The 57,671-nt window shown below is 51.3% G+C and carries 50 protein-coding genes (1 of these 50 only partly in view); 30 read left to right on the top strand and 20 right to left on the bottom strand.

Translation table 11 applies throughout. The features are described from left to right. A protein-coding gene (locus tag AC3WQT_RS09385; protein WP_492703594.1) for a 2OG-Fe(II) oxygenase crosses the window boundary here: on the top strand, positions 1-356 show its 3' portion. 217 nt of this gene lie to the left of the window's left edge; only the last 356 of its 573 coding nucleotides appear in the window; the start codon falls outside the window, past its left edge; it ends in the stop codon at positions 354-356. A gap of 8 nt (positions 357-364) precedes the next feature. On the opposite strand, the gene AC3WQT_RS09380 is transcribed toward AC3WQT_RS09385, so the two are convergent. After that, positions 365-1,192, bottom strand: coding sequence for a sugar phosphate isomerase/epimerase family protein (locus AC3WQT_RS09380; RefSeq protein ID WP_492703593.1), 828 nt, complete (start codon positions 1,190-1,192; stop codon positions 365-367). A gap of 7 nt (positions 1,193-1,199) precedes the next feature. Further along, positions 1,200-2,039, bottom strand: a complete 840-nt coding sequence (locus AC3WQT_RS09375; RefSeq protein WP_492703592.1) for a phytanoyl-CoA dioxygenase family protein — start codon at positions 2,037-2,039, stop codon at positions 1,200-1,202. 152 nt (positions 2,040-2,191) lie between these two features. On the opposite strand from AC3WQT_RS09375, the gene AC3WQT_RS09370 reads away from it, so the two are divergent. Further along, positions 2,192-3,121: a LysR family transcriptional regulator gene (locus AC3WQT_RS09370; RefSeq protein WP_492703591.1), complete on the top strand. Its 930-nt coding sequence runs from the start codon at positions 2,192-2,194 to the stop codon at positions 3,119-3,121. 129 nt (positions 3,122-3,250) lie between these two features. Then, positions 3,251-3,778, top strand: a complete 528-nt coding sequence (locus tag AC3WQT_RS09365) for a hypothetical protein (protein ID WP_492703590.1) — start codon at positions 3,251-3,253, stop codon at positions 3,776-3,778. A gap of 12 nt (positions 3,779-3,790) precedes the next feature. Here the strand turns inward: AC3WQT_RS09365 and AC3WQT_RS09360 are convergent, their stop codons facing one another. Next, entirely contained in the window at positions 3,791-5,227 is a 1,437-nt protein-coding gene (locus AC3WQT_RS09360) for an aminotransferase-like domain-containing protein (protein ID WP_492703589.1), read from the bottom strand. 88 nt (positions 5,228-5,315) lie between these two features. Between AC3WQT_RS09360 and AC3WQT_RS09355 the strand changes: the two genes are divergently transcribed. Then, entirely contained in the window at positions 5,316-6,569 is a 1,254-nt protein-coding gene (locus AC3WQT_RS09355; RefSeq protein WP_492703588.1) for a benzoate/H(+) symporter BenE family transporter, read from the top strand. A 22-nt stretch (positions 6,570-6,591) separates the two neighbouring features. Here AC3WQT_RS09355 and AC3WQT_RS09350 read toward each other — a convergent pair whose 3' ends face one another. From AC3WQT_RS09350 to AC3WQT_RS09340, 3 genes are all read right to left on the bottom strand, one after another. After that, on the bottom strand, positions 6,592-8,859 hold the full coding sequence (locus AC3WQT_RS09350; RefSeq protein WP_492703587.1) for a CHASE2 domain-containing protein: 2,268 nt from the start codon (positions 8,857-8,859) through the stop codon (positions 6,592-6,594). Between the two features lie 102 nt (positions 8,860-8,961). Then, entirely contained in the window at positions 8,962-10,602 is a 1,641-nt protein-coding gene (locus tag AC3WQT_RS09345) for a GAF and HD-GYP domain-containing protein (protein ID WP_492703586.1), read from the bottom strand. Positions 10,603-10,734: 132 nt separating this feature from the next. Then, positions 10,735-11,499 (bottom strand): 3',5'-cyclic-nucleotide phosphodiesterase, encoded by a 765-nt coding sequence (locus tag AC3WQT_RS09340; RefSeq protein WP_492703585.1) that lies wholly within the window; start codon positions 11,497-11,499, stop codon positions 10,735-10,737. Positions 11,500-11,854: 355 nt separating this feature from the next. On the opposite strand from AC3WQT_RS09340, the gene AC3WQT_RS09335 reads away from it, so the two are divergent. After that, complete coding sequence (locus tag AC3WQT_RS09335; RefSeq protein ID WP_492703584.1) at positions 11,855-14,227, top strand: ATPase, T2SS/T4P/T4SS family; 2,373 nt, start codon at positions 11,855-11,857, stop codon at positions 14,225-14,227. Between the two features lie 95 nt (positions 14,228-14,322). After that, a complete protein-coding gene (locus tag AC3WQT_RS09330) occupies positions 14,323-14,742 on the top strand; it encodes a VOC family protein (protein ID WP_492703583.1) in 420 nt (139 codons plus the stop codon). A 270-nt stretch (positions 14,743-15,012) separates the two neighbouring features. On the opposite strand, the gene pgi is transcribed toward AC3WQT_RS09330, so the two are convergent. Further along, entirely contained in the window at positions 15,013-16,659 is a 1,647-nt protein-coding gene (pgi, locus tag AC3WQT_RS09325; RefSeq protein WP_492703582.1) for a glucose-6-phosphate isomerase, read from the bottom strand. Positions 16,660-16,857: 198 nt separating this feature from the next. Here pgi and AC3WQT_RS09320 point away from each other — a divergent pair, with 198 nt between their 5' ends. Further along, positions 16,858-17,304, top strand: coding sequence for a response regulator (locus tag AC3WQT_RS09320; protein ID WP_492703581.1), 447 nt, complete (start codon positions 16,858-16,860; stop codon positions 17,302-17,304). A 31-nt stretch (positions 17,305-17,335) separates the two neighbouring features. Here the strand turns inward: AC3WQT_RS09320 and rsmA are convergent, their stop codons facing one another. The 4 genes from rsmA to AC3WQT_RS09300 all read right to left on the bottom strand — a co-directional run bounded on the left by rsmA (position 17,336) and on the right by AC3WQT_RS09300 (position 23,047). Continuing rightward, positions 17,336-18,118: a 16S rRNA (adenine(1518)-N(6)/adenine(1519)-N(6))-dimethyltransferase RsmA gene (gene rsmA / locus AC3WQT_RS09315; protein ID WP_492703580.1), complete on the bottom strand. Its 783-nt coding sequence runs from the start codon at positions 18,116-18,118 to the stop codon at positions 17,336-17,338. 32 nt (positions 18,119-18,150) lie between these two features. Then, entirely contained in the window at positions 18,151-19,200 is a 1,050-nt protein-coding gene (pdxA, locus tag AC3WQT_RS09310) for a 4-hydroxythreonine-4-phosphate dehydrogenase PdxA (RefSeq protein ID WP_492703579.1), read from the bottom strand. Next, positions 19,200-20,558 (bottom strand): peptidylprolyl isomerase, encoded by a 1,359-nt coding sequence (locus AC3WQT_RS09305; RefSeq protein ID WP_492703578.1) that lies wholly within the window; start codon positions 20,556-20,558, stop codon positions 19,200-19,202. The genes pdxA and AC3WQT_RS09305 overlap by 1 nt, the downstream gene beginning before the upstream one ends. A 164-nt stretch (positions 20,559-20,722) precedes the next feature. Then, the gene (locus AC3WQT_RS09300) at positions 20,723-23,047 is read right to left on the bottom strand and encodes an LPS-assembly protein LptD (RefSeq protein ID WP_492703577.1); all 2,325 of its coding nucleotides are present in this window, start codon (positions 23,045-23,047) and stop codon (positions 20,723-20,725) included. A gap of 261 nt (positions 23,048-23,308) precedes the next feature. On the opposite strand from AC3WQT_RS09300, the gene AC3WQT_RS09295 reads away from it, so the two are divergent. From AC3WQT_RS09295 to AC3WQT_RS09280, 4 genes are read left to right on the top strand one after another with little or no spacing between them, the layout of a single operon-like run. Continuing rightward, positions 23,309-24,259 (top strand): aminoglycoside phosphotransferase family protein, encoded by a 951-nt coding sequence (locus AC3WQT_RS09295; protein WP_492703653.1) that lies wholly within the window; start codon positions 23,309-23,311, stop codon positions 24,257-24,259. 18 nt (positions 24,260-24,277) lie between these two features. Next, positions 24,278-24,991: an N-acetylmuramate alpha-1-phosphate uridylyltransferase MurU gene (gene murU, locus AC3WQT_RS09290; protein ID WP_492703576.1), complete on the top strand. Its 714-nt coding sequence runs from the start codon at positions 24,278-24,280 to the stop codon at positions 24,989-24,991. 2 nt (positions 24,992-24,993) lie between these two features. Continuing rightward, positions 24,994-26,349 carry a Xaa-Pro aminopeptidase gene (gene pepP / locus AC3WQT_RS09285; RefSeq protein WP_492703575.1) on the top strand — a complete coding sequence of 452 codons (1,356 nt, stop codon included), beginning with the start codon at positions 24,994-24,996 and terminating at the stop codon, positions 26,347-26,349. Positions 26,350-26,363: 14 nt separating this feature from the next. Then, a complete protein-coding gene (locus AC3WQT_RS09280; protein WP_492703574.1) occupies positions 26,364-27,545 on the top strand; it encodes an FAD-dependent monooxygenase in 1,182 nt (393 codons plus the stop codon). Between the two features lie 31 nt (positions 27,546-27,576). On the opposite strand, the gene AC3WQT_RS09275 is transcribed toward AC3WQT_RS09280, so the two are convergent. Beyond that, entirely contained in the window at positions 27,577-28,926 is a 1,350-nt protein-coding gene (locus AC3WQT_RS09275) for an MFS transporter (protein WP_492703573.1), read from the bottom strand. A gap of 159 nt (positions 28,927-29,085) precedes the next feature. On the opposite strand from AC3WQT_RS09275, the gene cyoA reads away from it, so the two are divergent. The 11 genes from cyoA (at position 29,086) to AC3WQT_RS09220 (ending at position 39,732) form a co-directional block, all read left to right on the top strand. Beyond that, the gene (gene cyoA, locus AC3WQT_RS09270) at positions 29,086-30,162 is read left to right on the top strand and encodes a ubiquinol oxidase subunit II (RefSeq protein ID WP_492703572.1); all 1,077 of its coding nucleotides are present in this window, start codon (positions 29,086-29,088) and stop codon (positions 30,160-30,162) included. Continuing rightward, positions 30,162-32,168, top strand: coding sequence for a cytochrome o ubiquinol oxidase subunit I (cyoB, locus tag AC3WQT_RS09265; protein ID WP_492703652.1), 2,007 nt, complete (start codon positions 30,162-30,164; stop codon positions 32,166-32,168). The genes cyoA and cyoB overlap by 1 nt, the downstream gene beginning before the upstream one ends. Then, positions 32,161-32,826 (top strand): cytochrome o ubiquinol oxidase subunit III, encoded by a 666-nt coding sequence (gene cyoC, locus AC3WQT_RS09260; RefSeq protein WP_492703571.1) that lies wholly within the window; start codon positions 32,161-32,163, stop codon positions 32,824-32,826. Before cyoB ends, cyoC begins: the two co-directional genes overlap by 8 nt. Then, a complete protein-coding gene (gene cyoD, locus AC3WQT_RS09255) occupies positions 32,823-33,305 on the top strand; it encodes a cytochrome o ubiquinol oxidase subunit IV (protein ID WP_492703570.1) in 483 nt (160 codons plus the stop codon). Before cyoC ends, cyoD begins: the two co-directional genes overlap by 4 nt. Then, positions 33,302-34,156: an SURF1 family protein gene (locus tag AC3WQT_RS09250; protein WP_492703569.1), complete on the top strand. Its 855-nt coding sequence runs from the start codon at positions 33,302-33,304 to the stop codon at positions 34,154-34,156. The genes cyoD and AC3WQT_RS09250 overlap by 4 nt, the downstream gene beginning before the upstream one ends. A 98-nt stretch (positions 34,157-34,254) precedes the next feature. Next, positions 34,255-35,607, top strand: a complete 1,353-nt coding sequence (locus AC3WQT_RS09245; RefSeq protein ID WP_492703568.1) for an ATP-binding protein — start codon at positions 34,255-34,257, stop codon at positions 35,605-35,607. A gap of 136 nt (positions 35,608-35,743) precedes the next feature. After that, positions 35,744-36,280: a response regulator transcription factor gene (locus tag AC3WQT_RS09240; protein ID WP_492703567.1), complete on the top strand. Its 537-nt coding sequence runs from the start codon at positions 35,744-35,746 to the stop codon at positions 36,278-36,280. 129 nt (positions 36,281-36,409) lie between these two features. After that, a complete protein-coding gene (locus AC3WQT_RS09235) occupies positions 36,410-36,622 on the top strand; it encodes a hypothetical protein (RefSeq protein WP_422949406.1) in 213 nt (70 codons plus the stop codon). Positions 36,623-36,827: 205 nt separating this feature from the next. Next, positions 36,828-37,445: a LysE family translocator gene (locus tag AC3WQT_RS09230; protein WP_492703566.1), complete on the top strand. Its 618-nt coding sequence runs from the start codon at positions 36,828-36,830 to the stop codon at positions 37,443-37,445. A gap of 252 nt (positions 37,446-37,697) precedes the next feature. After that, a complete protein-coding gene (locus AC3WQT_RS09225; protein ID WP_492703565.1) occupies positions 37,698-38,837 on the top strand; it encodes an HD-GYP domain-containing protein in 1,140 nt (379 codons plus the stop codon). A 70-nt stretch (positions 38,838-38,907) separates the two neighbouring features. After that, the gene (locus AC3WQT_RS09220; RefSeq protein WP_492703564.1) at positions 38,908-39,732 is read left to right on the top strand and encodes a response regulator; all 825 of its coding nucleotides are present in this window, start codon (positions 38,908-38,910) and stop codon (positions 39,730-39,732) included. A 15-nt stretch (positions 39,733-39,747) separates the two neighbouring features. Here the strand turns inward: AC3WQT_RS09220 and AC3WQT_RS09215 are convergent, their stop codons facing one another. Further along, a complete protein-coding gene (locus AC3WQT_RS09215; protein ID WP_162057814.1) occupies positions 39,748-40,203 on the bottom strand; it encodes an Lrp/AsnC family transcriptional regulator in 456 nt (151 codons plus the stop codon). A 412-nt stretch (positions 40,204-40,615) separates the two neighbouring features. Here AC3WQT_RS09215 and ocd point away from each other — a divergent pair, with 412 nt between their 5' ends. Both ocd and rocF read left to right on the top strand, forming a co-directional pair. Then, positions 40,616-41,695, top strand: coding sequence for an ornithine cyclodeaminase (ocd, locus tag AC3WQT_RS09210; protein ID WP_492703563.1), 1,080 nt, complete (start codon positions 40,616-40,618; stop codon positions 41,693-41,695). A gap of 34 nt (positions 41,696-41,729) precedes the next feature. Next, positions 41,730-42,641, top strand: coding sequence for an arginase (rocF, locus tag AC3WQT_RS09205; protein ID WP_422949411.1), 912 nt, complete (start codon positions 41,730-41,732; stop codon positions 42,639-42,641). 87 nt (positions 42,642-42,728) lie between these two features. Here rocF and AC3WQT_RS09200 read toward each other — a convergent pair whose 3' ends face one another. Both AC3WQT_RS09200 and AC3WQT_RS09195 read right to left on the bottom strand, forming a co-directional pair. Next, the gene (locus AC3WQT_RS09200; protein WP_492703562.1) at positions 42,729-43,652 is read right to left on the bottom strand and encodes a sterol desaturase family protein; all 924 of its coding nucleotides are present in this window, start codon (positions 43,650-43,652) and stop codon (positions 42,729-42,731) included. Between the two features lie 7 nt (positions 43,653-43,659). Continuing rightward, the gene (locus AC3WQT_RS09195; protein WP_492703561.1) at positions 43,660-44,163 is read right to left on the bottom strand and encodes a DUF2141 domain-containing protein; all 504 of its coding nucleotides are present in this window, start codon (positions 44,161-44,163) and stop codon (positions 43,660-43,662) included. A gap of 122 nt (positions 44,164-44,285) precedes the next feature. Here AC3WQT_RS09195 and AC3WQT_RS09190 point away from each other — a divergent pair, with 122 nt between their 5' ends. Further along, positions 44,286-44,852, top strand: coding sequence for a TetR/AcrR family transcriptional regulator (locus tag AC3WQT_RS09190; protein ID WP_492703560.1), 567 nt, complete (start codon positions 44,286-44,288; stop codon positions 44,850-44,852). Positions 44,853-44,940: 88 nt separating this feature from the next. On the opposite strand, the gene AC3WQT_RS09185 is transcribed toward AC3WQT_RS09190, so the two are convergent. Both AC3WQT_RS09185 and cadR read right to left on the bottom strand, forming a co-directional pair. Beyond that, a complete protein-coding gene (locus AC3WQT_RS09185; RefSeq protein WP_492703651.1) occupies positions 44,941-45,993 on the bottom strand; it encodes a DMT family transporter in 1,053 nt (350 codons plus the stop codon). Between the two features lie 42 nt (positions 45,994-46,035). Next, positions 46,036-46,482, bottom strand: coding sequence for a Cd(II)/Pb(II)-responsive transcriptional regulator (gene cadR, locus AC3WQT_RS09180; RefSeq protein WP_423006790.1), 447 nt, complete (start codon positions 46,480-46,482; stop codon positions 46,036-46,038). A gap of 104 nt (positions 46,483-46,586) precedes the next feature. Here cadR and AC3WQT_RS09175 point away from each other — a divergent pair, with 104 nt between their 5' ends. From AC3WQT_RS09175 to AC3WQT_RS09155, 5 genes are all read left to right on the top strand, one after another. Then, on the top strand, positions 46,587-48,848 hold the full coding sequence (locus AC3WQT_RS09175; RefSeq protein ID WP_492703559.1) for a heavy metal translocating P-type ATPase: 2,262 nt from the start codon (positions 46,587-46,589) through the stop codon (positions 48,846-48,848). Positions 48,849-48,881: 33 nt separating this feature from the next. Next, positions 48,882-49,250: a hypothetical protein gene (locus AC3WQT_RS09170; RefSeq protein ID WP_492703558.1), complete on the top strand. Its 369-nt coding sequence runs from the start codon at positions 48,882-48,884 to the stop codon at positions 49,248-49,250. 144 nt (positions 49,251-49,394) lie between these two features. Beyond that, positions 49,395-50,675, top strand: coding sequence for a TolC family protein (locus tag AC3WQT_RS09165; RefSeq protein ID WP_492703557.1), 1,281 nt, complete (start codon positions 49,395-49,397; stop codon positions 50,673-50,675). 8 nt (positions 50,676-50,683) lie between these two features. After that, positions 50,684-52,204, top strand: a complete 1,521-nt coding sequence (locus tag AC3WQT_RS09160; protein WP_492703556.1) for an efflux RND transporter periplasmic adaptor subunit — start codon at positions 50,684-50,686, stop codon at positions 52,202-52,204. 20 nt (positions 52,205-52,224) lie between these two features. Then, positions 52,225-55,362 (top strand): efflux RND transporter permease subunit, encoded by a 3,138-nt coding sequence (locus tag AC3WQT_RS09155; protein ID WP_492703555.1) that lies wholly within the window; start codon positions 52,225-52,227, stop codon positions 55,360-55,362. Positions 55,363-55,437: 75 nt separating this feature from the next. Here AC3WQT_RS09155 and AC3WQT_RS09150 read toward each other — a convergent pair whose 3' ends face one another. The 3 genes from AC3WQT_RS09150 to panD form a co-directional block, all read right to left on the bottom strand. Beyond that, positions 55,438-56,871, bottom strand: coding sequence for an NAD(P)(+) transhydrogenase (Re/Si-specific) subunit beta (locus AC3WQT_RS09150; protein WP_162040009.1), 1,434 nt, complete (start codon positions 56,869-56,871; stop codon positions 55,438-55,440). Further along, positions 56,871-57,194 carry an NAD(P) transhydrogenase subunit alpha part 2 gene (locus AC3WQT_RS09145; protein WP_162040008.1) on the bottom strand — a complete coding sequence of 108 codons (324 nt, stop codon included), beginning with the start codon at positions 57,192-57,194 and terminating at the stop codon, positions 56,871-56,873. The genes AC3WQT_RS09150 and AC3WQT_RS09145 overlap by 1 nt, the downstream gene beginning before the upstream one ends. Positions 57,195-57,277: 83 nt before the next feature. Beyond that, positions 57,278-57,643: an aspartate 1-decarboxylase gene (gene panD, locus AC3WQT_RS09140; RefSeq protein ID WP_110255112.1), complete on the bottom strand. Its 366-nt coding sequence runs from the start codon at positions 57,641-57,643 to the stop codon at positions 57,278-57,280. Positions 57,644-57,671: the final 28 nt, after the last annotated feature.

The following is a 57,671-nucleotide window of genomic DNA, read 5'->3' as shown; positions in this document are numbered from 1 at the left end:
GCATGGTGTTGCCAGCTCAATTAAAGGAATGGACTTTATCAGGTCTGAATGAGCGTTTCCGTTTTTATCGCTACGAAGCTGGTCAGTATTTCAAATGGCATCATGATCTCAATTTCAAAAGATCAGAAACTGAGAGCAGCTTCTTTACCTTGCTGATTTACCTGAATGCCGATTATGTTGGCGGCCATACTGCATTCCGCTTTGCCGACATCAAACCTGAGCCTGGTATGGCACTGCTATTTCCTCACTTGATACCGCATCAGGGCACAGCTATCGATGCCGGTATTAAATATGTCTTGCGTACGGATGTCATGTATAAACTGATTCCTTTACAAGAAGACCTGATCATTCAATGACTTCTTACTCACAACTGATAGCGCTGTCGCAGCAATTGCAGCATCGCCACATTCAACTGCCAGGCATCTGATACAACCTGATTAGTATACGGCAGACTTGGCGTATAAGGTGAAGGGCCAAACTCCGGCGTCAATGTGATCTGCTGGTTGCCCGAAGCGCGTTGCTGACTGATGATGGTATCCCACCAAAGCAGATGCTGTTGCAAGGCCGCTGCATGTTCAGGTGCGCGGAAATCATTGACTTGTGGTCCCTGGCTATGGCCTACGCGGGCGTGGATATGGCGCACATGAGGAAATACTTTTTCCAGTATTTGCGCCTGATCTTCCAGTAGCGATTCACAGGCACAGCACCAGTGTGAGAGGTCTGCATTGAGTTGCAATTGTGGGCGCCGTTCCAAATAGGGTAAGAGCAACATGGGATGACCACTGAAGCGGCTGCGGTGGATTTCATGGACGATGGCGACACCAGTTTCATTCGCTATCTCATCAGCCAGATCCAGCAATTCATTGTTTTGTGCCTGGCTATAAAAATCTTTGCCGGTATGGGTATTCACGAACAGGGGCATTGCGGTGCAGGCATTGCGTAACAAGTCACCCAGCGCTTGCTTGTGCACGGCAAAATCACTGTGGAAAACCGTCTCCCATTGCTGGGCGATGAGCTTAAGACCTGCTACAGCAATTGCATTGGTCCACGCATCGCGTTCAGCCACGTCCATGGGCAGGGACATTTCTATGCCATCAAAACCGGCTTCCAGCACCTTGCCAATGAAAGCTTCACGGCTCAGGTGAGCACTGCCCCAGTGCGGGGCGAAAATCAATACTTCAGAATTCATCATTAGCTACTTAAATAAAACCACGGACAGGGAAACTGGCATCGCGCTGTATCCAGTTTTGTGGCGAATAATTGGTCGTTCCATCGGTCACATGCAGGGTGTAGGCATGGCGTGAAACTGCCGAGCGATTCGGTGCGCTGTAATGTGGCAGCAGCCCATGGAAGCATACCAGGCTACCCGCCTTGACTTCCAGTGGAATAGCCGTGCTGTCATCTGGCCAGGGCGTGCTGTCGAGTTTTTCTACGCGCACCTGATCGCCTTCACGTACGAAGCGTTCACGCATGGGCGTGCGATGGCCGCCCGGTTCTGCCCACATGCAGCCATTTTCCAGTGTCGCGTCTTCCAGCGCAAACCAGAAGGTGGTGACGCTGACAGGATCGGTTTCAAAATAAGTTGCGTCCTGGTGCCAGCGCACTTCACCGCCTATGCCAGGCTGCTTGAAGATATACATGGACTGGTAAATCTGTGGCTGTTGCAAACCCAGTTGCTCAGCGACCTTTGCCAAAGCGATGCCACGCGAAAACGCGCTGAAGACCGGATCAAGATCATGTATCGCATGGCCTATCTTGTTGATGGACAGAGACTTGGCCTGACGCAAATTGCCTTGCTCATCAAAGGCTTCTTCTTCAAAAAAACAACTGATGTTGTTGGCCGAATTCAGGAAGTAATGATCGACCTTCTTTTCTTGTTCCTTGGTGGTGAAGATGGATTTGGAGGAAGCCGGATCAAATTCATCGACGATCTTTGCTGCACGCTCGCGCAAGGCAGCGATTTCATCGGCATTTTTGAAATTGGGGACAACGACGTAACCGTCTTGTTGAAATTGAACGATTTGTTCTTTGCTGAGCATGCTGACTCCTGGCTGTATATGCGGGGGAAGCAAAAGCCCATCACTTTTTTTAGGCTTCAGCTTGATATGCGTCAAGTGTAGCTAAATTAGCTTGTCTTCCACAATACCAACAATAGTTGACAGATTGTCGCCAATTTGAAGACAATAGGAAGATGGATCAACTCAAAGCAATGGAAATCTTTGTCGAAGTAGCAAGGCAGCGCAGTTTTAGTGCGGCCGGACGTCATCTGGGCATCAGCCGGGCCATGGTCAGCAAGCACATCATGCAACTCGAAACTGAACTGGGCGCACGCCTGCTGCACAGATCAACCCGCGAAGTCAGTCTGACCGAACTTGGGCAGGCTTATCTGGAACCATGCAGCACCAGTGTGGAACATGCACGGCAGGCGCGGCTGGTGGTCACTCAGGCAGGCAATGAGCTGGCTGGAGGCATACGCATACAGGCACCGAATAGCTTTGGCAGTGAGTGGCTGGCCGATGCCCTGGCCCGCTTTACCTTGCTACACCCCATGCTGCAACCCACCCTGCATGTGGATGACAATCTGCTGGACCCGTTCAAGCATGGCTTTGACCTCAGCATACGAGTAGGTGGTATACCTGACAGCCCCGGCTTGCACGCACGCAGGCTGGCCCCATGCCGCGGCCTGCTGTGCGCCAGCCCGGCATATCTGGCAGAGCACGGTATGCCAGCCCACCCGACAGAATTGAACCGGCACCGCTGTCTGCACTTCAGCCACCTTACCCAGGGCAATACCTGGCATTTTGAGCGTGCTGGCGTAAGCCTGGCGGTGGATATCACTCCCGGCTTTGCCTCAAACAATGGCAAGGTCTTGCACCAGGCGGCCCTGCGTGGCTTGGGTATAGTCTACGACACGACTTTTCTGGCATGGCGTGATTTAATTGAAGGTCGGCTGGTAACAGTTTTACCAGATTGGACCTTGCCACTGAATGACTTCACCGCGCTTTACCCGGCCACCCGCAAGGTCAGCCCCAAGGTGCGGGCGCTTATTGATTTTCTGGTGGAAGAGTATCAGCCTGTGCCGGAATGGGATAAGGCCTTGCTGGCTGCGGGGCTCTTGTAGAATAGCGTATTGATCAAAGCAAAAGGCTATATGGAATCAGGTTATTGGAAGCTCGCGCACTGGAAAAAGATTCCAATCTATGCACATTGGACTATCCTGCTTTGGTTTCCCTGGGCTTTGATACAGGGAATGAAATTAGTCTGGTTATTTCCTACATTTCTGGCATTCGTCACCATACTGCTATTCCATGAATTTGGTCATGCGATTGCTGCAAGATACACAGACACCAGGGTTCATGCCATCAAACTATTCTTGATGCATGGTGAATGCAGCCATGAGGCACCGTATTATGAATCAGAGGATATTTTAATTGCCTGGGGAGGCGTACTTGGGCAGTTGCTACTCCTGTTGTCGACGGTAATCGTGCAATATCTGTTGTTCCATTTCTCACCCATGTGGATGTTTCAATTGTCCCCGGTGTTCGATGTGTTGACCAAAACCAATCTGATCATCATCGCCTTCAATTTAATCCCGGTGAAACCTTTGGATGGCGTGGTCGCGTGGCGCATCATCCCTTTCGTTTTACTGAAAATCCGCACGAGGAAAGCGGGCATCTTGTCCAGATTTGCCAAACGCCAGCAACCATCTGAAAACAAAACTGAAGAGCAAGATGCAGACAAGATAGCTCAGGATTTATTTGACCGGCTTAAAAAGTAAGCTGTATTTCATCTACATTTCTGAAACCAGCCTGCCCAGGGTTTTGATACCCTGCTCCATCTCACGCCCCCATGGCCGCCCTATATTCATGCGCAGATAATTTGCGTATTTTCCCGAACCAGAAAACAGGCTGCCCGGCGTAAACGCTATGCCCTTTTCTACTGCCTGGCGCAGCAGAGCCAGACTATCTACATGCTCAGGCATTTCCAGCCATAACCACCAACCACCTGCAGGGCTGATGACTTGCGTGCCGAATGGGAAATAGCGCGCTATGGCTGCAGTCGCCAATGGGATATTGGCAGCGAGACGTTCGCGTAACTTGCGCAGGTGAGATGGCAAGGCGCCCGACTGTATAAACTCAGCCAATACCGCCTGCTCAAACAAGGGCGTGATCAAGGAAGCGCTGAGCTTCAATGAATTGATCCTGGCCTGATAACGCCCACCCGCTATCCAGCCTATGCGAAATGCCGGTGCCAGGCTTTTACTACAAGAGCCGCAATAGATGACCCTGCCCTGCTTGTCCCAGGCCTTGATGGCTTGCGGCCTTTCCTGCTGATGCGAAAGATCGCCAAAGACATCGTCTTCGATCAATGCCAGATCATATTGTTCAACCAGGCGCAACAGGCGTTTCTTGTTTTTATCCGGCATGGCACAACCAAGGGGATTCTGGAAATTCGGCATGGCGACGATGGCACGTACCGTACCCTGGTGTTCGAGCGCATATTCCAGCGCTTCCAGGCTGATGCCCTGGCCTGGCACACAGGGGATTTCTATGGCCTTGATACCCAGGTTTTCCAACATTTGCAGCAAACCAAAATACACGGGCGACTCAACAATGACAGCATCGCCTGGCTGGGCAACCGCACGCAAGGCCACGCTCAAGGCTTCTGTACTGCCATTAGTGATGAGCAAATCGTTGGCCTGCAAATCCATGCCTGCGTTTTTTAGCCACTGTATCAGGCTGGTTTTCAGGGCTGGCAAACCAGTACCACCAGGATAGACACCGATCAGCATGGGATCTTGCCGCAGCAGGCGCTGGGCGATTTTGGCCAGGGCATCACAGGGATACCATTCTGGCGCAGCGCTGGCGAGATGTAGCCCCAGATGCAGGGGTTGCGCTGTCAAAGAATACAGTTCAGTCATCCTGTGCTGCAGGGACATGAGCTTGTCGTATTCAACTGCTCGCGCAGCCTGACTGGTTTTTTTCTGCGTAATTGCACTTGTCGTTTGCCGGGATTTCCAGTCAGCGACATAGATACCAGACTTATTGCGCGCTTCTACCAGGCCCTGGCTTTCAAGATAACGGTAACAGCGTATTGCAGTAGAAACACTGACATGCTGCGTCTCTGCAATCAGGCGTACCGATGGCAAACGCTCCCCTACCTGATAGCGGCTGGCCCGGATGTCTGCGCCGATGGCGTCTGCCAGTTGTCTGTAACTGTGCTGCATAACAGATACCTTAAATGTGAATCTGTATAGCATAAGACAGACAGGCACTGTAAGTAAATGCCGGCCTGCACTGAACTAGACTAGATACATGAATACACCACACTCTCCCCCTCTCCTTGCCCCGGCAAATGCCATCAAGCCGGGTTTTGCCGCTACGGCGGCAGATTTTTTTCCTGCGGTGCTGGCTGGTTTGATTGCTGTACTGATCTCGTATGCCGGGCCCATGCTGCTGGTCTTGCAGGCAGCACAAAGCGCAAAACTGACCACAGCGCAGACCAGCTCGTGGATATGGGCGATCTCGATAGGTTCGGGCCTGGTGGGCGTATGGATGAGCTGGCGGCACAAGATACCGGTGATCTGTGCCTGGAACACGCCCGGTGCTGCCTTGCTGGTGACGGGTCTGGCGACGGTGCCTTATCACCAGGCCATAGGTGCCTACCTGGTTGCGGCAGCAGCGATATGGCTGATAGGCATTACCGGTATCTTTGAAAAACTGATGGCAAAAATACCCAAGAGTTTGTGTGCGGCCATGCTGGCAGGTATTTTGTTTCGCTTTGGGGTTGATGTATTTGCCAATACCCGTAGCGACGTTGCTGGCGCGCCCTGGCTGGTGACTGCCATGTTCGCGGCTTACCTGATATTCAAGCGCCGCAGCGCTCGCTATGCCATCGTCCTGACCTTGCTCAGTGGCGTCACGCTCTGGAGCATTCTGGGCTGGGGTGACAGCAACCAGGGGCAGGCTATTGCCGTGCATCTGGGTTTGACAATGCCAGTGTGGACCGCGCCTGAATTTTCTTTGAGCGCCATCATCAGTCTGGGCTTGCCATTGGCGCTGCTATGCCTGACCGGCCAGCAGGTACCTGGTGTGGCAGTCATGCGCGCTGCCGGTTACGAACAGGCCCCCACCAGCAAGCTGGTCAGTGCCACCGGTTTTGTCAGCATATTGCTGGCACCATTTGGCTCACATGGTGTGAACCTGGCGGCGATTACTGCGGCGATTTGCACAGGGCCAGAAGCACACCAGCAACCAGAAAAACGCTGGGTTGCCGGGGTAGCCTGCGGTGGCTTTTATTTGCTGATAGGCAGCTTTGCCGGTTCCCTGACTGCCCTGTTCCTGCACCTGCCACACGCACTGGTGACCACGGTGGCTGGTCTGGCACTGCTGGGTGCAATACAGAATGGCCTGGTGAATGCGATGCAGGAGACAACAGAACGTGAAGCTGCACTGATCACTTTTATCGTTACTGCATCGAATATCAGCTTGCTGGGACTGGGTTCTGCCTGCTGGGGCATAGTTCTTGGCGTGATCAGCTACTACCTGCTGCGGGTAAAAACCAAATAAGCTACCGAACTTACTCGTTACACTATTCGCTGAATTTGCTGACAAAGGTAGCGACACCATCCCAATCAGCAGGCAGCGGATTTTCTCTGCAGTAGACGATACGCTCAAGAAAGACCTGGGCAGCCAGGTCTTCTCCGCGTACTTCCAGATATGAGCGGAAGGATTTTTCCGCCGCATCCCATTGCTGGGCACGAAAATCATCGAGTGCCTGATGCCAGAGTTCCAGCAAGGCAGACTGTGCATCATCAAGCACGGTCACATCGGCAATGGGTTCAAAGATCGATATGGGCCTGGTCTTGCCTTTGACCCTGACCCTGTCCAACTCACGATAAGCAAATTCTGGTGCAGCAGTTTTTGTTGCCTCACCAACCACAACACCAACACCATATACCTTGGTAATACCCTCCAGACGCGAAGACAGATTCACTGCATCGCCCATGACGGTATAGGCGAGCCTGATCTTGGAACCCATGTCACCAACGCGTACTTCACCTGTATTCAAGCCTACTCCTATCTTCAGCGCAGGCCAGCCGCGCTTGACAAAGTCTATACTCAGGCCTTGCGCGATGGATTGCATTTTCAGTGCACTGGCAACGGCCAGCCTTGCATGGTCTTCCAGACGCACTGGTGCGCCCCAGAAAGCCATGACGCAGTCACCTATGTATTTATCGAGCGTGCCACGATTGCCGCGTATTTCTTCTGACATCGCGGTCAGGTAGATATTGATATATTCTCGCAAGTCTGCTGCACTCATGCTTTCAGAAATAGTCGTGAAACCACGTACATCAGAGAACATCACAGTCAGCTCGCGAATTTCACCTTCCATGGTGTAGCTGTCAGGTTCTTCTGCCATGACGGCAACCAGTTCCGGTGCCACATATTCACCAAAGCGCCTGACCACGCCGCGCAGCTTCCTCGACTCAACCAGATAGCCCCAGGTGATATTGAACACAAACAAGGCTGCGATCAATAACAGTACCGTTGCCAGCGGCTGGACCAGGTTGAAGGACTGATACATCCAGCAATTGAAAGCAATAACCAGTACCAGCATTACCGTGGTACACAACACGGCTGCCAGTGCCTTGAAACGCGACAGTGCAAAGCTGAGCAATAAGCCGATCAGGCATACCTGTATGACTTCAAAGCCGCGCGTGCTATCAGAACGCTGCTTGACATCGCCATCCAGTATCGAAGCTATCACATTCGCGTGCATTTCCACACCGGGATAATCCAATCCCAAAGGCGCGGTACGCAAGTCCTTGAGCCCCGCTGCTGTCGTCCCTATCAATATGATTTTCTCTTTGAGCTTATCGACAGCCAGGCGCTTCTTCAGCACATCCGAGGCTGACACATAGGCAAACCCGCCACCATTTGGCCCTCCCTTGCTTTTATAGTGGATCAGTGCAGTTAACAAGGGCTCTACAGGGATGCGCTTGTTGGGCGTGGAGTTGAGCTTGATTGCTTCTATCGAGCCATAATTATTCAAAAAACTTTGGGAGTTGATGCCGTCGGCCTGCAGAAACACTGGCTTGACTTTGCTGGCATTCAGGGCAATACGTGCCGTTGCCAGTGACAGTGCTTCATAGTAACCAGTGCCCAGTTTTGCCAGTAAAGGAATACCCCGTATTACTCCGTCAGCATCTGGCGATGGGTTGAAAAACCCACCTGCTATCGCCGCTTTTTGAAGCTCGGGTAAATTGGCTGTGTATTTGGTGTAGATGGCAGATTCAAAACTGCGCTCTCCCAAGTCGGCATCGATAAAGGCCGGGGTTGGCAGCAAGCCTTTTGAACTGTCGTTCGGTGTATTTGAAAACACATAACCCAAAACCACAGGGCGCCCCGCCAGGGTTTTGGCCAGTTTGTCATCAAAATCGAGTTCTTTTCTGAGCGCGGGCATTTGCGCTACAAAGCCCGGATTATCTTTTAATTCTTTTTGCGCCAGGCTTTCGAGCACCTGTATGCCGGTGCTGTTGTCTGGTTCTGAAAATACGATATCCAGCCCCACTGCCCTCACATGGTAATCGTCGGTCAGTCTTTCTATCAGATCAGCGACGACTCCCCTGTTCCAGGGCCACTGCCCTACCTCCTGCAAACTCTTTTCATCGATATTAACGATGACAATGTCAGGGTTGAACGTGGTAGGTTCCCACCTCATGCGCAGGTCGTAGATAAAGTAATCGACTTTTTCTATGAGGGTGGTCGGTAAATTACCATTTGCCTGCAAGGCAGCCATGACGATGAGCAACACGCAGATGCCCCAGCGTGTCAGTTTGTTGATGTGCTTCTGCAAGCTTTCCTCCACAAACTCAGTTTTAGGTATTGCTTACGCCGGAAAATTTTCCTGCCACTCGATCTCTTTCAGCACGGGCAACAGGAAGTCTGAATGTGACACTCAAATACGGTAACCTGGCACCTTGCTCAGATCAACCTCATCAATCTGACTCTTGTCCATGAATCGCTCAGCATAAGTCAGGTAGACTTTTTTCTTGACGAAGATATTAAACAAGTCTGGGTCAATATGTCCGTTCAGTGCAAAGCTACCGAGGATGTGCAGGGATTCTGTCAGGGTCTTGCCATCTTTGTACGGGCGGTCTTTGGCGGTCAGGGCTTCAAAAATATCAGCTATCGCCATGATCTTGGCTTGCACTGACATTTGTTCGCCGCGCAGACCACGTGGGTAGCCTTTGCCATCCATGCGTTCATGATGACCGCCAGCGTATTCAGGTACATTTTGCAAATGCTTGGGCCAGGGCAAGGCTTCCAGCATCTTGATTGTGGTGGAGATATGGTTATTGATGATGGCGCGCTCTTGCGCATTCAGGGTGCCAGCGCGCACGGACAGGTTTTCAACTTCGTCGGCATTCAGGAAAGGCTGTGTTGCGCCGTTGGCATCCGTAAATTGCCACGCGGCGATGTTGGTCACGCGCTGCAAATCTTCGGGACTGGTTCTTTCCGCGCCTATATTTAATTTGTGTAAAAAGTTTCTGGCATCTTCGATTTTGACCAGCTCGGCCTGCAAGCCCTGTTCCAGTTCGGCGATCAAGTTGTCATTATTGACGCTGGCCTGATATAGGGCGCATTTACTTTTCAACACTCTGATTTCTGCATCACGTTTCAAAATTTCAAAACGGGTATCCAGCAATTGTATGCGGTCAAAAATAGTTTCCAGCTTGGTGGATTTTTCAACGACATGCACGGGTGTTGAAATCTTGCCGCAATCATGCAGGATGCCAGCCATCCACAATTCCTTGCGGTCTTTGTCGGTCATGGAAAAATGTGCCAGCGGCCCTTCCTGCGTTTCATGCACGGCATTGGCCAGCAACATGGTCAGCTCGGGTACATGCTGGCAATGTCTGCCCGTGTGGGGGGATTTTTCGTCAATACCGATATTGATAAGGTGTACCAGCGAGACGAACAGGTTTTCCAGTTGCGATATCAATTGCTGGTTGGTCAGCGCGATGGCAGCCTGCGAAGCCAGGGCCTCGATAAAGCGCTGGTCAGTCTCGGTGAATGGGCAAAGTTCCCCGGTTTCCGGGTCTTTGGCATTGATAAGTTGCAGTACACCTATCAGCTCTCCTTCATGATCATGCATGGGCACGGTCAACAGGGATTTGGTCTTGTAGTTGAATTGCTGATCAAAATTGCGGGTGCCAGAAAAATTGAATACGCCGACTGTATAGACATCCTGGATATTCACCGACAGTTTGTAGTTGGCGGCATAAGCGGCCACCGCATTCAGGTTCCTGTTGCCATTGGCATCAATCAGGGGGATGTTGGGTATATCTACCGTATGCCCTTTTACCCCGCCCTGGTACATGTTCAGGGTGTCATTCAGGGATATATTGAAGCACAGGCTTTGCTTGTCTTTACTGGTACGGTACAGGGTGCCACCGTCGGCATAGGTAATGCTTTTTGCCGAGCGCAATATATTTTCCAGCAATAATGGTGTGTCGTGATTATTGCTCAACTCCAGGCTTAATTCCGTCAATTTTTCCAGGCGCTGTGCAATTTCACTACTGCTTAGTGCAGTCATAAACACTTTCTCCAGATCGTATTCAAATTCTTGCTTAACCGTATTCGCTCATACTGGTACTTCATTATTTCCGCCATATGAACAATGTATGATTTCAGCCATCTCATTTCCAGTCGCATTTCAAATAGCATGTCAAAAATTGAAGTGATCACCAATTTTCAAAGCTTTAAAATTCCTGTCCTTATTTTGCCCCAGTTCTGCCATGATTTGCGCTTCTTGCCCTGGCTTCAGGTGATAGATGTAAAACACTATCCCTGCAGGTACTGCGGCAATGTCATTGATCAGTGCAGCCGGACAAAAATGCTTGGAAAGCAGCGCCAGTTCAGCTTCTGCATTAGGAAAAGAACAATCGACAATCACCATGTTCAAGGTAGCCTGCCCGGCCAGGTTTTCCCAGAGTGCTGGCGTACTTGCCATATCACCGGTAAACAAAAAGCCCTTATCTGCAGAACGCACCCAGTAAGCAACTGAACCCGGGACATGGTCTACCGTATGTGATGTAATCACGCGCTCACCCAGTGTCAGGGTACTGCCAGGCAGCATTTCCTGATATTGCAAGGATGGCTGCTCAGTATTTGGCAAAGTGCTGAAATCTGGCCAGATAATCCAGTTGAAGATATGGGTTTTCAAGGCACGCAAAACCTCTGCCGTGGCATGCACAGTGACTGGCTTGCTCCTTTTGCCAAATACGGCATCCATCAGCAATGCCAGGCCAGCGACATGATCGAGATGGCTATGGCTGATAAACACATGGTCTATCGCCACCAATTGCTCCAGGCTGAGCCGTGACAAACCCGTGCCTGCATCCAGCAAGACATCATCGTCAATTAATAAGCTGGTCGTGTAGGGCTCACTGCCACCGATACCACCTGCACAGCCGAGAATTTGTAAGTTCATAAATACAAAAATAGTGTGCCTCTGTCCATCCAGGGCTTTGTTATCCCGAGGTCAACATTGCATCAATCCAGCCTCTGAGCAAGCTTAACACTTTCTTTGAAGACAAGAATATCTTCTACGCTATTCCTTCCCTGAAGATAGGCTAATTTGTCGCTTTACGCTATAAAGAGTTGACTTTGTGGTCAGACATTCGACTTCCGTGATACATTTTTGTAAAAATTGACTTAAGAGAATAATAATTTACAGTATCTTGCAATGACTGCCCTGTTAAAGCTGATAATTAAGCCATGGGTTCAAGCTGCGGTTTTAAGCTAAGCTAGTAAGCTGCTGCAGGACATGCAACAAAGGAAAACGAATGGTGGTAACTGCTCAAGTCGCAAACGCTCCACAGGATGGTCTGGATCACAGGCTGCAATTCTTTAAACGCCTGCAAACCCTGACCAACAAGATACATGGTGCAGATGCTTTGGACCAGATCATGCTTGATGTGTCACCCGACATCTGCAATCTGTTTGAATGTGATCGCCTGACCATTTATGTCGTGGCCCAGGACAAGCTCACCCTGATTTCCAAAATCAAGACCGGCCTGAATTCTTTCAAAGACTTGCGCCTGTCCATTTCTGACCAGAGTATCGCTGGTCACGTCGCCCTGACCAAAACCATGATCAGCCTGCGCGATGTATATGACGACAATGAGTTGCGCTCGCACTCCCCGACCCTGAAATTTCAACGTGCCGTTGACCAGCGCACCGGTTACCGCACCAAGCAAATGCTGGTGGCCCCCATAGTAGAAGCACAAAGCAATGAATTACTGGGTGTGGTGCAATTCATCAACCATCGTTTGGGTGATGCTTTCAATGCCATCGCTGCCGAAGGTGTACAAGCCCTGTGCGAAACTCTGGCCGTGGCATTTGCACAAAAAAGCAAGGTACTGCCAACCAATACACCACGCACCAAATTTGATTTCCTGGTGTCGGAAGCCATATTGTCTGCCCAGGAAATGGAATTGGCCGTCAGGTCGGCACGTCGCAACCTGCTGGACCTGGAAGATGTACTGATTGATGAGTTCCAGGTGCAACGTGGGATTCTGGGACAGGCTCTGTCCAAGTATTTCAATGTGCCGTATGAAGAATACAAGGCTGAACGGGTTATTCCTGTTGACCTGGTCAAGCGCCTCAAACGCCAGTATGTGGAACAAAATTCCTGGCTACCCATCATGGAAGACCAGAATGGTCTGACAGTATTGGCGATAGACCCGGAACATACCAACACAACGCATGTCGTCAACCATGTCTTTGCTACGTCAAAGATCCATTACCGGGTCACCACCAAGAAAGAATTCCGCCAGACCATAGACCAGTTTTTTGGCGGTGTTTCTGATAGTGGTTCGGTCGATGATCTGCTATCCGGCATGGAGGATGATGACGAGGAACATAGCGGCCAGGCTATCGTCGAGGTATCCGCTGCAGTCGAAAATGAACTGGTCAAGCTGATCAACAAGATCATCATCGACGCGTATCAGCAAGGCGCATCCGATATCCACATAGAGCCGCGGCCAGGCAAAGAAAAAACCCTGATACGTTTTCGCAAGGATGGGTCGCTGTCACCGTATATTGAAATACCAGCCAGCTACCGCAGTGCTTTACTTGCGCGTATCAAGATCATGTGTGACCTGGATATTTCGGAACGCCGAAAGCCGCAAGATGGCAAGATCAAGTTCAAGAAATACGGCCCCTATGACATAGAGTTGCGGGTTGCTACCATTCCGTCTTCTGGCGGTATGGAAGATGTGGTCATGCGTATCCTGGCAGCAGGTGAACCCATCCCTATCGATAAACTGGGTGTCTTGCCGTACAACCTTGAGCGCCTGAAAAATGTGGTCAGCAAGCCCTATGGTCTGTTCTTTGTCTGCGGCCCTACAGGTTCAGGCAAGACGACCACCCTGCACTCGGTATTAAGCCATCTGAACACGCCGGAAACCAAGATCTGGACAGCCGAAGACCCGGTGGAAATCACCCAGAAAGGCTTGCGCCAGGTGCAGGTCAACCGCAAGGCAGGCATGGACTTTGCGACTGTCATGCGGGCCTTTTTGCGGGCTGATCCTGACATCATCATGGTCGGCGAGATGCGCGACAAGGAAACAGTTTCCATCGGACTGGAAGCCTCACTGACCGGCCATCTGGTATTCGCCACCCTGCACACCAACAGCGCGCCGGAATCCATTGTCCGTTTGCTGGACATGGGCATGGATCCCTTTAATTTTGCCGATGCCTTGCTGGGCATACTGGCGCAACGCCTGACCAAGCGCCTGTGTGGCAAGTGCAAGGAAATTTATCATCCGGGCAAGGAAGAGATGATGGAATTGCTGGATGAGTATTGTCAGGAATTGCTGAATACAGAAAACTTTGTCAAAAACCCGCTGGAAGCCAGGAAAAAAGTGTTCACCACCTGGCAGAGCCAGTATGCCGATAAAACCGGCAAATTCACTTTATACAAGGCTGTGGGATGTGAACATTGCTCAAAAGGTTATAAAGGCAGGCTAGGTTTGCATGAACTGATGGTAGCAAATGACATGGTCAAAAAACTGATACAAGACCATGCCCGCGTATCTGAATTGCTGACTGCCGCACTGGCGGATGGCATGCTGACCCTGAAAATGGACGGTATAGAAAAAGTGCTTTCGGGACTAACGGATATGAAGCAGGTCAGAATAGTCTGCATAAAATAGTTTTCTGCAAAATCAGATAAAATCCAACCTATCTTCTGCACTGCTTTGGGTAAGCAATGCAAGCATGCTCGGGCAGGATTTTTTTGAAAGCAAACATGAAATATCTGCACACCATGGTGCGCGTCACCGATCTTGAGGCTTCCCTGCGTTTTTATCGTGATGCGCTCGGTCTAGAACTGGTACATCAGAAAGAATATCCCAAAGGTCGCTTCACTCTGGTGTATCTGGCAGCCCCTGGCGACCATGATGCTCAGGTGGAACTGACCTACAACTGGGACCCGGAAGAATATACCGGCGGCCGCAATTTCGGCCACCTGGCTTACCGTGTCGAAGACATCTACCAACTTTGCCAGCGCCTGGCGGATCACGGTGTCACGATCAACCGTCCACCGCGTGATGGCCACATGGCATTTGTACGCTCGCCCGACAATATTTCGATAGAGTTGCTGCAACAGGGCGAACCGCTGGCACCTGCCGAGCCCTGGGCTTCGATGCCGAATACTGGCAGTTGGTAATCCGGCTTCACATAAAAAAACGCAGACCCTGGTCTGCGTTTTTTATTCAATTCTGATGATCTGAGCGACGTGCCTCTTTATTCATGGCGCGTATCAATACAACCATGCTCAGTACAATGACGACTGAGGCAACACCAAAAATTCCTGTCCACATAGACGCATCCTGAATTGATTTAAGATGTTTCTTTATATCAATCAAGATGCTGTGCGTCAACTTTGCAAAGTTGGTTTCGAGGAATTTTAACCATTCCTTTCAATCACTACACATATTCAGACATGTCCATGCCTGCGGAAGTAAGCAATCAGGCCGCTGGTCGATGTGTCCAGATGCGAATCATATTCCTGGTTGCCCAGAATCGCCGGCAAGAGGCGGTTCGCCAATTGCTTGCCCAGCTCCACTCCCCATTGATCAAAAGAGTTGATACCCCAGATTACGCCCTGGACAAAAACCTTGTGCTCGTACAGCGCCAGCAACATCCCTAGCTGGAAAGGATCAAGGCTGGGCATGAGTATGGTGGTCGATGGCTGGTTACCGGCAAATACCTTGTGCGGCAAGAGCTTGGCGATATTGGCGTCGCTGAGCCCTGCTTGCGACAATTCTTCACGCGCCTGTACCTCAGTCTTGCCAAAGGCCAGGGCCGCGCTCTGCGCCAGGCAATTTGCCAGCAAAGGTGCCTGGTGTCCTGGCAAAGGGTAATCACTGGATGCGGCCACCACAAAATCACAAGGGATGAGCCAGCCGCCCTGATGCAAAAGCTGGAAGAAAGCATGCTGGCCATTCACACCTATCTCTCCCCAGACAATGGGGTTGGCGCGGCAAGTCAGGGCTTCGCCATCGCGGCTGACGGTCTTGCCATTTGATTCCATCTCCAACTGCTGCAGGAAGGCGGGCAAATGGCGTATTGATTCGTTATAAGGCAGGATGGCCGTGGTTTCTGCACCGAGGAAGTTGGTATTCCAGATCGAGATCAGTGCCAGCAAGACAGGCAAATTCTTTTCCAGCGGCGCATTGCAGAAATGCTTGTCCATGGTTTCTGCACCAGCCAGCAGACGTTCAAAACCATTCATGCCTATCGCCAGTGCCACTGACAGGCCGACTGCCGACCACAGCGAATAACGCCCGCCTACCCAATCCCAGATTTCCAGGATATTCGCGTCCGGGATACCAAATTCATGTGCCTTGCCCGGACTGGAAGTGACGGCAATGAAGTGCTTGCTAACGGCCCACTCCTCCATCGCAGCTGCCATCAGCCAGGTGCGCGCTGTCTGGGCATTGATGCTGGTTTCTTGTGTAGTGAAGGTTTTGGAGGCGACGATGAACAGAGTCGTGCGCGGGTCCAGCTTTTCCAGCAAAGGGGCCAGGTGGGCACTATCAAGATTTGAGACATAGTAAAACGTCAGGCCGGGATGCTGGAAAGCTGACAAGGCACGCGTCGCCAGCTTGGGGCCAAGGTCAGAGCCACCTATACCTATGTTCACCACAGTCTGTATCGCATCCCCCTTGAAGCCACGCCACAGGCCGCTGCGCACCCGTTCGACGATGTCGCGCATCTGCTTGCGCACTGCTCTGACCTTGGGCATGACATCCTCTGCCTCATTCGGGAAAGGCGTAAAGTCAGTATGTCGCAATGCTGTATGCAGGACGGCGCGGTCTTCGCTGATATTGATTTTTTCACCGGCAAACATGCGGTCACGCCAGCCTTCCACTTTGGACAAGCGTGCCAGGGCAATCAGGCTATCTAGCGCAGGCTGGTCTATGCGCTGCTTGGAGTAATCCACCAGCAAGCCATCGAGCTCCACCGAAAAGTGCCTGAACCTGTCACTGTCGGCAGCAAACAATTCACGCAGATGCTGCTGCTCCAGCCTTTGTTGGTGTGCCAGCAGGGCTTGCCATTCGGGTGTGTGCGTAATGTTCATATTATTCCTGATATGTATGCCTCAGATTATAGGCCAGACAATTATGCATGCTTCAGGCATATTTATTGTTAAAATAAACATTAATTAACTTATTCAAGTTTTTGCAGACAAAAATCTGATCTCGAATTATCGTAAACAGAAAATTAATGTAGCTCTGAATGTAGTTCTGAATGCAATTTTGACAATCAGGGGAAACAGATGGACATGCTAGACAGACAGGACATAGGCATCTTTATCGTGGATGATAATGATATCAGTCGCTCCATGCTGCGGCATATCCTGCATAGTGAGGCGTTCAACGTCATAGGGGAGGCATCCAGTGGTGTGGCAGCGCTGGACTGGCTGGAAAAGACCATACCTGAAGTAGTGTGTCTGGATGTCATGATGCCTGACATCGGCGGCCTGGAAATTCTTGAACATATCAAGAAAATATCACCCGACACGGTAGTGCTGATGGTTACTGGCAGCAATAATAAGGAAACTGTGGTCAAGGCCATCAAGGCCGGGGCTAATGGCTTTATCGTCAAGCCATTCAACCCTGCGACCTTGCTGCAATCCATGCATTATTCCGTCAGCAAATCCCACAAGCAGTTGAAAACCCTGATAGACCGCAGGAAGGCTTGGCGTAACAGCGGGCTGTTATAAATAAAGCAGAATCAAGCAGAATCAAAAAGGATCAGGCCTGACGCGCACTCAGCAAATTAGCCAGAGCAACGTAGGCTTCAACTGCGATAGTTTCCGGGCGCAGTTGAGGATCAACTCCGCAAGCCAACAAATCAGCTTCTGTCAGCAAACCAGCCACGCAATTGCGCACTACCTTGCGTCTTTGTGAAAATGCCTTGGTGACGACTTCTTCCAGTTTTTTGATATCGCAAGGCAGGGCACCCGGCTTGGGTATCATGCGCACGATGGCTGACTCTACCCTTGGCGGCGGGTCAAAGGCCTCTGGCGGCACGATGAACATCAACTCCATGTGGTAGCGTACCTGCAGCATGACCGACAGGCGGCCATAGGTCTTGCTGCCTGGTTCAGCAACCATGCGTTCCACGACTTCTTTTTGCAGCATGAAATGCTGGTCTTCTACCAGTGATGCTATCTCGGCCAGGTGAAACAGCAAAGGGCTGGAGATGTTGTACGGCAGGTTACCCACCACACGCAGCTTCTGGCCTTCAGGCACAGGGATGGAGGCAAAATCAAATTGCAGGGCATCACCCTCGTGGATGATCAATTTTTCTGGCGAAAAGTTTTTCTTCAGACGTGCCACCAGGTCCCTGTCCAGCTCGACCACATGCAGTTGCGTCAAGCCATCCAGCAACTGACGTGTCATTGCAGCCAGGCCTGGACCAATTTCCACCATGGTCTGACCAGGTCGCGGGTTGATGACGCGTGTGATATTGCTCAAGACCAGTTCATCGGTAAGGAAATTCTGGCCAAAGCGTTTACGAGGGATATGTTTCATAATGGTTCTTACTTATTTTTTTACTTATTTTCTTACGTATTTTGCTTATCTTGCTTGTTGACCATACTGGCAGCAACGCGCATCGCGACCAGCATGCTGCTGACATCTGCATGCCCGGTGCCTTTGGCGGCCAGGTCCAGGGCTGTACCATGATCAACAGATGTGCGTATCAGAGGCAGGCCAAGCGTGATATTTACGCCCAAGCCAAAACTCGCATGCTTGAGTACCGGCAAACCCTGGTCATGGTACATGGCCAATATGCAATCGGCCTGCTCCAGGTATTTTTGCTGGAACAAGGTGTCAGCAGGATAAGGGCCGCTGACTTGCATGCCCGCCTCTTGAGCTTTTTTGATGACGGGCGTAATGATTTCAATTTCTTCCATGCCCAGATAACCATTTTCACCCGCATGCGGGTTCAGGCCAGCTACCAGGATACGCGGATTTTCTATGCCGAATTTACTGCGCAGGTCAGCATGGATGATTTCCAGGGTCTTCCACAAGTCATCAAACTGTATGGCCGCAGCGACTTTGCTGAGTGGCAAGTGCGTGGTTGCCAGCGCCACCCGCAAAGCGTGCGGCAGGTGATCATTGGCTTCACTGGCCAGCATCATGACAACGCGGCCAGTATAGGTTTTCTCGGCAAAATATTCGGTATGACCGCTGAAAGCAACACCGGCATCATTGATCGTACTTTTTTGCAGTGGCGCGGTGACAACAGCCTCACACCATTTGCGCTGCACGCTTTCAATTGCGACATCAAGGGTCTGCAAAACGGCACGGCCATTACGCGGGTCTAGCTGACCGGCAATGACAAAGGCATTCAAAGGGCAATCGATGATGGTCAGGCGTTCATTGCCAGAAGCAGGCAGGCCCTGATGGCGCAAGGCTTGCAGTGACACCCCCATCATGCTGATGGCAGGGTCCAGCTCGGCTGCCAGCATGGACAGATAGGCAGTGTCGCCTATCAGTACCGACCGGATTTCATGTCTTAACTGCCAGGCAGCCCGTATCGCAATTTCAGGCCCTATGCCAGCCGGTTCGCCTACGGTTACCGCGATGACCGGCAAACTGGGCTGCGGCATTATTTTTCTTCCAGACGGAAATCAACATAGGCGCGGTCACGGATTTCGCGCAGCCAGTCTTGCAAGGCTTCATCCGATTTGCGCTCACGCACAGCCTGACGAGCGGCAATACGCTGTCTGTCTTTCGACAATTCGTCTGTCTTGCGCTCTGTGACCTGAATCAGGTGCACACCAAATTGCGTGGTCACTGGCTCGCTCAGTTGATTAATCGCCAGTTTGTCCATGGCTTGTTCAAATTCTGGCAAAGTAGAACCAGGGAATAACCAGCCCAGATCACCACCTTTGGAGGCAGAACCATCCGCAGAGTGAGTTTTGGCCAGCTCTTCAAAAGTGGCTTCCTTGGCTTCTATCTTGCGCTTGAATTCCAGCAATTTCTTGCGTGCTTCATCTGCAGTCACGATCTGGCTGACTTTGATGAGAATATGGCGCACATGGCTTTGCTGCTCGGCTGCAGCAGCCTTGGTGTCATTGGCGGCACGTTTGCCATTCACTTTGACGATATGGAAGCCATTCGGACTACGCACGATGTCAGAAAATTCACCGACCTTGACCTTGCTGATGGCGTCGACAAACAATTGTGGCAAGCGGTCTTGTTCACGCCAGCCTATGTCGCCACCTTTCAATGCTTCTGAACTATCTGAATAGGTAACGGCGGTCTTGGCAAAGTCTGCACCTTCACGCAATTTTTTCAAGACTTCTTCAGCGCGTGCACGGCGTGCTGCGATTTGCTCGGCAGAGGCTTTTTCAGGAATGCTGATGAGGATATGCGCCAGATTCAATTCCTGCTTGGCCGCTGCCTTGTTGTTGGCTTCTGCTGCCAGGTAGTTGTCGATTTCAGTTTCAGATACTTGTATCTTGCTATCGACTTCACGCTCACGTATGCGCTGCATGAGAATATCGTCACGAATTTGTTCACGGAACTTCGCATAGGAAGTACCCTCACGCTCGATCTGGTTGCGGAATTCTTGCAGAGTCATCTTGTTTTGTTCAGCCAGGCGCAACATGGTGCGATCCAGCATGACATCATCAACACGCATGCCATTTTCTTTGGCCAGTTGCATTTGTGCACGGTCAGTGATCATCCGTTCCAGCAATTGCTTTTGCAGGACGGCACGATCTGGCAAGGGAGTGCCCTGCTTTTTCAACTGCATTTCTATTTCCAGCATGCGTGCATTCAATTCCTGACGAGTAATCACCTCGTCATTGACCACGACCACGATACTGTTGACTTGTTGCGCTCTGCTGCTTTGCGTCTTGGGTGTAACGATAGGGCTGAGTTTGACTTGTGACCATGCTGTCGAGCTGACAAGCAGGCCAGCAGACACTGCCAGTACCGTGAATAAGTTACTTTGTTTCATTTGCAATAAATGTCGCATATTGGTCCAAAATCCTGTTAAGCCATTCCCGTGAGAGCATCAAAGCGGGCAAAAGTTGCAATATACACGTTCGTTCCGGTTTCACAAACTGCGGAGGAAAGCATGTCTATTGTTAGTACAGCAAATTATTTACCTACGGCAACGTGCTAGCGCTCGCTGCCAGACTGGTAGCCTGAAATATTTTTTCTCAGTGCATCGATGGGGTTAGCACCAAAGCCCAGCCTGGCCAGTCCATTCAATTCCAGTTGTATGGAAAAGCCGGATGTATTGTTGACGCTGTTCGTCGCAAACCTTTGTGCCAGGAAGCGCAAAGACCAGCAATCTGCCTTGTATTCAAAGCCCAGCAAGCCATCCACCATCTTTTTATCCATCATGGAGTAATTGCTTCTACCCACCATATACCAGCGATCTGCCATCGGCCATTGAGCAGATACATCGACCTGCTCGAGGCTGTTGCGCTGATAACGGTATTCCAGGTTCAATACCTTTTTCGGTGAAGGCTGCCAGTGTATGCCGTAGTTGGCACGTACCGATTGCCTGTCAGTCTGGCTCAGTTGCAAAGCCATTTCACCACTGAGGGTAGAAGACAGCTTCCCGGTTGCTGCCAGCAACAGATCCGAACGGCTGGGGCTGACGGTGTTATCAAGCGTGACTTTTTGCGTATTAAAATAGAAACGCTGACCTATGGCCAGCTTCAGGCTTTCATCGCCATTACCTTCGATAAAACGCGAAATCAGGGCAGCGGTAATCTGGTTCGAATCACCTATCCTGTCCTGTCCGGTAAAGCGGTTTTCACTGAAAATCTGGGCAAAATTAAAATCGGCAACGGCACTGTCAAAGTTAGGCATGCGCGACTGATCGCGGTAAGGTGTATTCACATAGAACAGTCTGGGTTCCAGTGTCTGTGTCAACGCCTTGCCAAACATCTCTGTTTTGCGTTCAAACACCAGACCACTATCTACCGAGAAAGTCGGCACTACGCGATGGAAATCAGATTCCTTGCCTGGCTCAGGATTGACCAGATGATAATTAGTCGCGTGGAACGACACTTTGGGAATAACGAATAACCCGGCCTGCACCAGAGGCAAAGAAACCTGAGGATTGAACACCGCCCGGTCACCCCGCACCAGAGTCGGATGCCAGAAGCGCGTCAATATGCTATCCATGGACCAGTCCAGGCCAGCGACATCATGTTGCTCAGCATGCAACTGCAATTGCGGCAGCCTGTCATACGGGCGGGCTATCGGTGCCGCCAGATCTTGCAAAACCTGATAATTTGAAGTCCTGAGTGCCAGGTTCCAGAATGAGCCGTAATACGTCAGATTGGCTTCACGCAATAACAGGCGCTGCGCTGTTTTGGTAATGGTGCGCGAGAAATCGGCAGGATAATCATCATCCGAGGCTGAATTGATATTCCAGGTCAATTCCAGTTGCGGTAATAACTTCTGTGTGTGTATGGAGGCCACCGCATAGCGGTTAGTGCCAGTCACACGGTCATTAAGCAAACCTTCAACACTGGTTTCACTTGCATAGGTTTCACCCAGGTAGCGTCCCTCTATCCCCAGTTGCAGACCACGCCTGGCGATCATTTTGGGATAGATAGTCAAATCACGGTTGGGCGCAATATTAAAATAATAGGGCATCGTCACTTCAGGACCTCCCTTGGACGAAGCGCCAAATATGGGCGGCAACAAGCCAGAGTGACGCGCGCCCGACAATGGAAAGGTCAGGGAAGGCGTCGCCAGGATAGGCATGCCCATGAAATACAGGACAGACTTGCCAGCCACGCCTCTGTCGAGGCCGGTATCAAGGCTCAGGGTATCAGATTGCAAATACCAGTCAGGGTTGAGGCCTTCGCAAGTGCTATAGGTGCCGCGCGTGATCAGGGAACGTTCTTCATCCTGAAAATCAATACGTGCCGCATGTCCCTGGGCGTTATTACGCAAGAGTTTATAGACGGGATTGGCAACGTAACCGGAACTGGCATCAAGCTGCATGCGCAAAGCGTCACCTGTATAGCAATCACCATAGCGATTCATGCGTATCTTGCCACTGGCTTCTACTTCATCTTCCAGATTACGGTACATGGCTTCGTCTGCGGTGATGCGGGTGCCACCTTTGACGACCTCAACATCATGTTCAAACTTGATAAAGCGCTCTGGCCTGCCGGTAAACTTTTCAGCACGGACGGTGACTGGTGCATTCTTGTCGTCCTGCTTTTGCTTTTCGCTCAGTTTTTCAAGTTGCTTCGGGCTGGGCAAGGAATCTTTGGACGACTTGTCATCGGACTGTAGGGGAGTTGCCAGCGGGGTTACCAGCTGAGTTGGAGCCTGAACTTCTTCCGGCTTGGCAGTAATCACGTTCTGGGCCATCGCCTGAGAAAAGTAGGCAGGCACCAAAACCGACACCAGAATTGCCGGGATAGTAGGAAACAACAGCGGTGAGTGAGATAATACGGGTTTCCTGCGCATGAATTCAGTGGTCAATAAACGTTTTGCCAACAATGCTGGACGATGTCATACAGACAATATGCCAGAAATCAGTCGCCTATTATAGGTTAAATGCTGGCAAAACCACTTGAAGTATGCAGACAAACTAACTTCTATTAATATTTATACATGTCCTCCACAGCAATCCCAGTGAATTCTGCAGCATCTGCAGCGATCTCCCCCGAAAAAGAACAACGCAAGCAGGCGCTGCAAACCTGGCTTGCCGGTGTAAGCGGATATACCATGAAGCTGGACAGCATGCGTGCAGCCTCTGCTGATGCCAGTTTTCGTCAATATTACAGAATTGATACCGAAGACGGTCATAGTCTGATCGCTGTTGACGCACCACCCGCAACAGAGAATACCGCAGCCTTTATCAAGATGGCGAATCTCTTGAAAAGTATCAACCTGACTGTGCCTGAAGTACTGGCACACGATCTTGAACAAGGCTTCATGCTGGTCACCGATATGGGCATGCATACTTATGGCCAGGTCTTGAATAGTGACAACGCACACAAGCTGTATCTGGACGCGATAGACAGTCTGATCCTGTTCCAGGCGCAAAGTCAGGCCGATGTCTTGCCTGAATATGACAGGCCCTTCCTGCTGCGCGAATTGAATATTTTCAAGGAATGGTATGTAGGCAAGCACCTCGGCGTCACCCTGACTGATGCGCAAACGGCCACACTGGATAAAGTATTTGATCACCTGCTGGCCAGTGCACTTGCCCAGCCACAAGTGTATGTGCATCGCGACTATCACTCACGCAACCTGATGTGGATGGACAAGGGCAATCCCGGCATCATTGATTTCCAGGATGCCGTATATGGCCCTATCACTTACGACCTGGTGTCGCTGTTGCGCGACGCCTATGTACAGTGGGATGAAGAAATCGTGCTCGACTGGGCGATACGTTATTGGGAAAAAGCCCGCCGTGCAGGTTTGCCGGTAGCACCGGACATTGACAACTTCTACCGCGATTTTGAATGGATGGGCTTGCAGCGCCATCTGAAAATCCTCGGCATATTCGCCCGCCTGTCTCACCGCGACGGCAAGCACCATTACATAGGCGATATCCCTACTGTCATGGAATATGTGCGCAAGACTTCGCACCGCTACAAGGAACTGATCCCGCTGCTCCGTTTGCTCGATGAACTGGAAGACAATGCGCCGCAAGTTGGCTATACCTTCTGAGGCGGAGTAATAACAATCATGAAAGCCATGTTACTTGCCGCCGGGCGCGGCGAACGTATGCGCCCATTAACCGATGCCTGCCCCAAACCTTTATTGAAAGTGCGCGGCAGGCCGCTGATCGTCTGGCATATCCTGAACCTGGTGAAAGCCGGTATCACCGAGATGGTCATCAATCATGCCCACCTGGGTCATATGATAGAAGATGCTCTGGGTGATGGTTCACGCTTTGGCGCAAAGATACAGTACTCAGCCGAAGAGCAGGCGCTGGAAACCGCAGGTGGTATTGCCAAAGCCCTGCACTTGCTGGGGGATGACCCGTTCATTGTGGTGTCTGGTGACATCTATATCCCCCACTTCAATTTTGCAGAATGCCTCAATACCCTGGAAGAAAATGACCCATGGGGTAATCCACATCCGGCAGACAAACGCGATATCGCCTGGCTGTATATGGTGAAGAACCCCAGCTTCCACCCGACTGGTGATTTTGCCCTGACACTGATGGGTTTGTCGAATGAAGGCACGCCGCGTCATACTTTTGGCAACATCGGCGTGTATCGCCCGGAAATGTTTGCATCGATACGACCAGGTGACCATGCCAAGCTAGGTCCCCTGCTACGCGAATACATTGATGCAGGCCGCATAGGCGGCGAGCTGTACCGCGGTGAATGGCATAATCTGGGCACACCTGATCAACTTGAAGCGCTGAACGCGCCATTGAATTTCAAAGGATAAGCATGAGCATCAACACCACTAACTATTCTGCACGTCGCCAGCAACTGATGTCACAAATGCAGGCGCAAGGTGGTGGTGTAGCAGTCATACCAACTGCACGCGAATGGATACGCAATAGCGACAATCATTTCCCTTTCCGCCACGACAGCCATTTCTATTATTTATCCGGCTTCACAGAACCGGAAGCGGTCGTCGTGCTGGTCGCCACTACAGACAAACAGCAATCGATTTTATTTTGCCGCGAAAAAAATCCAGAACGTGAAATCTGGGATGGCTTTCGTTTTGGGCCTGAGGCAGCAGCAAAAGAATTTGCTTTCGATGCTGCTTATCCCATCGCAAATCTGGCAGAAAAATTGCCTGAATTGCTCAGTGATGCCCGCACGCTGTTTTACAGCGCCACACAGGAACCGCATATCGACAGTCAGGTGCAACAAAGCCTGCAAGCCGTGCGAGATAAGAGCCGCAGTGGCATCAAGGCACCCGGCATCACGGTCGATGTCCGTGAGCTGATTGATGAAATGCGCCTGTTCAAGGATGAGACAGAAATTGCGCTGATGCAGCGTGCCGCCAGCATTTCTGCTGAAGCGCATGCACGCGCCATGCGCAGCACCAAACCTGGAAAATTTGAATATGAGCTGGAAGCGGAATTATTATATGAATTCCGCCGTAATGGTGCGCAGGCACCTGCTTATGGATCCATCGTCGCTACTGGTGCGAATGCCTGCATCCTGCATTACCAGAGCAATCAGGCGCAGATCAGGGATGGTGATCTGGTACTGATCGACGCCGGTTGTGAATTCGATAGCTATGCATCCGACATCACCCGCACTTTCCCTGCCAATGGCAAGTTCAGCCCTGCTCAAAAACGTCTGTATGAAATCGTGCTGGCGTCACAACAGGCTGCTCTGGAATATGCCCGCCCGGGCTCACAATATATGGATGGCCACAACGCGGCTGTACGCGTGCTGACCCAGGGCATGCTCGATACCGGTTTGCTCGATAAAAACAAGGTAGGCAGCCTTGATGATGCCATCACCAGCGCAGCCTTCCGCCAGTTTTACATGCATGGCACAGGTCACTGGCTGGGGCTGGATGTACATGATGTTGGTGATTACCGGACTGCAGAAAAAACCGGCGATAGCGATATAAGATCTTATCGCAAATTACAGGCTGGCATGGTCATCACCATAGAACCCGGTATCTATGTGCGGCCTGCTGAAGGTGTGCCGCAAGAATACTGGAACATCGGTATACGCATAGAAGACGATATCCTGATCACAGCTAGTGGCCATTTGAATCTGAGCCGCGACACACCAAAAACCGTAGCAGAGATTGAAGCCGAAATGCGTACGCGCTGAAGGTGCAAAATAAAATGACTCATATCATCAATGATGTCGATATCGCGATCTGTGGCGCGGGCCCGGTAGGCCAGGCTCTCGCCCTGCTGCTCCAGCAACAGGGTTATGCAGCTGAACGCATAGCCCTGTTTGATGCCAAGACGGCCGGGCAGGCAGAACAGGATGCCCGTTCCATCGCCATCTCCTATGGCAGCAGGCAAATCCTGCAGGCGGCTGGTGCCTGGCCGGTCAAGGCAACAGCCATACAGGAAATCCATGTGTCACGCCGTGGTCACCTTGGCCGCAGTCTGATGCGGGCGAATGACTATGCAGTGCCTGACCTGGGATATGTAGCCCGCTATGGTGACATCATACGGCCACTGCAAGTGGCCATCGGCAATAGCGGCATACGCATACAGAGGCCGGTAAGTGTCAGCAATATCGAAGAAACTGCAGACCATGTACGCCTGACACTGATCCATGCAGACACTGGAGAAACCAGCCATGTCAGCGCCAGCATCGTCATACAGGCAGAAGGCGGCACTTTTGGCGACCAGGAACAGCGTAGCCAGCGCCATGATTACCAGCAAACCGCCATCATCGCCCATGTGAATACAGATGCCCAGATAGCCGGACGCGCCTTTGAACGCTTCACCGAACAAGGACCACTGGCCTTGTTGCCGCAAGAAGATGGCTATGCCCTGGTCTGGTGCGTGCGACCTGAGCAGGCTGAGCACTTGCTGACACTGGATGATCAGCAATTCAAACAAGCCTTGCAAACCGCCTTTGGCGACCGCCTGGGCAAATTCATCAAGACCTCGGCACGTCTGTCTTATCTATTGGGCTTGAATGCACAGGCGCATGCCACTGCACGCACAGTCGCCATCGGCAACGCCGCACAAACCCTGCATCCGGTCGCAGGGCAAGGCCTGAACCTTGGCTTGCGCGACAGCATGGTATTGGCACGCGCACTGACACGACATTTACATGACGCTGCCAGCAGCGATACTGCAACCGCCTTGCAAGCCTATCTGGCAGAGCGCCAGGCTGACAGGAAGCTGACCATACGCATCACCGACAGCATGGCCCGGGTATTTGCCAGCAGCCCTGATGGTTCATTCAGCCAGACCTTGCTGGGCCTGGGGCTGGGTGCACTGGATATGGTGAAGCCAGCAAAGCGGATGCTGGCAGAACAGATGATGTTTGGTTGGCGCTAAATGCGCACAGCGGCGCACTCAATATGATCAACTAGTTCCTGATCTCCAAAGCACGATTCAGGCTCAGCGCCGCTATTGAACAGGCTGCGCCGGATAGCAGGTACAGGCTGACATATTCCAGCCCGAAATGTGCCGACAAGCCCAGCGCCACCAGAGGGGCAAAGCCCGCACCGACCAGCCATGCCAGATCAGATGTCAGGGCAGCGCCGGTATAGCGGTATTTAGGCGCAAAATTGGAAGTTACAGCACCTGATGCCTGGCCATAAGACAATCCCAGTACACCAAAACCCAACAGGATAAAGAGATCCTGCCCAAACTCACTGCCACCCAACAAGGCTGGTACGAAACCACTCAGCACGGCGATCATCAGTGCCAGCGCAAATAGCATTTTGCGACGGCCAATACGGTCAGCGATCACACCAGAAATAATGATTCCCAGGATCATGAAGACGGCGCCAAACATTTGTATTTCCAGAAATTCGCTCAGTGAGCGTTTGGAATAAATCGTGATCCATGACAATGGGAACACAGTGACCAGATGGAACAGTGCATAGCTGGCCAAGGCCGCCAGTGCGCCTATGAGCAAGTTACGGCCTTGTGAGCGGGTCATCTCGACAATACTGGTTGGTTCCAGTTCGCGCTCATCGAGCAAATGCTTGTATTCGTTGGTAGAAACCAGGCGCAAGCGGGCAAACAAGGCAACCACGTTGATCGCAAACGCGACATAGAAGGGATAGCGCCATCCCCACTCCAGGAAGTCTTCAGTCGACAAATTGGCGAGCATATAGGCAAACAGGCCCGCAGCAATCATGAAGCCTACCGGCGCACCGAGTTGACCGAGCATGGCATACCAGCCGCGCTTGTTCTCCGGTGCATTCAAAGCCAGCAAAGAGGGCAAACCATCCCAGGAACCACCCAGCGCAAAACCCTGCCCTATACGCAGCAAGGACAAAAAGATGATGGAAGTTACACCCAGATGCGAATAGGTTGGCAGGAATGCAATACCAGCGGTAGATGCCCCCAATAAAACCAGGGCTATGGTGAGCTTGGCTTCACGTCCCAGATGCTTCTGGATTTCCATAAAGGCTACTGTGCCAAACGGGCGTGCCAAAAATGCAAACGAGAAGATCACGAATGCATACAGAGTGCCTTCCAGTCTTTGTTCAAATGGAAAGAAAACCTGGGGGAAAACCAGTACCGAGGCAAGTGCATAGACAAAGAAATCAAAATATTCCGACGCTCTGCCGATGACTACACCAATCGCGATTTCACCAGGGGCAATCGAAGAATGATCGGAATTAGTGTTTCTGACATTCCTGCTTTCAGAAGCTGTCAGATAGCTGGAAGGCAGTTCATTCTCGTTGGTACTGATGCTGGTCATAATGGCCCCTCAAATCTTGTCTCTAAATTTATAGTCTGGCACCTGTGCGATCTTTATTTTTGATGCTTATTTGAAAACTAGGACAAAACGTCCAATCGCCAAGGCCTTTTTGTAAAGGTACATTAGCACAAATTTCTATAATCATTGACCTATCTCAATATGATTCCCTTATTTGCACGACGCGGACTTGCTGTTTTTCCTGCAATTTTGTTGACGGCTTGCAACACGGTAGTAATGAATCCATCGGGTGATATTGCCTCTCAACAAAGCCATTTGATATGGGTATCCACGCTGTTGATGTTGCTGATCATCGTACCGGTGATCTTTCTGACCATCCTGTTTGCCTGGCGTTACAGGAAAAATAACACCTCCGCAAAATATGAGCCAGACTGGGATCATTCCACCCAGCTTGAACTTGTGATCTGGGGTGCGCCGCTGCTGATCATCATCGCCCTGGGCCTGATCACCTGGATCAGCACGCATACGCTGGACCCTTATCGCAAATTGTCGCGCCTGGATGAAAACCGCCCTCTTCCTGCTGATGCGAAAGTCCTCAACGTCGAAGTTGTGGCGCTGGACTGGAAATGGCTGTTCATTTACCCAGACCTTGGCATTGCCACAGTCAATGAACTGGCTGCCCCCATTGACGTGCCTGTGCGCTTCAAGATTACGGCATCCAATGTCATGAATTCCTTCTTTATTCCTGCGCTGGCTGGTCAGATCTATGCCATGCCAGGTATGCAGACTACGCTGAATGCCGTCATCAACAAGCCGGGACAGTTCGATGGCTTTTCGGCCAACTATAGCGGCGCAGGTTTCTCTGACATGCGCTTCAAGTTCCACGGCATGAGCGCGCAGAATTTTGAGCAGTGGGTGCAGGCGGCCAAAGCCAAGCCGCAAACGCTGGACCGTGCGACTTATCTGAAACTGGAAAAGCCGAGCGAGCGTGAACCGGTGCGCCATTACGCGAGTGTCGATGCAGATTTGTATCATGCCATTTTGAACCGCTGCGTTGCCACAGGTGAGGTCTGCATGGACAAAATGATGATGAGTGATGCAAAGGCAAATGCCAGAGCCTATGCTGCATCTGAAGCAAAAATGGATTTCACCAGGCTGTTTACGCAAGGCCTGGAACAAGATAACGCTGCACGCGTAGCACGATTGTCAGCCTATCTGGACGCTGACATTTGCAAAGCATCCCCCGAAGTGCCTCCTTTTATCATCGGAAATAAATGATGCAAGACCATCTCGATTTGACGAAGCTCATCTTCGGCCGCCTCTCATGGGACGTGATTCCCTTTCATGAACCCATCCTGCTGGCGACCTTTATCGCCGTCGCCCTCGGTGGCATAGGCCTTCTTGGCGCACTGACCTATTTCCGCGTATGGGGCACTTTGTGGCGCGACTGGTTTACCAGCATCGATCACAAAAAAATAGGCATCATGTACGTGATTTTTGCCCTCGTCATGCTGTTGCGCGGCTTTGCCGACGCCATCATGATGCGGATACAGCAGGCAGTGGCCTTTGGTGATGCAGCAGGCTTCCTGCCGCCACATCACTATGACCAGATCTTTACTGCGCATGGCGTGATCATGATCTTTTTCGTGGCCATGCCTCTGGTAACTGGTTTGATGAACTATGTTGTGCCACTGCAAATCGGTGCGCGTGACGTGGCGTTTCCTTTCCTGAATAATTTCAGCTTCTGGATGACTGCCTTTGGTGGCGGCCTGGTCATGGTGTCGCTGTTCGTGGGTGAATTTGCGCGTACTGGCTGGCTGGCATATCCACCGCTGTCTGGCATCATGGCCAGCCCGGATGTGGGGGTCGATTACTATATCTGGTCATTGCAGATTGCCGGTGTAGGTACTCTGCTGTCAGGCATCAACCTGATCGCCACCATCATTAAAATGCGCGCGCCTGGCATGACAATGATGAAGATGCCAGTGTTTACCTGGACTGCGCTGTGCACCAACATTTTGATCGTTGCAGCCTTCCCCGTATTGACTGCGGTATTGGGCATGCTGTCACTCGACCGTATGTTTGGCACCAATTTCTTCACCAATGATCTTGGTGGCAACTCCATGATGTATGTGAACCTGATCTGGATCTGGGGCCACCCTGAGGTCTATATCCTGGTCTTGCCTGCGTTTGGTGTTTTCTCTGAAATCGTCTCGACATTCTGTAGCAAGCGTTTGTTTGGCTATACCTCCATGGTGTATGCAACCGTGGTGATCACGATTCTGTCTTACCTGGTATGGCTGCATCACTTCTTCACGATGGGGTCTGGCGCGAGTGTCAATTCCTTCTTCGGTATCACGACCATGATTATCTCGATTCCTACCGGGGCGAAGATATTCAACTGGCTGTTCACGATGTACCGTGGCCGTATCCGTTTTGAATTGCCTATGTTGTGGACCATGGGTTTCATGATCACTTTCGTTATTGGCGGCATGACAGGCGTCTTGCTGGCAGTACCACCTGCTGATTTCGTTTTGCACAACAGCCTGTTCCTGATTGCCCACTTCCATAACGTCATTATCGGTGGCGTGCTATTCGGCATGTTTGCTGGCATCAACTACTGGTTCCCTAAAGCTTTTGGCTACAAACTTGATGACTTCTGGGGAAAATGCTGCTTCTGGTTCTGGACTATCGGTTTCTACTTTGCTTTCATGCCTTTGTATGTACTGGGCCTGATGGGTGTGACAAGACGCTTGAGCCATTTTGAAGATCCATCACTGCAAATCTGGTTCCAGATCGCGGCTTTCGGTGCGGTCCTGATTGCAATTGGTATCGCTTCCTTCATCATCCAGTTATATGTCAGCTTCAAGCGTCGTGCATCCCTGCGTGATGTTACTGGCGACCCATGGGGTGGTCGTACGCTGGAATGGTCAACCTCTTCACCTCCTGCAGCTTATAACTTTGCCTTTACACCAAAAGTCTATGATAACGACGCCTGGGCTGATATGAAGAGCAAGCAATACAGCAGGCCAACAGACGGCTTTGTACCTATCCATATGCCCAAGAATACCGGTGCAGGCTTCATCATCGCCTTGTTGAGCGCGGTGTGTGGTTTTGCCCTGATCTGGCAAATGTGGTTGCTGGCAGTCCTCAGTTTCATGGCGATGATGGTTGCCATTATCGTCCACACCTTCAACTACAAGCGCGACTACTATATCCCTGTTGCCGATGTCATCCGTACTGAAGATGAACGTACCCGCTTATCAGGTGCCAGCTATGTCTAATACTGCAACTTTTTCAAACGAAGGCGCCAACTTGAATACCAGTGCAACTTCTCAGCCTGGCAAATTTGTCAGCAGCGATTTTTATGTCAAGGAGCATCATCCGGAAAACGGCACCCTGCTGGGTTTCTGGCTTTATCTGATGAGCGATTGCCTGATCTTCGCCTGTCTGTTTGCGACCTATGCCGTACTGGGCCGTAACTATGCAGGTGGCCCTACCGGTGCAGAATTGTTTGACTTGCCGCTGGTCGCCGTCAATACATCCCTGCTGTTGTTATCGTCGATCACGTATGGCTTTGCCATGCTGGAAATGCAGCGCAAGCGTGTTAAAGCCACCTTGATCTGGCTGGCCATTACCGGCTTGCTGGGTACAGGTTTTATCAGTCTGGAACTGTATGAATTTGCCCACCTGATACACGAAGGCGCAGGCCCGCAACGCAGCGGCTTTTTGACCTCTTTCTTTGCCCTGGTTGGTACGCACGGCCTGCACGTGAGTTTCGGTATTATCTGGCTGCTTACCCTGATGTTCCAGATAGGCCGTCATGGCCTGACACCAGAGAATGGCAGGAGACTGATGTGCCTGTCCATGTTCTGGCATTTCCTGGACGTGATCTGGATCGGCGTATTTACCTTTGTTTATTTGATGGGAGTATTGCCATGAGCGCGCACCAAGAACACACGCCGCATGGTCACGACGGTCACGGTGGTCATCACGATAATCACCACGGACATACGCATGCCAACCATGGCAGCCTGAAAGAATACGCTACCGGATTCATGCTTGCAGTGATCCTGACCGCCATCCCTTTCTGGCTGGTCATGGGCAAAGTCATGAACAAGTCGAGCACGACAGGCATCGTCCTGCTGGTATTTGCAGCGATACAGATCGTGGTGCACATGGTGTATTTCCTGCACATGAATAGCAAATCCGAAGGTGGCTGGACCATGCTGGCATTGCTGTTCACCGGCATGCTGGTGTTTATCATGATGAGCGGATCGCTGTGGGTGATGTATCACCTGAATCACAATATGATGCCCGGCATGATGCATGAGACCGAAACAAAACCGCAATCGATCAATGCCGCGCCCATGTCCCGGCCTGCTGCGGACAATATCAAGTCCATGCCATCCATGCAATGAACGAACCTGAACAAGGAATTGCAGGAAAAGCGGCTGACCTGACACCAAAGACAGGTCAGCTCAGCCCACGATCTCGTCATTCACGCTTATTCAGACTGAGCTTCACGGCCTGCATGGCAGTTATTTTTGCAGGCTTCATTTCACTTGCTACATGGCAGGTGCTGCGTCTTCAATGGAAGCTCGATTTGATAGAGCGGGTTGAACAGCGCGTACACGCAGAACCTGTACCAATTCCCGGTTTTTCATTATGGCCACACATCAATACAAGTGCGGATGAGTACCGCCATGTGCAGGTCAGTGGCGTTTTTATGCATGAGAAAACCGTACTGGCGCAAGCCACGACAGAATTGGGAGGCGGCTTTTGGGTCATGACACCTCTGGCGACAGCAGATGGCACGACGATCCTGATCAACCGTGGTTTTATCCCGGAAAAAATGGCGGCGTCTTATCGAGCTTCATCAAAAAGAGATCGCGTCACTGCATCTGATATTGACACCATTCAAGTCACTGGCCTGTTGCGCATGACTGAACCGGGCGGAGGTTTTTTGAGGAAAAATGACCCTGCTGGCAATCGCTGGTATTCACGCGATGTGAACGCCATTGCTACTGCAATTGGCTTGACCAGGCCAGCCCCTTTCTTTATCGATGCCGATGCAAACCCCACAACCGATAAACACTATGCGCAGCAAAGTAACGGATCGGCAAACCAACCCATCGCAGGCCTGACCGTGATTCATTTTCACAACAACCATTTAATTTATGCCTTGGTCTGGTTTTCGCTGGCAGCCATGACGGCCGCAGCCTGGGCATATGTCATCCGGGATAGAAAAATGTCAGCGCCGTCAGCATAGGAAACACAGCATAAGCCAGGCTGGCATTGCAAATTTAATATATAGCCCATGATCTGTTAGCATGCACTAAAAAAGCACAATAACGGGACATGGCAAGCATGATAAAAAAAGTACTTTCTCATAGTATCGGGCAAGGGATAGTGGCCAAAACTGCAAACAAAACACCAGAAAAACAGTCCGCTATTGCGATAGCGTACGAGAACTCGGCAGGCCACAAGAACATGTTGCAACTTATTCAGTTGCGCTGGCTTGCTGTGTTTGGACAGTTATCAACCATTTTGATCGTCATGTTTGGCTTTGGCATACAGTTGCCCCTGGTCAAAATGCTGGTCGTCTTGATTTGTTTGATAGGCTTTAATATTGCCAGCCATTTGCGCTGGCATGAGCGCGTGTATGTAACCAATGGCGAGCTTGTTTTTGCCTTGCTGATCGATGTATTCAGCCTGACAGCACAGTTGTACTTCGGCGGAGGAACCTCAAACCCGTTTGCTTTTCTTTATCTACTGCAAGTGATTTTAAGCGCAGTCTTGCTGGAAGCCTGGTCTACCTGGATCATCGTCGTCATCACCAGCGCCTGCCTGGCCGGACTATCACTGTTTTCTGAGCCTTTGCCTCTGCCACCAAGTGAAGCCGGCGGGCTATCGCGCCTGTACGTAGCAGGCTTCATCATTTGCTTCATGCTCAATGCTGCCCTGCTGGTTTTCTTTATCACTCGCATCGGCCACAACCTGCATGCCCGGGATGTTCAACTGGCTGATCTGCACCAGCGTGCAGTTGAAGAAGGTCATATCGTGCGCATGGGCCTGTTGGCTTCTGGTGCGGCGCATGAACTGGGTACGCCACTGGCGACGCTCTCGGTCATCCTGGGTGACTGGCGACGGATGCCGGAGTTCAAGAAAAATCCCGAGCTGCTCGAAGAAATCAGCGAAATGGAAACCCAATTACAACGCTGCAAAAGCATCGTCAGCGGCATCCTGTTGTCTGCCGGAGAAGCACGTGGAGAATCTGCGGTCAAAACGACGATCAATACTTTTTTAAATGATCTCACCAAAGAATTTACATCAACCCGGACTATAGTCTCATTTGGTTTCGACAACCAGATCCAGGAAGACATTCCCATCGTCTTTGATACTGCCCTGAAGCAAATGGTCTGTAACGTGCTTGATAATGCCCTGGAAGCTTCCCCGGACTGGTTGCGCATGGAAGCCAGGCGTCAGGGCGACGCACTGATATTCAGGGTCGTCGATCGCGGACCTGGTTTCGATCCAGCCATCTTGTCACGCATAGGAGAACCGTATCAATCGACCAAGGGTCGTCCCGGCAGCGGGCTGGGATTATTTTTCGTCGTCAATGTGGCACGTAAACTGGGCGGTCATTTCACGGCATCCAACCGTGAAGATGGCGGTGCCATAGTACAATTGAGTTTGCCACTTTCGGCGATCATGCTTTAGGAGCCTCTGATCAAGCAGTTTTTTCCCGATAAGAAAATCAATAAAGACTTTGCAATGTCACAAGAGCTGCAATAGCTTGAATAGCCGCTCTGCCCTATCTCATCGACATCCCGGTTTAACTTCAGGAATTTTTATTATGTCAGAGAGTCGTCTGCTACTCATTATCGAAGACGATACTGCTTTTGCCCGTACACTGGGCCGTTCGTTTGAGCGGCGCGGTTACACCGTCTTGCACGCCAACAGCAAAGAAGATGCTGAAAAATTATTATCAGATCATACGCCTGCTTACGCCGTCGTTGATCTGAAGTTGAATGGACACTCATCCGGCCTGGCCTGCGTGCAGCTTTTACATCAACACAATCCCGACATGCTGATTGTCGTACTCACAGGGTTCGCGAGTATTGCGACTGCGGTGGAAGCGGTGAAACTGGGCGCGTGCCAATATCTGTCCAAACCCTCCAACACTGATGATATCGAAGCCGCCTTTGGACATGTCGCTGGCACAGCAGATGTCGAAATCACGAATCGCTCCACTTCCATCAAGAATCTGGAGTGGGAAAGAATCCACGAAGTACTGGCCGAAACCGACTTTAATATTTCCGAAACAGCACGCAGGCTAGGCATGCACAGGCGCACGCTGGCGCGCAAGTTAGAGAAACAAAGGATTAAGTAAATTACTCACCTGTTATTTTTTTGACCAGAAAAACAGTAAATATCAAGATGAAGCAAATACCGGCCTTAAGTAAATACCAGTCTCAAAAGGATTACTCTATAATCCGCCCTTCAACTGAAAGGAAACACCATGAAAATGCGCATCAAAAGACGCCATCTGAATTTTGGACGCTTGTACAATCACCAACTGGCTGCTGTTCTCGAAGCTGCATTTGAAGAATTCAAAAGCAATTTCAGCGAACAAGGCGCATCCATCACAGAGTCCATAGACTCGCTGCAAGACCTGGGTGCCAGCTATCGCCATTTCAAGAAATTTGCCCTGCGTTTCGCCAAGGCACATTAAGTATCTGTTGCCCAGGAAGAGTGCGCTTGAGGGTGAGATTGCTCATCCTTAAGTGCAATCTCACTTTGAGCAGCATCCTGCAATACCAAATCTCCCATCGCTAGTCACCGCCCTCATTTCCATCTGTTGCGTAAAAAACTGTATCCTGGTTGTCGCATTTTTTGGGAGTACAATTTCCTCTCCCCGCACAAACGGAATCTATTCCATGAAACTGTACCCACTATTCCTGTTGATGGCGACAGCCACCGTGTTCAGCCCTGGTCCTGGTGTAGTCATGACACTGACAAATGCCTTGCGCTATGGCATGCGCGGCACTTTTGGCGGCATCCTGGGTATCGCTTTTGGGGCATTGATTGTTGCGGCAATTTCTGCCACCAGTGTGGGTGTCATTCTGGCTGCGTCTGCTACTGCGTTTACCGTACTCAAGCTACTGGGTGCAGCTTATCTGATCTTCCTGGGTATCAAACTCTGGCGCGCACCTGCTTTCCGTTTTACTGAAGGCAACGCCCATGAAGCAAGTTTCAAGAAACGCTTTCTGGAAGGCCTGTCTTTGCAAATGACCAATCCCAAGGCGATTTTCTTCTTCCTTTCGATATTCCCGCAATTCATAGACCCAGCCATGAGCTACGGTTTGCAGTTTGCCGTACTGGTCATGACTTACAGTGGCCTGATTGTCATCATCCATAGCAGCTATGCGATTTTTGCAGGACGCGCCAAGACCTGGCTGACATCTGAAAAAGGTGGTTCTTACATGAATAAAATCGGAGCTGCCACTTTTATATTTTTCGGCTGCGCCCTGGCTGGTGCTAAACGTACGGTGTAAGCAGGGCATAAACAAGGTACCGGCAAGATACGGGCAAGACACAAGCAAGATACAAGCAAGATACAGATTCCGTCAATATCCGTTCAGTTTTCAAGCGATTGCTGTGCAGTGCACAAGTGCAAGGCTGCAACGGATTCATCCATTCTTGACATTTGATAACAAGTACAGACTAAGATTTCTGCTAGGATAATTACGTGTATCGGGTACTCCTGCAAGCTTAATTCCCAGCATCATTCACCGTCCGAGGTGTGCATGTCAACCAGACGTATAGGGATGTCTGACATAGTCATAGGCCAGGCCTTGCCCTGGGATGTCTATGGCAGTGATGGTAGCCTGTTACTACGCAAGGGCTTTATTGTCACCAGTGCCAATCAGGTATCGTCGCTGATAGAACGAGGCCTGTTCGCCGATACCGGCAAATCTGAAGGTGGTTTGCGTGATGGTAAACCTGCAGAAAAAGCCAGCGAAGCCCCCTCCGTAGTGCGCACCATCAATACTGTGCGTACAGAATTGCGCAGACTGGTTTATAACCTCAGTACAGAAGCAGATGTACAAGCCCAGATTATCTCGCTGACCAAAAAAATGGGTGCAGCAGTCTTCATGGCACCCGATGTGGCGCTGGGTTGCATCTTGCTGAATCAGGACGACAACTATGGCCCACGGCATTCTGTCGATACTGCCGTAGTATCTCTGCTGATTGCCCGTACACTCAAAAAACCCGCCGATGAAATGCTCTTGCTGGCCGCTGCCGCACTGACCATGAATGTCGCCATGCTGAGGCAGCAAGAGAAACTGCAAGAGAAAAGTGAAACACTGAATGCGGCAGAACAGGAATTGATTTCCCAGCACCCTGAAGCCGGGGTCGCCATGCTGCGTGCCGCCGGGGTGGATAATGAAGACTGGTTATCCTGGGTTTTGCATCACCATGAGAGTGAAGACGGCACAGGTTACCCGGCAAAAAAAACCAGCGCAGATATCCCGCAAAATGCCAAGATCATTTCACTCGCTGACCGTTACTGCGCCCGCGTATGTGCACGCAGTTACCGCAAATCCATGCTGCCGAATGCAGCGTTGCGCGATATTCTGGTAGAAGGTAAATCCAAGATTGATCCCATGCTGGTCACGGTTTTTATCAAGGAACTGGGCACCTACCCTATAGGCACTTTCGTCAGACTGGAGAGTGGTGAAACCGCCGTAGTGACTGGCAAGGGTGAAACCACGACAACACCTTATGTACATGCACTGCTTGGGCCACGCGGCACACCACTATCCATACCACTCAGACGCGACACGCAAAAACCCCTGATGGCAATACGTGAAGTCCTGCATCGCGACCAGGTATCAGTCAAATTTACCATGCGTCATTTATGGGGCGATATCGCCCGCTTATGAATACACCAGCCCTGCTTGCGCAAGCCAAATGACGATTGCTTCATTCACCGGAATTTAAGTAACCACTATCATGAATAATGATCTCCCTGAGTCTGCAAAAATCAGCAGCGAAGAAAGTTTTGAAGAATTGAACAACCCTGACTATCGCAGTCTGGTGTATTTGTACTTTTCTGATATTGATGTGGGCCAGCAACTGGCCACAACCCTGGAAATGTATCATCATGAAGTCATCTGTTTTGATCAGGCGGATGAACTGCAATCTGCCATCATGGTCAGGATGCCGCAGGCCCTGGTCATAGACGTGGATAGTCCGGCAGGAATGCTTGCCCGGAAAAAAATGGGCAACCGGGTCATCAGCAACTTCCCCATCATTTACATTTCAGCCACAGATGATTTCACGCAGCGCCTGACCGCCGTCAGGGAAGGTGCAGCCGGTTATTTTCTCAAACCCCTGGACGTGGAAGCATTGAGCGCCAAGATAGATGAAAAAATCGCCAGGAATGAAGTACTGGCCTACCGCATACTGGTGGTTGATGACGATGAAATGCTGGCCGCCTATTATGATGCCATACTCAGCAGCGCTGGCATGCATGTGAAAGCCATCAACGACCCTAGTGAAATTCTTGAATCCCTGAAAAAATTCAAACCTGAACTGGTGCTGACAGACTTGAACATGCCCATCTGCAATGGCCTGGAGATGGCGCAAATCATCAGGCAAAACAATCGCTACATCGACATTCCCATCGTCTTTCTATCTACAGAGATACAAAAAGAAATGACCGCCATAGAAACCGGAGCAGACGATTTTCTTGGCAAACCCATAGACCCGGAAAAACTGATATCGACTATCGCCAGCAGGGCAGAACGTTATCGCAATCTGCGCAAGCAGAGATAAGCAAGTTTAAATTCATCAATCTATCGGCAGTCCGCTGACAGGCTTGATTTCTTCCATGCAGATCATAGACCTCAAGGAGGCAACACCCGGTACCTGCATCAGGGTATCGGTCAGGAATTGCGACAGGCTTTTCAAATCACTGGCGACCACCTTCAGGATGTAATCAAAGTCGCCAGAGATGGTGTGGCATTCTATGATTTCCGGGAAAGCCTTCAACTGCCGCTCAACCTCGCGCACATTGCGAAACTGTTCGCGGTCCAGCGACAGATTCACAAATGCCATTACGCCCAGTCCCAGTGCCTCGGGCGCAACCTGCGCTACATAAGCGCGTATCACCCCTTTTTCTTCCAGCGTCCTGACCCTACGCAGGGTCTGCGGTGCCGACAAATGTATGCGCTCAGCCAGGCTCAAATTACTCATGCGCCCATCTTGTTGCAAATGTCGCAAGATACTGCGGTCATACACATCCATTTTGTTCCCCCGGCTTTACCCTGATTTTCAGGATATTTTGTCATTTTCATTAAATAAGAAATTAAAACACACAATTTTCATATATATGAAACTTAATTTCTATTTACATGAAATTTACATCTTATTTAGCAATCTAATTCTTTGCCTGGCTGGCTACAATGGTAAACAGAATACATAGCACAACAGGTGCGCAAGAGCCTGATGCGAAATGGGTCTGGTGGATTTTCAAAAAATCTCACTCTTCTCTGAAGGAGTGAATGGAAGTCTCGCAACATCAGGAAAACCAGGGTGATTTCGCAATAGCCTCTGAAATGTGTTCCCGCAAGTCCTTTTGGATTTGAGCAAAATTGTCGCTGTAACATGGCTATGCAGTTTTGCCAGAGTCCATATTTAAAAACATACGGAGAACATTATGGTGACCTTCATCGGCACAAAAGAACTGCAAAACCATTTGAAGAAGACCAGGCTTGAAGATGCCATTGCGCGTCTGGCTGGCATGATCAAGGAAGATTATTTGCGCTGGCAGTCATTCGACAAATCCGCACGGGTAGCGAATCACTCTGACGTGGGCGTCATAGAGTTGATGCCTATCTCTGACGGCAGCCAATATTCATTCAAATACGTCAATGGTCACCCCAAAAACACCCAGGCTGGTTTGCTGACCGTGACTGCCTTTGGCGTACTGGCTGATGTAAATACCGGTTACCCCCGCCTGCTGTCAGAACTGACACTGACAACTGCAATACGTACCGCCGCCACCTCGGCCCTGGCAGCGACTTACATGGCCAGGCCAGACAGCCGCATCATGGCCCTGATAGGCAATGGTGCGCAAAGTGAATTCCAGGCCGTGGCTTTTCATGCCATGCTGGGCATCAAAGAGTTGCGCGTATATGACATAGACCCTGCAGCAACCGACAAATTAATTCATAATTTGCGCATGTATCCAGAATTAAGGGTGATACGTGCCAGTTCCACTGCAGAGGCAGTCAAAGGTGCGGACATCGTGACCACGGTGACAGCAGACAAAACCAATGCCATCATACTGACCCAGGACATGATAGAACCCGGCATGCATATCAATGGCGTAGGTGGTGATTGCCCAGGCAAGACAGAGTTGCATGCGGATATTTTGAATAACGCGCATGTGGTAGTGGAATATGAACCGCAATCGCGCATAGAAGGTGAATTGCAGCAAATGCCGGCAGACTTCAAGGTGACCGAGTTGTGGACTATTCTGGCAGGTAATGCCACAGGCCGCAGCCATGCTGAGCAAGTCACGGTATTTGATTCTGTCGGATTTGCGCTGGAAGATTTTTCTGCCATGCGTTATCTGGAAAAATATGTCATGCAGGCAAATTCACCGGTGCTGGATCTGATTCCTGAAATGATGAACCCGAAAGACCTGTTTGGTATGGGAATGGCAGCAACGAGCAACAATGTTGCCAGCCCTGCCCGTAGCAATACAGATTGTGCAGTACCAATAAACGCCTGAAGTCTATCCTGACAGGGCATTACACTAGAAACGAATGAAAACCATTTCCTTAATTGGAGCGCCTACCGATGTAGGCGCAAGCGTCAGAGGCGCGGGCATGGGGCCCGACGCATTACGTGTGGCGGGCCTGAACGAGGCTTTGACGGCACGCGGCTTGAAAGTCATTGACCATGGCAATTTGCATGGTCCAGCCAATCCCTGGGAACAACCAGTGAATGGCCTGCGCCACCTCAAAGAGGCGATAGACTGGAACCAGGCCGTGTATGACGCCGTCGACAAGGCCTTGCAGGATGGCCACATGCCCATGATGCTCGGTGGTGATCATTGTCTGGCGATAGGTTCGATCAGCGCGGTGGCAGCACACTGCCGCCGCGTTGGCAAGAAACTGCGCGTCTTGTGGTTTGATGCACATGCTGACAGCAATCTTTCAACCATCAGCCCTACCGGCAATATCCACGGCATGCCTGTTGCCTGTCTCATGGGTCATGGTCCGAAAGAGTTGATCAACTATAGCGGCCAGACGCCAGCCATCCAGCCCACCGACATACGCCTGATAGGCATACGCAGTGTCGATGATGGTGAGCGCAAGTTCATTCATGAAATGGGTATGCAGGTATTCGACATGCGCTACATCGATGAATATGGCATGCGCAATGTCATGTCTTCCGTACTGGCGAATCTCGACAGCAATACCCATTTGCATGTGAGCTTTGATCTTGACTGTCTGGACCCAGGCATCGCCCCTGGAGTAGGCACGGCAGTACTCGGCGGCCCCAGCTACCGCGAAGCGCAGTTGTGCATGGAAATGATCGCCGACACTGGCCTGATGGCATCGCTGGATGTAGTAGAACTGAACCCGGCACTGGATGTGCGCAATCAAACCGCAGTGCTGGCGGTTGATTTGATCGAAAGCCTGTTTGGCAAATCGACGCTGGTCAGGATGTAATTGTCACCAGATGGAACTCATTTCATCTCCATTGATGAAATGAGTTCTGGCAAAACCGGGATTGCTGATGACCTTGGTTACCAATCATCATTTAAATGGAATTGCCATTATACGCAGCAGTTGTTTGTCTTCTGGATAAGCATCAGGGTCATGGACACCAAGTGCATCAGGAAGTGAACCTGGATGGTAATCAAAGCTACCAAATAATTGATCCCAAATGGTAACTACCGCAGCATAGTTTTTACCTTCATTGAATGCTGAACTATGGTGATAGCGGTGCAGTTCAGTACCCATGAAAAGGTAGTTCAAATATCCAGCCCGCACATCGACGTTGAAGTGCGAAACCAATCCCTGAAAACCAGTCAGTACCGCCGCAGCAAAGATGGCCTCTTCTGAAAAACCAAGAAACACAGGTGGCAACATCAGTATCACCCGGACATAGGCGCTGTTGATCGGATGGCCAACCGCATGCATGAAGACATATACTTGCTGCGGCAGATGATGTGCCACATGCGTTTTCCACATCCACTGTCCAAATCGGCCTCGTGCCTGGTGACTATAGCGATGCACCCAATACCAGAGAAAGTCGGAAATTAAAATAGCGACACAAGCCTGTCCCCACCAAGGCAGTCCGTCGGCGTCGTGAACCTTGGGCAAGGCACTCCAGCGCGTCAGTGCAGTAAGGCAGAAGCTGGTAGCGGCCAGGGCTGCACCATTGACCAGCATCATGGGAATATCCCTGCGTAAAAAACTGCGCCAGCTCATGCTCCAGTCTGCCCGTGCCGGCATGACCCATTCCAGAAAAAGCATGATGCCTATGGTCACTCCCAAATAGATGGAATAAGCCTGTTTGGGTACGCCCAGCATTTTCATGGTGTTCATGTATATGAAGGCCAGTGTCATCAACAAGCCCAGCGGGTAAAACCAGAATTCGATGAACCGGGTGAAATAATTTTTCAAAAAACCAGATTCTGGCGCTTGTGTATGGCGTTTGACAGATGAGGTATACATATTTTCTTTACTCCACTGTGAGTTGTATTGTTTGCGCGTTATTGCCGTGGGTGAAACGTAGTTTTTCAAAGTCAGGCATGCCTGAAAACAGGCTTACCCTGAAACCATTCGAAAACCCCAGCGTCTCGACCGGCAAGCCAAAGAAATTGTGATCGACAGTTCCGTTATCGTTGACATCGTGAAGCACAACTACCGCATACTCACCGGCAGGCAATGCCGTAAACACGAAGCTGCTTTGTCCATTGTTGATTAAAGCGCTTATTTCCAGTTGCCCCTTCCTAGTGACTTCATTGCCCGGCAGGTAGAGTCTGGCAATTGCATGCCCTGTATTCGTTTTAAAACCGTTCGCGATCACTGTCAGGTTGCCTTTGACGTCCTGGGCATTTGTCATACTGGCTGTCGTGAACAAGCTAAGCACTACGACGGTTGATAAACGCAAGACCCGGCGAAGATGGTGAGACGCCCGGTGCATCGATGCAGCAATTTGTTTGTTGATAGTGTTTGTCATCATGTACTTGTCTGAAATTGGACAGGCGTCCATAATCGCAAGCAAAGGGAGTTAGCCAAAGAACCAAATTCCATTCCACGCCCATTTACAGACATTTCCGCCCTTAATGTTCAGGAAATCGCCCCATGCTCACGCACACAGTAACTGACCGCCGGATACTTAAAACCAGACTGGCTCTGCGCGAAGCCTTGTTGAATTTGTTGACTGAATGCGCCTGGGATGACCTCAGCATCCAGGAAATTTGCGAACGGGCAAATGTCGGGCGCTCAACGTTTTATATGCATTTTGAAAGCAAAGATGCCCTGCTTTCAGAAAGCCTGAATGATTTGCGGGACGCTTTGACAGCACATGCCGAATTGCACACAGAAGTGCGGGCTTTTGCTTTCTTGCCTGGCTTGCTTGCACATATGGAGGAAAATCGACGTATATTCAGAAACGTCATTGGTCGACGCAGTGGCTATGGTGTCGAGCGCCGTTTCCGGGAAATGGTATTTCAATTAATAGAACAAGATTTGGCAAAGCGGAATGTCACAGAAACCGAGCGGCATATGTTGGTGCACTATCTTGCAGGCGGTATTGTCGATTTGATGGCCTGGTGGGTGGATGCGCCTGAAGCACCCACCATGGGTGAGCTGGAACAGTTTATATTGGAACGGGTTGCAAAACCGTTGCAAAACAACAATCAGACTTGATCGCGATGCCATCAGATAAACAGAGTGACTTGAACGATATTACTGACCAAGCCAGGCATAAGTACACATGAGTACTGCAACTGGTGATTCAATGAGAATGTTGATGATGCATATCCGGATAATGTGGATGTTTGTGTCTTAAGGGATGATGTTGGTGTTGATGCACATGTGGCTCGGTGCCATCCCAACCTGCCTCATGTTCATGTTGGTGATGCAAGTCATGCGTATGTTCATGTGCGTGCTGCAGGGCTTCGTGCGCATGTTCGTGCTCATGGTTTTCGCTCAGGTGCAGCCAGATGCCCACCAGCATCAAAAATGCGGCCAGCCAAAAGACGCTACCGGGCCGCTCACCCAGAAACAGCAAAGACATGGCTGTCCCGACAAAAGGTGCTGACGAAAAATAGGCGCCAGTACGCGCAGCACCCAGATGCCGCAATGCCAGTACAAACATGACCAGGCTGAGACCGTAGCCAGAAAACCCAATCAGACCCACCGATAGCAAGGTGTCGCCATGCGGCAGTTGATAGCCGGATGCCAGGGCAATGCTCAGGTTCACGGCACCAGCAACCAAGCCTTTGATGCCGGCAATTTGCAAGGCATCACTGGCAGCCACCTTGCGCGTAAGATTATTATCAATTGCCCAGCACAAGCAAGCCACAGCGATGGCCAGAGCGCCCCAGGGCACGCCCAATACCGGCACTTGTTCCCATGATAAAAGCGCTCCTGCTACCACGATCAACAACATGCCCAGAAAGATACGCCGGTCAAAATTTTCTTTAAAAACAAACCAGGCCAGCAATGCTGTCAATACGCCTTCCAGATTCAGCAAAAGAGACGTTGTGGAAGCTGGCGTCAGCGTCAAACCCACCATCAGCAATACTGGCCCTGCTATTCCGCCAGTAAGAATGGCAGCAGCAAGCCAGGGTAAATCTGGTCGAGTGAGAGGTACAAATTGATCCTGTCTGCGATGAAAAATGGCGGCACGCAAAATAAAAATCAACAGCAAGCCCAGACCACTACCCAGATACAAGACACCCGCCAGCATGACTGGGGTAATATCCGCCACCATCGTTTTGGCGAATGGCGTGCTGATGCCAAACAAGGCGGCTGCCAGCAATGCGTAAATAACGCCTTTATTCATCACATGATATTTCATATATTTTCTGGCAAATATCAATCACCATCAATGACAGCCACTACCATGGCTACCCAGATTACGCACCGGATGTTCTTCTGCCGTACCCAGATTCTGCAAAATCCCGCAGTCTTTTGTTGCCTGCGCGCTGGTGCATAACTTGCGCAGGGACTTTAGTTGTAACTCCAGTCCCTTCAATTCCCTGATGCGATGGGCGACATGTTCTATATGCTTGTCGAGCAAGGCATTCACTTCTGAACAATTATCTTCAGGCGCATCGCGGAATTGCAATAGCTGGCGTATTTCATCCAGCGTCATATCCAGTGAACGGCAATGCCGTATGAATTGCAGGCGCTCTGCATGCATTTCGCCATACAGACGGAAATTGCCCTGCGAACGGCTGGCCTGTGGCAGCAAGCCTTCTTTTTCATAGTAGCGTATGGTTTCTACCAGACAGCCGGACCGTTTTGCCAATTCGCCAATTTTCAATTCCATTTTGCTTGCCTCGCTCGTTTCAATATTAGTTTAAATATTAGCGCTTGACTCTATACCTGCTACAGGGTGTCTAATGCTCACTATACCTCTTTTCCGGAGTCAGCATGGCGCATCAACACGATCATTCAGAACACTCGCATGAGCCCACCCATGAGCCAGCGCCCAAGCATGTCCATAGCTGTTGCGGCCACGGAGAAGTCAAGGCGGCGCAGGTCAACGACAAGCCCATAGCAACGCCCGCTGGTACATCGACCGTGGTGTATTCCATAGAAAACATGGATTGCCCGACAGAAGAAGGCTTAATACGCAACAAGCTAAGCCCCATGCCCGGCATAGCCCAGCTTGATTTCAATCTCATGCAGCGCAAACTGACGGTCAGCCATACACTGGAAAATCATGCAAAGATTCAGACCCTGCTGACTTCCATAGGCATGCAGGCCGTGCTATTAAGCGAAGATGGCAAAGACAATGAGAACGCAGTCGCAACCCCACCAGCAAACCCTGCACACAAATGGTGGTTGCTGGGTGCTGCTGGCGTAGCTGCGGTACTCGCAGAAACCTATGCCTATATCAGCGGCGCAGAAAAAGCCTGGCCCGTCATGCTCTTGTCTGCCCTGGCGATACTGCTCAGTGGCACCAGCACTTATAAAAAGGGCTGGATAGCACTCAAGAATTTGAACCTGAACATCAATGCCCTGATGACCATTGCCGTCACCGGTGCGCTGATCATAGGGCAATGGCCGGAAGCGGCCATGGTCATGGTCTTGTTCAGTCTGTCAGAAGCGATAGAAGCGATGTCGCTGGACCGCGCCCGCAATGCCATACGCGGCCTGATGGCAATGACGCCAGAAACAGCCAGCGTCTTGCAGGCGGATGGCAGCTGGCAGGATGTTGCGGCCAAAGCTATCGCCATAGGCGCTACGGTAAGGGTTGCTCCGGGTGAACGCATCCCGCTGGATGGTGAACTCAGCCAGGGGCAATCCTCAGTCAATCAGGCACCTATCACGGGCGAGAGCATACCGGTTGCCAAGACAGTTGGTGACAAGCTGTTTGCCGGTACCATTAATGAAACCGGTTCTTTTGAATACCGCGTGACTGCTGCGCAAACTGACTCCACCCTGTCACGTATTATCCATGCGGTTGAAGAGGCGCAAGGCAGCCGTGCGCCTACACAACGCTTTGTCGATAGCTTTGCAAAGGTATATACACCCATCGTGTTTGTCCTGGCGCTGGGCGTCATGCTCATCCCTCCCCTGCTGCTGGGCCTGCCATGGATGGTGTGGATATACAAGGCGCTGGTCTTGCTGGTGATTGCCTGCCCATGTGCTTTGGTGGTCTCGACCCCGGTGACTGTGGTCAGCGGGCTGGCGGCAGCGGCCAAGGCGGGCATACTCATCAAGGGTGGCGTGTATCTGGAAGAAGGCCGCAAGCTGAAGTCGCTGGCTCTGGATAAAACCGGCACCATCACCCAGGGCAAACCCGTCGTCACTGATATCAAACTGCTTGCTGGTGATCAGGCCATGGCATTGCAACTGGCAGCCAGTCTGGCAGGCCGCTCTGATCATCCGGTGTCGGGCGCAGTGACTGCCTATTCAGCAAATCAAGGCAGCAGCGCATTGGAAGTCAGTAACTTTGAGGCGATTGCAGGCCGTGGCGTCAAAGGCCAGATAGCGGGCAAATGGTACTACCTGGGCAATCATCGCCTGATAGAAGAACTCAAGATTTGCAGCCCGGCTACTGAGGCAGCACTATTTGCGCTGGAAGCGGAAGGCAAGACAGCCGTCATCATTGCTGACGAAGAAAAGGCCTTGGCAGTGATAGCCGTGGCAGACACTGTGCGTGAAAGCAGCCGCCAGGCAATTGCAGAACTGCATGCGCTGGGCATACGCACCGTCATGCTGACTGGCGATAATGAAATGACTGCAAAAGCCATTGCAAAAAACGTGGGCATTGATGATGCCCGTGGCAACCTGCTGCCTGAAGACAAACTGGCCGCCATCAATGACGAACTGGCAAGTCATGGCACGGTAGGCATGGTCGGCGACGGCATTAATGATGCACCAGCGCTGGCCAAATCCAGCATAGGTTTTGCCATGGGTGCAGCAGGCACGGACACAGCACTGGAAACTGCCGACGTTGCCCTGATGGATGATGACTTGCGCAAGATCCCGCAATTCATCCGCTTGAGTCAACGCACTGCGGCCATACTGAAACAGAATATCGCGCTGGCACTGGGTATCAAGCTGGCCTTCCTGGTCATGGCAGTGATGGGTGTAGCAACACTGTGGATGGCAGTATTTGCTGATATGGGTGCGAGCCTGCTAGTCATCTTCAATGGCTTGCGCTTAGTCCGTCGTCTAAAATAATGACAATGCGCTTTAGGGTTTATAATTCGCACCATGCTTAAAAAGTTCATCCTCATGATCATAGTCGCTTTCACTCTCCAGCTAAGCTGGTCGGTGGCGAGTGCCTATTGCATGCATGAGACGGACAAGTCTGCGCAGCATTTTGGGCATCATCCGCATGAGCATGATGCCAAAGATGGTGAAAACCACGCTGATAAGTCAGCAGACAAGTCAGCCGCAAAAAAAGCAAACTCCCACCCGGATTGTGCATCTTGCGCGCATAGCCCGCTGGGTGCTTATTCGTCCAATCTGCCGCTGACAGAATCGACGCTGATCACTTATCAAATCACTGCAGCATCGCTGCAAACTCCTGCGCCTTTCCTGGCGCAACCTGAACGCCCCAAATGGATGACCTTCGCCTAAGTCCGGCGAGCCATCTGTCTGATTTATTTCTTTGTGTTTGTGTGGCGTCACGTATTTTCTTGCGTGCGCGTAAAGCATTTCCAAAGCTAGAAACTCGACGGTTACTTGCTGGATTCTTCCATTTCGTTTCTTCAGGAGAATGCCATGCAAAAATTATTCTTGCCACTCGCTATAGTGGCTGTACTACTGTGCCTCATGCTGTTTCCAGCATCGGCACAGGCACAAAACTCACTGCTCCCGACCAGCGCAGGCGTAATGACCCTGCCCACGGCAATAGCGCAGGCGCTTGCCAATAATCCCGACATCGCTGCTGCCAGGCGTGAAGTGCAAGCCAGTGATGGCGCATTGCGCCAGGCTGGTGTCATGCCCAATCCGGAACTGTCCGCGCTCATCGAAGATGCCAGGCAAGACAGCCGCAGCACCACCATACAAATCAATCAGCCTCTGGAACTGGGTGGCAAACGCGGTGCACGCATGAGTGTCGCCGAGCGTAGTCGCAGCGTTGCCTTGAATGAACTGGCGATCAAATCAGCCGAGATCAGGGCAGCAGTTACCACACATTTTTTTGCCGTCTTGATTGCGCAAGAGCGCCAGCGTCTGGCAACATTGTCACTGGAACTGGCACAGCGTGCCAGCCATGCTGCCAGCCGCCAGGTCAGCCTCGGTAAAATCCCGCCACTGGAAGCCACCCGGGCAGGCATTGCCGAATCTGGCGTGCGTGTGGAGCTTGCACAAGCCAATAGTGCATTACTGATAGCCAGGCAAAGTCTGGCAACAGCCATGGGCAGCAAGCTGACTGCCGATCAGCAACTGCAGGCTGAGTTCCATACGTTGCCCGCATTACCCGACTTGCAAAAATTGACGCAAGCTCTGGCACGCTCACCATTAATGCAACGCGCACAGCTGGAAGTGGACAAACGCCTCGCCATGTCTGCACTGGAAAAAACCAGGCAAGTTCCTGACCTGACTTTAAGCATAGGCAACAAGCGTGAACAGCAAACTGGCCGCAACCAGGTCATCGTCGGCATCAGCATCCCGCTGAACCTGTTTGACCGCAACCAGGGCAATTTGCAAGAAGCAGTGAGCCGCGCAGACAAGGCCAGGGATGAGTTGACAGCCACAGAAAACCGCCTGCATGGCGAGATACTGCAAGCCCATCAACGCCTGAGCCTGGCCAGGGAAGAAGCCGAGATGTTGAAGAAAGACATGCTGCCGGGTGCGCAGCAGGCATATGAGTTTGCCATCAAGGGCTTTGAATACGGCAAGTTCAATTTCATGGATGTGCTGGACGCCCAGCGTTCGTTACTGCAAGCCAGGGCGCAATACTTGCGCAGCCTGTCAGAAGCCCAGCGTGCCGCGGCAGATATCGAGGCTTATATAGGTGACAGTGAATTCAGCCTGTTCACCGCCACCTCTTCATTTTAGGATTTTGTATGAAACTGAATATCAATAAAAAAACTGCCGTGCCAGTCATCATCGTCATCCTCATAGGTGTCTTACTGGCTGCACTGATACTGAGTACAGGAAAATCAAAAAAAACCGATGAACATGGCAGCCATGCAGAGCAGGCTGAACATGCCGACAAAGAACATCACGATGAGATCACTGAAACTGCCAAAGGCCCACATGGCGGCAAGCTGTTCAGCAAGGATGGCTATGCACTGGAAGTGACTATCTTCGAGCAAAACACGGCACCAGAATTTCGCCTGTATGCCTATCAGGATGGCAAGCCGCTGCCACCTGCAGCAAACAATATCAGCATCAATCTGGAACGTCTGGGTGGCGCAGTACAAAATTTCAAGTTCAGCACAGAAAAAAATTATCTGAAAAGTGATGCCATCGTCGAAGAACCGCATTCCTTCAAAGCCAGTATCACGGCCCAGTATGCGGGCAAGAGCTATCAGTTCAATTACGAACAGATAGAAGGCCGCGTCAGCATGAATGCCCTGAAGCGCAAGCAAAATGGCGTGGAGACAGAAATTGCAGGTGCAGTGAAACTGCAAAGTAATCTGAACTTGTTGGGTGAAATAAAACTGAATGAAGACCGCATGCTGCAAATCGTACCGCGCCTAGCAGGTATCGTGGAAAGCGTGGCGGTGAATGCGGGTGACAAGGTCAGCAAGGGTCAGCTACTGGCCGTGATATCCAGCCAGGCCCTGGTCGATTTGCGCACCGAAGTGCTGGCAACACAAAAACGCCATGCACTGGCACGCAGTAATTTTGAGCGCGAGAAAAAACTCTGGGAAGAAAAAATCTCGGCCGAACAGGATTATCTGCAAGCCCGCAATGCCATGCAGGAAGCCGACATCACCCTGCAAAGTGCACAGCAAAAACTGGCTTCCCTCGGTGCTGGGATGGCTAGCAAGGGCAATCTGAACCGCTATGAAATCCGCTCACCTATCGCAGGCACAGTGACCGAGAAACACATCAGCATGGGCCAGTCACTCAAGGATGATGCTGCCATCTTTACGGTGGTCGATCTCAGCAGTGTCTGGGTGGAAATCGCGATACCTGCCAAGGATCTCAACAATGTCAGGACAGGTCAAAACGCCAAAATCAGCGCCAATGCCTTTGACGCAACGGCAGAAGGCAAGCTCAGCTACGTAGGTGCAGTCATGGGTGAACAAACCCGCACGGCCAAAGCCCGCTTGCTGCTGCCAAACACCAAGGGCGAGTGGTATCCTGGCCTGACAGTGAATGTGGCACTGCTGTCAACCGAAGTGGAAGTGCCGGTTGCGATCGTCAATGAAGCCATACAAATCATCGATGAGCAAGCCACGGTGTTTGCCAGCTATGGCGACCAGCTGGAAGCCAGACCGGTGGAGCTAGGTCGTAGCGATGGCAAGTACACAGAAATACGCAAGGGCTTGCAGGCGGGTACAGTCTATGTCGCAAAAAACAGTTTCCTGATCAAGGCTGAGCTGGGCAAAGCTGCCGCCAGTCATGAACACTAAGAGCATGAGGAAAATACATCATGTTTGAAAAAATCATACAATTTTCGATAGCGCAGCGCTGGCTGGTCATCATGCTGACCCTGGCGCTGGCAGCACTGGGCATCTTCAGTTACCAGCGCCTGCCTATTGATGCGGTACCCGACATCACCAATGTCCAGGTACAGGTCAATACCGCTGCGCCTGGCTACTCACCTCTGGAGGCTGAGCAACGCATCAGCTTTCCCATAGAAACCGTGATGGCGGGCCTACCCAACCTGCAGCAGACGCGTTCATTGTCACGCTATGGCTTGTCGCAAGTGACTATCATCTTCAAGGATGGGACTGACATTTACTTTGCCCGCCAGCTCGTCAATGAACGCATACAGGAAGCCAAGGGCAAGTTGCCAGCAGGCGTGGAACCTGGCATGGGGCCTATCTCCACCGGTCTGGGTGAGATCGTCATGTGGACAGTCGAGAGCAAGGAAGGCGCGCTCAAGGCTGACGGTCAGCCCTACTCTGCCACCGACCTGCGTGAAATACAGGACTGGATCGTCAAGCCACAACTGCGCAATGTTGCAGGCGTGACCGAAATCAATACCATAGGCGGCTATGCCAAGGAATTCCTGGTTGCACCATCGCCAGAAAAACTGGTGGCACATGGTTTGAGCTGGCAAGATGTCGTCACTGCACTGGAAAAAAATAATGGCAATGTCGGCGCGGGTTATATAGAAAGACGTGGTGAACAATACCTGGTCAGGGCACCGGGACAACTGGCTTCCATGGATGACATACGCAATGTCGTCGTCAATACCCAGAAAAATATTCCTGTGCGCATCAACGATATCGCCGAAGTCAGCATAGGCCGTGAATTGCGCACTGGTGCAGCCACAGAAAATGGCCGTGAAGTCGTGCTTGGCACAGTGTTCATGCTGATCGGTGAAAACAGCCGCAAGGTATCGCAGGACGTGGCAAAAAAACTCGCAGAGATCAACCGCAGCCTGCCGCCCGGCATCGTCGCCAGTACTGTATATGACCGCACCGTGCTGGTCGACAAGGCCATCAATACGGTAAAGAAAAACCTGCTGGAAGGTGCGGTGCTGGTGATTGCCATCCTCTTCCTGTTTTTGGGGAATATACGTGCAGCCATCATCACCGCCATGGTCATACCGCTGGCGATGCTGTTCACTTTTACCGGCATGGTGGGCAACAAGGTCAGTGCCAACCTCATGAGCCTGGGGGCGCTGGACTTTGGCATCATCATCGATGGTGCCGTGGTCATCGTCGAGAATTGCGTGCGCAGGCTGGCTCATGCACAAGCGGCCGCCGGACGCACGCTGAACCGCAGTGAACGCCTGCAAGAAGTGTTCGCTGCCGCCAGAGAAGCCCGCCGCCCCTTGCTGTTTGGCCAACTGATCATCATGGTGGTCTATCTGCCCATCTTTGCACTGACCGGGGTAGAAGGCAAGATGTTCCATCCCATGGCATTTACCGTAGTTGCGGCCCTGATTGCCGCGATGGTCCTGTCGATGACTTTCATCCCCGCCGCTGTTGCCTTGTTCATCGGTGAACACGTCAGCGAAAAAGAAAACCGCCTGATGCTGTGGGCCAGGCAACTCTATCAACCCTTGCTGGACTTTGTACTGAAAAGCAAGGCGCTGGTCTTGAGCATCGTGCTGGTGGTACTAGCCTTGAGTGGTTTGCTTGCTAGCCGCATGGGCAGTGAATTTGTCCCCAGCCTGAATGAAGGTGATATTGCCCTGCACGCCATGCGCATACCCGGTACCAGCCTGAGCCAGGCTTTGCAAATGCAGATAGAACTGGAACATGTGATACGCACTTTCCCAGAGGTGGATAAAGTGTTTGGCAAACTGGGCACGGCAGAAATTGCGACTGATCCCATGCCACCAAATGTGGCCGACACCTTCATCATGCTCAAGCCGCAAGCACAATGGCCAGACCCCAAGCGCAGCAAGGATGATCTGGTAGCAGCGATACAGGAAGCAGTCGAAAAAGTGCCGGGCAATAATTATGAATTTACCCAGCCTATACAAATGCGCTTCAATGAACTGATCTCCGGTGTGCGCAGCGATGTCGCGATCAAGGTGTTTGGTGACGACATGGATGTCATGAACCGCACTGCGGACCAGATTGCCAAAGTGCTGGAAAAAATCCCCGGCGCTGCCGATGTCAAGCTGGAGCAAACCACCGGCCTGCCCATGCTGAGCATCAACATCAACCGCGAAAAGGCGGCCAGGCTGGGTTTGAATATCAGCGATGTGCAGGACGTGATTTCTGCAGCCATAGGTGGCAAGGAATCTGGCACCCTGTTCCAGGGTGACCGCCGTTTTGATATCGTTGTGCGCCTGCCAGAAAATGTACGCAGCGATATCGATGCCATCAAGCGCCTGCCCATTCGTCTGCCGAATGTATCGAATGCACAAAATGGAGCAACCAGTTTCACCACCCTGGCTGACCTGGCAAGCATAGACATGGCACCTGGCCCCAACCAGATCAGCCGTGAAGATGGCAAACGCCGTGTCGTGGTCACCGCCAATGTGCGTGGTCGCGACATCGGCTCTTTTGTAAAAGAGGCACAGGAGCAACTGGCACAGAAAGTCAAAGTCCCGACGGCTTACTGGACCACCTGGGGCGGCACTTTCGAGCAATTGCAGTCTGCATCACAGCGCCTGCAAATCGTCGTACCCGCAGCCTTGCTACTGGTCTTCATGCTGCTGTTCGCCATGTTTGGCAACATCAGGGACGGCCTGCTGGTATTCACAGGCGTACCGTTTGCCCTGACCGGTGGCATCGTCGCACTGTGGTTGCGTGATATACCGTTGTCGATTTCTGCTGGCGTAGGCTTTATCGCCTTGTCTGGCGTTGCGGTATTGAATGGCCTGGTGATGATTGCCTATATACGCAGCCTGCGTGAAGAAGGCATGGCGCTGGACAACGCCATCCAGCAAGGCGCATTGACACGTCTGCGTCCGGTGTTGATGACGGCACTGGTAGCATCGCTGGGCTTCATCCCCATGGCACTGGCGACAGGTACAGGGGCTGAAGTGCAAAGGCCACTGGCAACGGTGGTTATCGGTGGCATACTATCATCCACTCTTCTGACTTTGCTTGTGCTGCCATTGTTGTATCAACTGAGCCATCGCAAGACAGATAAACCGTAATCCATGCTAAAACAAAATGCCCGGGAGCGAACAACGCTTCCGGGCATTTTTTACAACTCAGCTTGGTTCAGCTAATTACTCAACAGCCTTCACCATATCTTCAATGACTTTCTTGGCATCGCCAAACACCATCATGGTTTTATCCATGTAGAACAGTTCATTGTCCAGACCTGCATAGCCAGAAGCCATGGAGCGCTTGTTGACGATGACGGTCTTGGCTTTGTAGGCTTCCAGGATAGGCATGCCGGCAATCGGTGATTTGGGGTCTTTTGCCGCAGGATTAACCACGTCATTTGCACCCAATACCAACACCACGTCAGCCTGGCCAAATTCGCTGTTGATGTCTTCCATCTCGAATACCTGGTCGTAAGGCACTTCAGCTTCTGCCAGCAAGACATTCATATGACCAGGCATGCGCCCTGCCACCGGGTGAATTGCATACTTGACTGTAATACCTTTGTGCGTCAGTTTTTCTGTCAGTTCTTTCAGGGCATGCTGGGCACGCGCAACTGCCAGGCCATAACCAGGAACGATGATGACAGTCTCGGCATTGCCGAGCAGGAAAGCCACGTCATCAGCAGAGCCGGACTTGACGGTACGCTGTGCCTGGTCGCCACTGGCTGCAGTTGCAGCTTCGCCACCAAAACCACCCAAGATCACATTGAAGAAAGAACGGTTCATCGCCTTGCACATGATGTAAGACAGGATGGCACCGGACGAACCCACCAGCGAACCGGCAATGATCAGCATGGAGTTATTCAGCGAAAAACCGATACCTGCAGCAGCCCAGCCAGAATAGCTATTCAGCATCGACACCACCACCGGCATGTCAGCACCACCGATAGGGATGATGATGAGCACACCCAGCACGAAGGCCAGAGCAGTCATGATGATGAACGGTGTCCAGCTTTGCGTGACGCAGAAGGCAATGCCACAACCCAGCATGGCAATTGCCAATACCAGGTTCAACTGATGCTGGCCACTGAAGCTGACGGGTGCGCCCTGGAACAAACGGAACTTGTACTTGCCAGACAATTTACCAAAGGCGATGACAGAACCAGAGAAAGTAATCGCGCCGACAAAAGTACCGATAAACAATTCCAGACGGTTACCGAAAGGAATAGGCTGGTCTCTCGCGACGATATTGAATACCCAGGGTTCGGACACAACGGCTACGGCAATACACACCGCTGCCAGACCGATCAATGAGTGCATCGCTGCGACCAGTTCCGGCATCTTGGTCATCTCTACGCGTTTGGCCAGAGTCGCACCTATGCCACCGCCGACGATGACGCCGATGGCAACCAGGCCATAGCCCAAGCCTGCACCGGCGCTTTCGTTTTTCAGCTTGACGATCAGGGCTATGGTCGTTGCAACAGCAACCGCCATGCCTATCATGCCAAAGGCATTACCACGGCGTGCGGTGGAAGGGTGTGACAAGCCTTTGAGGGCCTGGATAAAGCAGACCGATGCGATCAGGTACAGCATCGTTACCAGATTCATGCTCATTATTTGCCCTCCTTGTCAGCATGGGCAATGGCTTTTGGCTCTTTTTTCTTGAACATTTCCAGCATCCTCTGGGTAACCAGAAAACCACCGAATACATTCACTGCCGCCAGTGCCACGGCTGCCGTGCCCATGACCTGGGCCAGCAGGCCTTCGGTCAAACCGGCGGCCAGCATGGCACCGACGATGATGATGGCAGAAATGGCATTCGTCACCGCCATCAAAGGCGTGTGCAGGGCTGGTGTTACTGTCCACACCACATGGTAACCGACATAAATTGCCAGCACGAAGATGATGAGATTGGTAAGGGTATGACTAACTTCCATGATGTCCTCTCTTTAATTGGATTGAGACATGCAAATCGAGACATGAGCAAGCAAAACTTTACAAACTGCCTGCCCTGGCTAGGTTATTTATACTCTTTAATACTGGTGATCTGATTCTTGCCATTCACGAAAACGACATTCGGTTTATACGCTTTTGCTTCTTCTTCTGTCATCGGCGCATAGGTACAGATAATCATCAAATCGCCCAGTTGTACGCGACGGGCTGCAGCGCCATTGAGTGAAATTTCGCCGCTGCCACGTTTGCCCTTGATGGCATAAGTGGAGAAGCGTTCACCGTTGTTGACGTTATACAGCTCTATCTGTTCGTTTTCGATGATGTTGGCAGCGTCGAGCAGATCTTCATCTATACCGCACGATCCTTCGTAGTGCAGGTCACACTGGGTTACAGTTGCGCGATGAATTTTGGCGCGGAGCATATTTCTTTGCATGGTCTTTCTACTTTCTGATACTTGTAAC

The sequence above is a fragment of the Undibacterium sp. FW305-107 genome (assembly GCF_058788535.1).
The sequence above is the reverse complement of the archived record's forward strand: the minus strand, read 5'-3'. Positions and strand labels throughout refer to the sequence as shown.

Bases quoted from the DNA above. Each gene is read 5' to 3' on its own strand.
- AC3WQT_RS09380 (WP_492703593.1), bottom strand. From the start codon at position 1,192: ATGATGAATTCTGAAGTATTGATTTTCGCCCCGCACTGGGGCAGTGCT.
- AC3WQT_RS09375 (WP_492703592.1), bottom strand. From the start codon at position 2,039: ATGCTCAGCAAAGAACAAATCGTTCAATTTCAACAAGACGGTTACGTC.
- AC3WQT_RS09370 (WP_492703591.1), top strand. From the start codon at position 2,192: ATGGATCAACTCAAAGCAATGGAAATCTTTGTCGAAGTAGCAAGGCAG.
- AC3WQT_RS09365 (WP_492703590.1), top strand. From the start codon at position 3,251: ATGAAATTAGTCTGGTTATTTCCTACATTTCTGGCATTCGTCACCATA.
- AC3WQT_RS09360 (WP_492703589.1), bottom strand. From the start codon at position 5,227: ATGCAGCACAGTTACAGACAACTGGCAGACGCCATCGGCGCAGACATC.
- AC3WQT_RS09355 (WP_492703588.1), top strand. From the start codon at position 5,316: ATGAATACACCACACTCTCCCCCTCTCCTTGCCCCGGCAAATGCCATC.
- AC3WQT_RS09345 (WP_492703586.1), bottom strand. From the start codon at position 10,602: ATGACTGCACTAAGCAGTAGTGAAATTGCACAGCGCCTGGAAAAATTG.
- AC3WQT_RS09340 (WP_492703585.1), bottom strand. From the start codon at position 11,499: ATGAACTTACAAATTCTCGGCTGTGCAGGTGGTATCGGTGGCAGTGAG.
- AC3WQT_RS09335 (WP_492703584.1), top strand. From the start codon at position 11,855: ATGGTGGTAACTGCTCAAGTCGCAAACGCTCCACAGGATGGTCTGGAT.
- AC3WQT_RS09330 (WP_492703583.1), top strand. From the start codon at position 14,323: ATGAAATATCTGCACACCATGGTGCGCGTCACCGATCTTGAGGCTTCC.
- pgi (WP_492703582.1), bottom strand. From the start codon at position 16,659: ATGAACATTACGCACACACCCGAATGGCAAGCCCTGCTGGCACACCAA.
- AC3WQT_RS09320 (WP_492703581.1), top strand. From the start codon at position 16,858: ATGGACATGCTAGACAGACAGGACATAGGCATCTTTATCGTGGATGAT.
- rsmA (WP_492703580.1), bottom strand. From the start codon at position 18,118: ATGAAACATATCCCTCGTAAACGCTTTGGCCAGAATTTCCTTACCGAT.
- pdxA (WP_492703579.1), bottom strand. From the start codon at position 19,200: ATGCCGCAGCCCAGTTTGCCGGTCATCGCGGTAACCGTAGGCGAACCG.
- AC3WQT_RS09305 (WP_492703578.1), bottom strand. From the start codon at position 20,558: ATGAAACAAAGTAACTTATTCACGGTACTGGCAGTGTCTGCTGGCCTG.
- AC3WQT_RS09300 (WP_492703577.1), bottom strand. From the start codon at position 23,047: ATGCGCAGGAAACCCGTATTATCTCACTCACCGCTGTTGTTTCCTACT.
- AC3WQT_RS09295 (WP_492703653.1), top strand. From the start codon at position 23,309: ATGAAGCTGGACAGCATGCGTGCAGCCTCTGCTGATGCCAGTTTTCGT.
- murU (WP_492703576.1), top strand. From the start codon at position 24,278: ATGAAAGCCATGTTACTTGCCGCCGGGCGCGGCGAACGTATGCGCCCA.
- pepP (WP_492703575.1), top strand. From the start codon at position 24,994: ATGAGCATCAACACCACTAACTATTCTGCACGTCGCCAGCAACTGATG.
- AC3WQT_RS09280 (WP_492703574.1), top strand. From the start codon at position 26,364: ATGACTCATATCATCAATGATGTCGATATCGCGATCTGTGGCGCGGGC.
- AC3WQT_RS09275 (WP_492703573.1), bottom strand. From the start codon at position 28,926: ATGACCAGCATCAGTACCAACGAGAATGAACTGCCTTCCAGCTATCTG.
- cyoA (WP_492703572.1), top strand. From the start codon at position 29,086: ATGATTCCCTTATTTGCACGACGCGGACTTGCTGTTTTTCCTGCAATT.
- cyoB (WP_492703652.1), top strand. From the start codon at position 30,162: ATGCAAGACCATCTCGATTTGACGAAGCTCATCTTCGGCCGCCTCTCA.
- cyoC (WP_492703571.1), top strand. From the start codon at position 32,161: ATGTCTAATACTGCAACTTTTTCAAACGAAGGCGCCAACTTGAATACC.
- cyoD (WP_492703570.1), top strand. From the start codon at position 32,823: ATGAGCGCGCACCAAGAACACACGCCGCATGGTCACGACGGTCACGGT.
- AC3WQT_RS09250 (WP_492703569.1), top strand. From the start codon at position 33,302: ATGAACGAACCTGAACAAGGAATTGCAGGAAAAGCGGCTGACCTGACA.
- AC3WQT_RS09245 (WP_492703568.1), top strand. From the start codon at position 34,255: ATGATAAAAAAAGTACTTTCTCATAGTATCGGGCAAGGGATAGTGGCC.
- AC3WQT_RS09240 (WP_492703567.1), top strand. From the start codon at position 35,744: ATGTCAGAGAGTCGTCTGCTACTCATTATCGAAGACGATACTGCTTTT.
- AC3WQT_RS09235 (WP_422949406.1), top strand. From the start codon at position 36,410: ATGAAAATGCGCATCAAAAGACGCCATCTGAATTTTGGACGCTTGTAC.
- AC3WQT_RS09230 (WP_492703566.1), top strand. From the start codon at position 36,828: ATGAAACTGTACCCACTATTCCTGTTGATGGCGACAGCCACCGTGTTC.
- AC3WQT_RS09225 (WP_492703565.1), top strand. From the start codon at position 37,698: ATGTCAACCAGACGTATAGGGATGTCTGACATAGTCATAGGCCAGGCC.
- AC3WQT_RS09220 (WP_492703564.1), top strand. From the start codon at position 38,908: ATGAATAATGATCTCCCTGAGTCTGCAAAAATCAGCAGCGAAGAAAGT.
- AC3WQT_RS09215 (WP_162057814.1), bottom strand. From the start codon at position 40,203: ATGGATGTGTATGACCGCAGTATCTTGCGACATTTGCAACAAGATGGG.
- ocd (WP_492703563.1), top strand. From the start codon at position 40,616: ATGGTGACCTTCATCGGCACAAAAGAACTGCAAAACCATTTGAAGAAG.
- rocF (WP_422949411.1), top strand. From the start codon at position 41,730: ATGAAAACCATTTCCTTAATTGGAGCGCCTACCGATGTAGGCGCAAGC.
- AC3WQT_RS09200 (WP_492703562.1), bottom strand. From the start codon at position 43,652: ATGTATACCTCATCTGTCAAACGCCATACACAAGCGCCAGAATCTGGT.
- AC3WQT_RS09195 (WP_492703561.1), bottom strand. From the start codon at position 44,163: ATGATGACAAACACTATCAACAAACAAATTGCTGCATCGATGCACCGG.
- AC3WQT_RS09190 (WP_492703560.1), top strand. From the start codon at position 44,286: ATGCTCACGCACACAGTAACTGACCGCCGGATACTTAAAACCAGACTG.
- AC3WQT_RS09185 (WP_492703651.1), bottom strand. From the start codon at position 45,993: ATGAATAAAGGCGTTATTTACGCATTGCTGGCAGCCGCCTTGTTTGGC.
- cadR (WP_423006790.1), bottom strand. From the start codon at position 46,482: ATGGAATTGAAAATTGGCGAATTGGCAAAACGGTCCGGCTGTCTGGTA.
- AC3WQT_RS09175 (WP_492703559.1), top strand. From the start codon at position 46,587: ATGGCGCATCAACACGATCATTCAGAACACTCGCATGAGCCCACCCAT.
- AC3WQT_RS09170 (WP_492703558.1), top strand. From the start codon at position 48,882: ATGCTTAAAAAGTTCATCCTCATGATCATAGTCGCTTTCACTCTCCAG.
- AC3WQT_RS09165 (WP_492703557.1), top strand. From the start codon at position 49,395: ATGCAAAAATTATTCTTGCCACTCGCTATAGTGGCTGTACTACTGTGC.
- AC3WQT_RS09160 (WP_492703556.1), top strand. From the start codon at position 50,684: ATGAAACTGAATATCAATAAAAAAACTGCCGTGCCAGTCATCATCGTC.
- AC3WQT_RS09155 (WP_492703555.1), top strand. From the start codon at position 52,225: ATGTTTGAAAAAATCATACAATTTTCGATAGCGCAGCGCTGGCTGGTC.
- AC3WQT_RS09150 (WP_162040009.1), bottom strand. From the start codon at position 56,871: ATGAGCATGAATCTGGTAACGATGCTGTACCTGATCGCATCGGTCTGC.
- AC3WQT_RS09145 (WP_162040008.1), bottom strand. From the start codon at position 57,194: ATGGAAGTTAGTCATACCCTTACCAATCTCATCATCTTCGTGCTGGCA.
- panD (WP_110255112.1), bottom strand. From the start codon at position 57,643: ATGCAAAGAAATATGCTCCGCGCCAAAATTCATCGCGCAACTGTAACC.